Annotated in this window: 44 protein-coding genes and 1 tRNA gene; 25 read left to right on the top strand and 20 right to left on the bottom strand. The window is 65.1% G+C overall.

What is annotated here, in order from left to right:
- Window positions 1–176: 176 nt before the first annotated feature.
- Both N5C88_RS29100 and N5C88_RS29095 read right to left on the bottom strand, forming a co-directional pair.
- Window positions 177–815 (bottom strand): LysE family translocator, encoded by a 639-nt coding sequence (locus N5C88_RS29100; RefSeq protein ID WP_280016732.1) that lies wholly within the window; start codon window positions 813–815, stop codon window positions 177–179.
- A 110-nt stretch (window positions 816–925) separates the two neighbouring features.
- Window positions 926–2,422, bottom strand: coding sequence for a methyl-accepting chemotaxis protein (locus N5C88_RS29095; protein WP_059380509.1), 1,497 nt, complete (start codon window positions 2,420–2,422; stop codon window positions 926–928).
- 202 nt (window positions 2,423–2,624) lie between these two features.
- Here N5C88_RS29095 and N5C88_RS29090 point away from each other — a divergent pair, with 202 nt between their 5' ends.
- Window positions 2,625–3,020 (top strand): YbaN family protein, encoded by a 396-nt coding sequence (locus N5C88_RS29090; RefSeq protein WP_251880894.1) that lies wholly within the window; start codon window positions 2,625–2,627, stop codon window positions 3,018–3,020.
- 9 nt (window positions 3,021–3,029) lie between these two features.
- Here the strand turns inward: N5C88_RS29090 and N5C88_RS29085 are convergent, their stop codons facing one another.
- From N5C88_RS29085 to N5C88_RS29070, 4 genes are read right to left on the bottom strand one after another with little or no spacing between them, the layout of a single operon-like run.
- Window positions 3,030–4,811 carry an IlvD/Edd family dehydratase gene (locus N5C88_RS29085; RefSeq protein WP_280016731.1) on the bottom strand — a complete coding sequence of 594 codons (1,782 nt, stop codon included), beginning with the start codon at window positions 4,809–4,811 and terminating at the stop codon, window positions 3,030–3,032.
- 59 nt (window positions 4,812–4,870) lie between these two features.
- Window positions 4,871–5,887 (bottom strand): TRAP transporter substrate-binding protein, encoded by a 1,017-nt coding sequence (locus N5C88_RS29080; RefSeq protein WP_280016730.1) that lies wholly within the window; start codon window positions 5,885–5,887, stop codon window positions 4,871–4,873.
- A gap of 22 nt (window positions 5,888–5,909) precedes the next feature.
- Window positions 5,910–7,190 carry a TRAP transporter large permease subunit gene (locus N5C88_RS29075; protein ID WP_118933329.1) on the bottom strand — a complete coding sequence of 427 codons (1,281 nt, stop codon included), beginning with the start codon at window positions 7,188–7,190 and terminating at the stop codon, window positions 5,910–5,912.
- Between the two features lie 42 nt (window positions 7,191–7,232).
- Window positions 7,233–7,775 (bottom strand): TRAP transporter small permease, encoded by a 543-nt coding sequence (locus N5C88_RS29070; protein ID WP_118933328.1) that lies wholly within the window; start codon window positions 7,773–7,775, stop codon window positions 7,233–7,235.
- Between the two features lie 132 nt (window positions 7,776–7,907).
- On the opposite strand from N5C88_RS29070, the gene N5C88_RS29065 reads away from it, so the two are divergent.
- On the top strand, window positions 7,908–8,933 hold the full coding sequence (locus tag N5C88_RS29065) for a LacI family DNA-binding transcriptional regulator (RefSeq protein ID WP_280016729.1): 1,026 nt from the start codon (window positions 7,908–7,910) through the stop codon (window positions 8,931–8,933).
- A 9-nt stretch (window positions 8,934–8,942) separates the two neighbouring features.
- On the opposite strand, the gene N5C88_RS29060 is transcribed toward N5C88_RS29065, so the two are convergent.
- The 8 genes from N5C88_RS29060 to N5C88_RS29025 form a co-directional block, all read right to left on the bottom strand.
- Window positions 8,943–9,830, bottom strand: a complete 888-nt coding sequence (locus tag N5C88_RS29060; protein WP_280016728.1) for a DMT family transporter — start codon at window positions 9,828–9,830, stop codon at window positions 8,943–8,945.
- Window positions 9,831–9,844: 14 nt separating this feature from the next.
- The gene (locus N5C88_RS29055) at window positions 9,845–10,909 is read right to left on the bottom strand and encodes a histone deacetylase family protein (protein WP_251880889.1); all 1,065 of its coding nucleotides are present in this window, start codon (window positions 10,907–10,909) and stop codon (window positions 9,845–9,847) included.
- A gap of 17 nt (window positions 10,910–10,926) precedes the next feature.
- Window positions 10,927–11,217: a cupin domain-containing protein gene (locus tag N5C88_RS29050; RefSeq protein WP_059380517.1), complete on the bottom strand. Its 291-nt coding sequence runs from the start codon at window positions 11,215–11,217 to the stop codon at window positions 10,927–10,929.
- A gap of 38 nt (window positions 11,218–11,255) precedes the next feature.
- Window positions 11,256–12,887 carry an ABC transporter ATP-binding protein gene (locus tag N5C88_RS29045; RefSeq protein WP_280016727.1) on the bottom strand — a complete coding sequence of 544 codons (1,632 nt, stop codon included), beginning with the start codon at window positions 12,885–12,887 and terminating at the stop codon, window positions 11,256–11,258.
- Between the two features lie 9 nt (window positions 12,888–12,896).
- Window positions 12,897–13,736 (bottom strand): ABC transporter permease, encoded by an 840-nt coding sequence (locus tag N5C88_RS29040; protein ID WP_059380519.1) that lies wholly within the window; start codon window positions 13,734–13,736, stop codon window positions 12,897–12,899.
- Window positions 13,733–14,740 (bottom strand): ABC transporter permease, encoded by a 1,008-nt coding sequence (locus tag N5C88_RS29035; RefSeq protein WP_118933324.1) that lies wholly within the window; start codon window positions 14,738–14,740, stop codon window positions 13,733–13,735. The genes N5C88_RS29040 and N5C88_RS29035 overlap by 4 nt, the downstream gene beginning before the upstream one ends.
- Window positions 14,741–14,842: 102 nt before the next feature.
- Window positions 14,843–16,417, bottom strand: coding sequence for an ABC transporter substrate-binding protein (locus N5C88_RS29030; RefSeq protein ID WP_251880885.1), 1,575 nt, complete (start codon window positions 16,415–16,417; stop codon window positions 14,843–14,845).
- Between the two features lie 140 nt (window positions 16,418–16,557).
- Window positions 16,558–17,292: a FadR/GntR family transcriptional regulator gene (locus tag N5C88_RS29025; protein ID WP_059380522.1), complete on the bottom strand. Its 735-nt coding sequence runs from the start codon at window positions 17,290–17,292 to the stop codon at window positions 16,558–16,560.
- A gap of 299 nt (window positions 17,293–17,591) precedes the next feature.
- On the opposite strand from N5C88_RS29025, the gene N5C88_RS29020 reads away from it, so the two are divergent.
- A complete protein-coding gene (locus N5C88_RS29020; RefSeq protein ID WP_280016726.1) occupies window positions 17,592–19,076 on the top strand; it encodes a glycosyltransferase family 39 protein in 1,485 nt (494 codons plus the stop codon).
- A 7-nt stretch (window positions 19,077–19,083) separates the two neighbouring features.
- On the opposite strand, the gene N5C88_RS29015 is transcribed toward N5C88_RS29020, so the two are convergent.
- Window positions 19,084–19,350: a hypothetical protein gene (locus tag N5C88_RS29015; RefSeq protein WP_059380540.1), complete on the bottom strand. Its 267-nt coding sequence runs from the start codon at window positions 19,348–19,350 to the stop codon at window positions 19,084–19,086.
- A gap of 170 nt (window positions 19,351–19,520) precedes the next feature.
- Between N5C88_RS29015 and hemN the strand changes: the two genes are divergently transcribed.
- Window positions 19,521–20,951 carry an oxygen-independent coproporphyrinogen III oxidase gene (gene hemN / locus N5C88_RS29010; protein WP_280016725.1) on the top strand — a complete coding sequence of 477 codons (1,431 nt, stop codon included), beginning with the start codon at window positions 19,521–19,523 and terminating at the stop codon, window positions 20,949–20,951.
- Window positions 20,952–20,983: 32 nt separating this feature from the next.
- On the opposite strand, the gene N5C88_RS29005 is transcribed toward hemN, so the two are convergent.
- Complete coding sequence (locus N5C88_RS29005) at window positions 20,984–21,724, bottom strand: response regulator transcription factor (RefSeq protein ID WP_059380524.1); 741 nt, start codon at window positions 21,722–21,724, stop codon at window positions 20,984–20,986.
- Between the two features lie 598 nt (window positions 21,725–22,322).
- Here N5C88_RS29005 and thrS point away from each other — a divergent pair.
- The 6 genes from thrS (at window position 22,323) to ptsP (ending at window position 28,585) form a co-directional block, all read left to right on the top strand.
- Window positions 22,323–24,275, top strand: a complete 1,953-nt coding sequence (gene thrS / locus N5C88_RS29000; RefSeq protein ID WP_059380525.1) for a threonine--tRNA ligase — start codon at window positions 22,323–22,325, stop codon at window positions 24,273–24,275.
- Between the two features lie 20 nt (window positions 24,276–24,295).
- Complete coding sequence (gene infC / locus N5C88_RS28995) at window positions 24,296–24,847, top strand: translation initiation factor IF-3 (RefSeq protein WP_080551054.1); 552 nt, start codon at window positions 24,296–24,298, stop codon at window positions 24,845–24,847.
- Window positions 24,848–25,001: 154 nt separating this feature from the next.
- Entirely contained in the window at window positions 25,002–25,973 is a 972-nt protein-coding gene (gshB, locus tag N5C88_RS28990; protein WP_280016724.1) for a glutathione synthase, read from the top strand.
- Between the two features lie 18 nt (window positions 25,974–25,991).
- On the top strand, window positions 25,992–26,393 hold the full coding sequence (locus tag N5C88_RS28985; RefSeq protein ID WP_280016723.1) for a PTS mannose transporter subunit IIA: 402 nt from the start codon (window positions 25,992–25,994) through the stop codon (window positions 26,391–26,393).
- A gap of 109 nt (window positions 26,394–26,502) precedes the next feature.
- Entirely contained in the window at window positions 26,503–26,772 is a 270-nt protein-coding gene (locus N5C88_RS28980; protein ID WP_280016722.1) for an HPr family phosphocarrier protein, read from the top strand.
- 103 nt (window positions 26,773–26,875) lie between these two features.
- Window positions 26,876–28,585, top strand: a complete 1,710-nt coding sequence (gene ptsP / locus N5C88_RS28975) for a phosphoenolpyruvate--protein phosphotransferase (protein WP_059380527.1) — start codon at window positions 26,876–26,878, stop codon at window positions 28,583–28,585.
- 107 nt (window positions 28,586–28,692) lie between these two features.
- Here ptsP and amt read toward each other — a convergent pair whose 3' ends face one another.
- Both amt and N5C88_RS28965 read right to left on the bottom strand, forming a co-directional pair.
- Entirely contained in the window at window positions 28,693–29,931 is a 1,239-nt protein-coding gene (gene amt, locus N5C88_RS28970; protein ID WP_013392915.1) for an ammonium transporter, read from the bottom strand.
- 28 nt (window positions 29,932–29,959) lie between these two features.
- Complete coding sequence (locus tag N5C88_RS28965; protein WP_054458254.1) at window positions 29,960–30,298, bottom strand: P-II family nitrogen regulator; 339 nt, start codon at window positions 30,296–30,298, stop codon at window positions 29,960–29,962.
- Window positions 30,299–30,424: 126 nt separating this feature from the next.
- On the opposite strand from N5C88_RS28965, the gene N5C88_RS28960 reads away from it, so the two are divergent.
- From N5C88_RS28960 to N5C88_RS28915, 10 genes are all read left to right on the top strand, one after another.
- Window positions 30,425–31,252 (top strand): hypothetical protein, encoded by an 828-nt coding sequence (locus tag N5C88_RS28960; protein WP_280016721.1) that lies wholly within the window; start codon window positions 30,425–30,427, stop codon window positions 31,250–31,252.
- 180 nt (window positions 31,253–31,432) lie between these two features.
- Window positions 31,433–31,684, top strand: coding sequence for an accessory factor UbiK family protein (locus N5C88_RS28955; protein ID WP_054458252.1), 252 nt, complete (start codon window positions 31,433–31,435; stop codon window positions 31,682–31,684).
- A gap of 185 nt (window positions 31,685–31,869) precedes the next feature.
- On the top strand, window positions 31,870–33,399 hold the full coding sequence (locus N5C88_RS28950) for a YifB family Mg chelatase-like AAA ATPase (protein WP_251880873.1): 1,530 nt from the start codon (window positions 31,870–31,872) through the stop codon (window positions 33,397–33,399).
- 342 nt (window positions 33,400–33,741) lie between these two features.
- The gene (rpmI, locus tag N5C88_RS28945) at window positions 33,742–33,939 is read left to right on the top strand and encodes a 50S ribosomal protein L35 (RefSeq protein ID WP_006218740.1); all 198 of its coding nucleotides are present in this window, start codon (window positions 33,742–33,744) and stop codon (window positions 33,937–33,939) included.
- Window positions 33,940–33,956: 17 nt separating this feature from the next.
- Window positions 33,957–34,316: a 50S ribosomal protein L20 gene (gene rplT, locus N5C88_RS28940; RefSeq protein WP_006218741.1), complete on the top strand. Its 360-nt coding sequence runs from the start codon at window positions 33,957–33,959 to the stop codon at window positions 34,314–34,316.
- 75 nt (window positions 34,317–34,391) lie between these two features.
- Window positions 34,392–35,414 carry a phenylalanine--tRNA ligase subunit alpha gene (pheS, locus tag N5C88_RS28935; RefSeq protein WP_118933318.1) on the top strand — a complete coding sequence of 341 codons (1,023 nt, stop codon included), beginning with the start codon at window positions 34,392–34,394 and terminating at the stop codon, window positions 35,412–35,414.
- A 13-nt stretch (window positions 35,415–35,427) separates the two neighbouring features.
- A complete protein-coding gene (gene pheT / locus N5C88_RS28930) occupies window positions 35,428–37,845 on the top strand; it encodes a phenylalanine--tRNA ligase subunit beta (protein WP_280016720.1) in 2,418 nt (805 codons plus the stop codon).
- Between the two features lie 3 nt (window positions 37,846–37,848).
- Window positions 37,849–38,190, top strand: coding sequence for an integration host factor subunit alpha (locus tag N5C88_RS28925; RefSeq protein ID WP_054458248.1), 342 nt, complete (start codon window positions 37,849–37,851; stop codon window positions 38,188–38,190).
- A gap of 57 nt (window positions 38,191–38,247) precedes the next feature.
- Entirely contained in the window at window positions 38,248–38,679 is a 432-nt protein-coding gene (locus tag N5C88_RS28920) for a MerR family transcriptional regulator (RefSeq protein WP_059380532.1), read from the top strand.
- A 220-nt stretch (window positions 38,680–38,899) separates the two neighbouring features.
- A tRNA-Pro gene (locus N5C88_RS28915) sits at window positions 38,900–38,976 on the top strand.
- A gap of 146 nt (window positions 38,977–39,122) precedes the next feature.
- On the opposite strand, the gene N5C88_RS28910 is transcribed toward N5C88_RS28915, so the two are convergent.
- The gene (locus tag N5C88_RS28910) at window positions 39,123–39,560 is read right to left on the bottom strand and encodes an acetyltransferase (RefSeq protein ID WP_059380533.1); all 438 of its coding nucleotides are present in this window, start codon (window positions 39,558–39,560) and stop codon (window positions 39,123–39,125) included.
- Between the two features lie 142 nt (window positions 39,561–39,702).
- Between N5C88_RS28910 and N5C88_RS28905 the strand changes: the two genes are divergently transcribed.
- The 3 genes from N5C88_RS28905 to N5C88_RS28895 all read left to right on the top strand — a co-directional run bounded on the left by N5C88_RS28905 (window position 39,703) and on the right by N5C88_RS28895 (window position 42,375).
- Window positions 39,703–40,149, top strand: coding sequence for a hypothetical protein (locus N5C88_RS28905; protein WP_280016719.1), 447 nt, complete (start codon window positions 39,703–39,705; stop codon window positions 40,147–40,149).
- A gap of 57 nt (window positions 40,150–40,206) precedes the next feature.
- Window positions 40,207–41,517, top strand: coding sequence for a rhomboid family intramembrane serine protease (locus N5C88_RS28900; RefSeq protein ID WP_280016718.1), 1,311 nt, complete (start codon window positions 40,207–40,209; stop codon window positions 41,515–41,517).
- A 105-nt stretch (window positions 41,518–41,622) separates the two neighbouring features.
- On the top strand, window positions 41,623–42,375 hold the full coding sequence (locus N5C88_RS28895) for an SDR family oxidoreductase (protein ID WP_280016733.1): 753 nt from the start codon (window positions 41,623–41,625) through the stop codon (window positions 42,373–42,375).
- A gap of 28 nt (window positions 42,376–42,403) precedes the next feature.
- Here the strand turns inward: N5C88_RS28895 and N5C88_RS28890 are convergent, their stop codons facing one another.
- Entirely contained in the window at window positions 42,404–43,270 is an 867-nt protein-coding gene (locus tag N5C88_RS28890; protein ID WP_280016717.1) for a fused MFS/spermidine synthase, read from the bottom strand.
- A gap of 239 nt (window positions 43,271–43,509) precedes the next feature.
- Between N5C88_RS28890 and N5C88_RS28885 the strand changes: the two genes are divergently transcribed.
- Window positions 43,510–44,448, top strand: coding sequence for an SMP-30/gluconolactonase/LRE family protein (locus N5C88_RS28885; RefSeq protein ID WP_280016716.1), 939 nt, complete (start codon window positions 43,510–43,512; stop codon window positions 44,446–44,448).
- Between the two features lie 36 nt (window positions 44,449–44,484).
- Window positions 44,485–45,411, top strand: coding sequence for a 3-hydroxyacyl-CoA dehydrogenase NAD-binding domain-containing protein (locus N5C88_RS28880; protein WP_059380538.1), 927 nt, complete (start codon window positions 44,485–44,487; stop codon window positions 45,409–45,411).
- Window positions 45,412–45,594 lie beyond the last annotated feature (183 nt).

Raw genomic sequence — 45,594 nt, 5'->3', positions numbered from 1 at the left:
ATCAAAGCCTTGCGCCGCGCTTCCTCTTCCAATACCGCCTACCAAATTCCTGCAAAGTGCTGTCAAGCACGGCAAAGAGAAAGCCGCTAGATCCGTGATCTGGCGGCTTTTTTTGTTTTCAGCTCGCAAAATGCGGGGAATCGAAGGCCTGGTGCAATGATTAACGCGTCTTCAGATTACAGCCCATTCTTGGGCGCGTTCAGGATAAGGCGCAACCCCAGCGCGGAAATGACGCCTGCGGCACCTCTATCTATCCATTTCTTCGCGCGCAAATAAACTTCTCGCGGGCCTTTGGTCGAAAAGCAAAGCGCCACGATGGCATACCAGCCGAACTCGACCAGGAATACCAGCGGCGGCAGCGCGAAGTAAATCCATGCCGGCGGGTGCTGGGGCAGCAACGCGGCGAAAATGCTTCCATACCAGATCGCAGTTTTGGGATTGCTTAACTGGGTCGTCAGTCCGATCCAGAAGGAACTCCGTCCATTGCGAGAGGCCACGGCGGCGCCACCGGGCAAGGCGAAAGGTTGCTTGGCGCTACGCCAGATCCGGCCAGCGATGTAAAGCAGATAGGCGCCGCCTGCGATTTTCAGCGTGACATAAAGCCATTCCACGCTTTGCAGCAGAGAATACAGGCCCGCTAGCGCCAGGCCGGCGAACAGCATGCCGCCTGCGCCCATGCCGAAGGCCGAGGCCAGGCCGTCCCAGCGGGACTGGCCGATGGCCTTGCGCGCGACGATGATGAAACTTGGCCCGGGCAACATGGCTCCGAGCCACAGTGCACCGAGAATCGCGAGTATGGATGCGAGAGGAGTCATGATCGTTTGGGAGGCTGAAGCCGCGGGAGGCTTTGATTCTTCCACGAAAGCCGGACCCTGCAAAGGACGGCGCAGCGCCTGCCGCTGGCAGACGTCTTGCAGTTTTTGTATCAGCCGCCTGCCAGCGCCGCCGACGCGGCGAGCCCCTGATGCGTCACCCGCGGCGCTGCCTGTATTGGCGGCGACGGCTCATCCCGCAGGCGAAACACGCCCACGGCTTGCAACAGTTCGGCCGCCTGTGTTTGCAAGGCGGTAGAGGCGTCCGCGGCTTGCGCGACCCGGGCCGCATTCTGCCGGGTCAGCTCGTCCATCTGGGTCACCGCCTGGTTGACTTCGTCGATGTCCGTGGCCTGCGCGCGTCCCGCGTCGCCGATCTGGCTGACGATGCCGGCCACGCGCTCGATACTGGCCACGACTTCGCGGATCACGTGGGCGGCATGGTCGGCCTGGCGGAAACCGTCGCCGGTCTTGGTCAGCGAACCGTCGATCAGGCCGCGGATTTCGCGCGCGGCGCTGGCGCTGCGTTGCGCCAGCGCGCGCACCTCGGTGGCCACGACGGCGAAGCCACGTCCGCTTTCGCCGGCGCGGGCCGCTTCCACCGCCGCGTTCAAGGCGAGGATGTTGGTCTGGAAGGCGATGCTGTCGATCAAGCCGGTAATCTCGGAAATCTTCTTGGCCTCTTGCTGGATTTCTCCCATCACGGCCGCGACGCCGGCGACAGCCGTGCTGCCGGTGTCGACGATGCGCCGGGCTTCGTCGCTCAGTTCACGGGCATGCTGCGCATTGGTGGCGTTGTCGTGGACGTTCGCCGCCAGGTCGCGCATGGATGTCACGGTGCGCTGCAGCGAATCGGCCTGGGTGCGGGTGCGTTCCTCCAGTTGCTGGTTGTCCTGCATGATGTCGCGCGACGCTGCCGAGAGGGCGGTTGCGGTGGTCCGGACCCCGCTCATGGTCCGGTGCACGGCATCCATCGTGGCTTTGAAGCTCTGCCCCAGGCGGCTATCCATGCTCAAGCCGCCGAAGCGCAAGTCGAACACGCCGGCCTCGCGGCCTATATGCGCGCTGAGCCGGGCCAGTTCCTCGGCTGCTACCGCGGCCCGCTCCATTTTCCAGGCCAGCCAGCCCAGCGCGGCGGCCTGCACCACCACGTAGACCGCATGCAGAAGCACCATGGGCAGACTGGGTTCCGTGAAGCAGATCGTCCCGTAGCCCCACTGTTGCAGGAAATTGAACGACAGGTGGTGCAGCGCGATGACCACTGCCGCGCACAGGATCGTGCGCCAGTCGCGATAGGCCAGGAGCAGCGAGAGCAGCACGAAGATGCCGAAATGAATCTCGGCCATGCCGGACATCAAATGGATATGGAGCGCGGCCAGCACCATCAGGCCACAGGCGACGGTCAAACGCGTGCTCAGCCGGCCGGGTCGCCAGAGTATCAGCAGCGAGGGAATGCCTGCGCCGGCCAGGCCGACTGCGATGGCGGCGCCCCAACGCCCGTACTGCGGGGCCATGCACAATCCGACGGCGAACAGCAGCCAGAGCAGGGGCAACATCGCCCGGTCGGTCCGGCGGTACGAGTCTTCCAGCAAATCGCTTGCGTTGCGCATGGCATTTCCTCGCGACGGAAAGCGCGGAACCCCGCGCACGTACGATTTTTATTCAATAATTCCAATTTGTGAATATATATTCCAATTTATTCATATTTGTCCCAAATACGCCACCGACCGGGCCGGGGCGTCGGAGCGCCGCCGCCGACTTGCGCAGCGCGTTTGAAGCGACTGGAAAACCTGGGATATCCTGCTGCCCATCATGATGAGAGTACTGTGGCTCTGCCTGGGTTGCCTGATGCTGGCATTGGGTGTGATCGGCGCGTTTCTGCCCGTCATGCCGACGACCATATTCCTGATCCTGGCGGTCGCCTGCTTTTCGCGCTCTTCGCCGCGGCTGGAGAAGTGGCTGCTGGATAGCCCGACCTACGGTCCCGCGCTGCGCGCCTGGCGGGACCAGGGCGCCGTGTCGCGCAAGGGCAAGACCTACGCCTGCCTGGGCATGGCCGTGGGCTACGTGCTGTTCTGGTGGGGCGCGCATCCGTCGTGGATGCTGGCCGCCGCCGTCGCCGTGTTTTTCCTGGCCAGCGCGGCCTACGTCGTTACGCGGCCGGCTCCGCAGGGGCCGCAAGCCGGCAGCGGCCAGGCCCCCCAATAGCCGCCAGCGTCAGTGCGAATGGCGGGGATCGCCCCGCGTTTCCACCACTTTCAGGTACAGCGTTGCAGGCTCCAGGCAGCCGCCGGTCGAAAGCTGACCGACCAATTGCCGGTAGAGTTCTTGCCAGGGCGTCTGCGAAGCCGGCGCCTGGTACGGCGGTTCCAGCTTGCGGCGTTCCATTTCGGTTTCGTCCACCAGCGCGGTGACCGAACGCTGGTTCAGGTCGACACGGATGCGGTCGCCCGTGCGCAATAGCGCCAGGCCTCCGCCCACCGCAGCTTCCGGAGACATGTTCAGGATGGACGGGCTGGCCGAGGTGCCGCTCTGGCGGCCGTCGCCCAGGCAGGGCAGCGAGTCTATACCGCGCTTGAGCAGATGCGAGGGCGGCGCCATGTTGACCACTTCGGCGCTGCCCGGGTAGCCCACGGTGCCGGCGCCGCGAATCACCAGGATGCAATGCTCGTCGATGTTCAGGGCAGGGTCTTCGATGCGCGCGTGGTAGTCCTCCGGGCCTTCGAAGACGATGGCACGCGCTTCGAAGGCGTTCTCCGAACCGGGCTCCGACAGGTAGGCGCGGCGGAAGGCTTCACCCACGACCGACATCTTGATGATCGCGCTGTCGAAGAAATTGCCGGACAGGACGATGAATCCCGCGCGGTGCTTGAGCGGCGCGTCGCAGCTGCGGATGACATCCGCATTGTTGGTCTTGGCCGTGGCCGCGATCTCGCCGATGGTCTTGCCGGACACGGTGCCGCAATCGGTATGCAGGCGGCCGGCCGCCGCCAGTTCATGCAACACCGCCGGGACGCCGCCCGCGCGGTGAAAGCCCTCGCCCAGATGCTCGCCCGCAGGCACGCAGTTGACCAGCAGCGGCACGTCTTCGCCCAAGCGCTGCCAGTCGTCCAGGCTCAGGTCTATGCCAGTGTGGCGGGCGATGGCGATGAGATGCGGCGGGCAGTTGCTGGAGGCGCCCAGCGCCGAGGCCACGACGATGGCGTTCTCGAAAGCCTGGCGCGTCAGGATATGGGACGGGCGCAAGTCCTCGCGCACCATGTCGCAGATGCGCAGCCCGGTGGCGTAGGCCATCTGGCCGCGTTCGCGGTAGGGCGCGGGAATGCTGGCGCAGGTGGGCAGCGACATGCCCAACGCTTCGGCCAGCGAGTTCATCGACAGCGCCGTGCCCATGGTGTTGCAGTGGCCGATGGATGGCGACGACGCCGTGGCCAGCGTCATGAAGCCTTCGTAGTCCAGCTTGCCCGCGGCCATCAGGTTGCGCGCATGCCAGATGACGGTGCCGGAGCCGACGCGCTGGCCGTCGTGCCAGCCGTCCAGCATCGGTCCGCCGGACAGCACGATGGCGGGAATGTCGACGGTGGCCGCGGCCATGAGGCAGGCGGGCGTGGTCTTGTCGCAACCGGTCGTCAGGACCACGCCGTCCAGCGGATAGCCGTGCAGGATCTCGACCAGGCCGAGGTAGGCCAGGTTGCGGTCCAGCGCGGCGGTGGGGCGCCGGCCCTGTTCGGCCAGCGGGTGCACGGGAAACTCCATGGGGATGCCGCCCGCGTCGCGGATGCCGGCCTTGATGCGCTCGGCCAGCGCCAGGTGATGCCGGTTGCAGGGCGCCAGGTCGCTGCCGGTCTGGGCGATGCCGATGATCGGCCGCCCCGATTGCAGTTCCTGGCGCGTCAGGCCGTAGTTGAGATAGCGCTCGACATAGATGGCCGTCATGTCGGCGTGCGCCGGATCATCGAACCACTTCTGGCTGCGCAGTTTGCGGGGAGTCTGGGACATGGGATTCTCGTTTACAGCGGTTGCGTGGCGGCCCGGCGCGCGTCCGGGCCGCAAAAGGCCTAGTTGCGCGCCTTCTGGATTTCGTCGTTGAGCTGCTTGACCAGCTCGGGGCCGAGGTCCTGCGTGTACTTGTCGACCACCGGCTGCACCTTCTGGCGCATGCGCGCGATCTCTTCGGGCGATACCGTATTGATCTTCATGCCAGCCTTCTCCAGCGTGGTCATGGCCTTCTGCGAATCGGCGCGGCTGTCCTGGCGTTCGAAGTCGCGCGAGGACGCGGCGGCATGGCGGATCAGCTTCTGTTCTTCCGGCGACAGGGTGTCCCACCATTTCTTGGACGCCAGCACCACCCAGGGCGTGTAGACGTGGCGGGTAATGGTCAGATAGGGCTGCACCTCGTAGAACTTGCTGCTCTGGATGGTGGTGATGGGGTTTTCCTGGCCGTCCACGGTGCGGGTTTCCAGCGCGGTGAACAGTTCGGAGAACGGCATGGGCACGGCGTTGGCGCCCAGCGTGTTGAAGACGCCCAGCGCGATCTGGTTCTGCATCACGCGCAGCTTGATGCCTTGCAGGTCTTCCGCGCGCGCGATGGGGCGCTTGGAATTGGTCATGTTGCGAAAGCCGTTTTCCCAATAGACCAGGCCGACGATGCCCTTGGCTTCCAGCTTCTTCAGCATGTCCTGACCCATCGGGCCGTCCAGCACGGCGTCCGCTTCCTTTTCGCTGTTGAAGAGGAAGGGCAGGTCGAACACGCCGAACTCCTTGACCATGCCGGCCAGGGGCGCGGTGGATCCCACCATCATTTCCTGCACGCCGCCCACCAGCGCGCTTTGCATCTGTTCGTCCGAGCCCAGGTTGGCCGAGCCGAAGGTCTTCATCTTGAGCTTGCCGCCGCTGATTTTTTCCAGCTCCTGCGCCAGGTGGCGCGCGGCGCGTCCCTGGACGCTTTCCTCGTTCAGGCCGTAGCCGAAACGGATCAGGCGCGGTTTGACGTCGGCGGCGGACGGGACGCCGGCGATAGCGCAGGACAGCGCCGTCGCCAGGACAAGCATGCGGGTCTTGAAACGGGTGATCATGGTGCTCCTCCTTGGGGTTTTTCTAATGCATCCAGCGTGCGGGGACGGTGATCAGCTCGGGGAAGATCACCAGCAGGACCAGCAGCAGCGTGTAGGCGACGACGTAGCGCCACACGCCCCTGCAGATGGTTTCCATATTGATGCGGGCGACGCCGCAGACCACGTTGAGCACGGTGCCCACCGGCGGCGTCAGCAGGCCCACGCAACCCACCATGACGAACATCACGCCGAAATAGACCGGGTCGATCCCGGCCTTGGTGACTACCGGCATCAGCACCGGCGCCAGGATCAGGATGGTGGGCGTCAGGTCCATCACCGTGCCTACCAGCGTCAGCAGCACCAGCAGGGCGAACATCAGCAGCTTGGGCTGGTCCAGTACGGGTTCCAGCAGCGCGATCAGGTCCTGCGGCATGTCGGCCAGGGTGATCATGTAGGACGAGACCATGGCGGCGGCCACCAGGAACATGACGATGGCGGTGGTACTGGCGGCGTTGATGAAGAGCGGCGCCAGGTCGCGCACGCTGATTTCCCGGTAGACGAACAGGCTCACCAGCAACGCGTAGACCGCGGCGACGACGGCTGCCTCGGTCGGCGTGAAGATGCCGCCGCGCAGGCCGCCGATGATGATGACGGGCAACATCAGGGCCCACAGCGATTCGCGCAGCGCCTTCCAGCGCTTGCTCCACGGCTCGCGCGGCGAGGGCTTGATGCTGCCGTGCTTGCGCGCCACCCAGGTCCAGACCGCAACCAGGGTCAGGCCCATCATCAGCCCGGGCGCGATGCCGGCGAAGAACAGCTTGGTGATCGACACGTTGGTGGCGACGCCGAAGATGATGAACGAGATCGAGGGCGGAATGATGGGCGCGATGATGCCGCCGGCCGCGATCAGCCCCGAGGCCTGGCCCGCGTCGTAGCCTCTTTCGCGCAGCATGGGGATGAGCAGTGAGCCCAGCGCCGCGGCGTCGGCCACGGCCGAGCCGGACAGCGCGGCCAGCAGCACGCTGGCGAAGATGGCGACATAGCCCAGGCCGCCCTGGATGTGGCCCACGAAGGTGCTGGCCAGATTGACGATGCGGCGCGAAATGCCGCCGGCGTTCATCAGTTCGCCGGCCAGCATGAAAAGCGGCACCGCCATGAGGGTGAAGCTGTTGGCGCCAGACAGCATGTTCTGCGCCAGGATCTGGGTATCGAAAAAGTCCAGCTGGAACATCATGGCGATCGCGCTGAGCAGCAGCGCGAAGGCGATAGGCATGCCGAGGGCGATCAGCCCCAGCAGCACGAGCAGGAAGACGGTCAGGATCATTGCGGGCGTCCGGGCGGGGTGGGGGAGTTGGAGGCGGAGCCGTCAGACCAGCGGGTCTTCGGGGCTGGATTCCGCCGGCAAGGGCCCGCCCGCAAGGACGCGCACCAGATCGATCAAGGTCAGGATGCCCATGGCGGCAGCCGCATAGAGCGCCGCGGCGTTGAACACCGCCAGCGACATGCCGGTCACAGGCAGCACCGTGTCCAGGCCGATGACGGTCTGGGTCCAGCTGCCCTCGGCCATCAGCCACAGCACCCACAGCGTCAGCAACTGGCAGAACACGTGCGAAGCGCGGCGGGCGGCGGGGCCGAAGCGTTCCACCAGCATGGTGACGCCGATGTGCTGATGCGAGCGCAGCGCTATCACCGAACCCAGGAAGATCATCCAGACGAAGGCCAGCCGGGAGATCTCGTCGGAGACGTTGATGCCGGAATTGAACAGGTAGCGCAGCGCGACGTTGCCGAACAGCAGCACCACCATGACGGCCAGACAGGCCACCATCAGCCAGGTCTGCAGCGCGAAGCACCAATTGGCGGCGCGGGCCAGCGGCGTGCCGCCAGGCCGCCCCGGGGGGGAAGCTTGCATGCTTGTCTCCTATCCGTTTCCCGGAATTTTTTAGGGTTATGCTGTGCGAAATGTTAGCGCTAACATTTTGCGTTTGGCAAGCCCCAGTTTTTTACGTCAGACTACGCGCTCAACAACCGATGCCGAGGACCGATGTCCATCCGTAAACCCCGCAGTTCACGCGCCGGCCGCGTCACCATGCAGGATGTCGCGCGCCACGTGGGCGTGAGCGCGATCACGGTATCGCGGGCGTTGCGCACGCCGGACAAGGTGGCGGAGGAATTGCGGCTGCGCATCGCGCGGGTGTGCCAGGAACTGGGTTACGTGCCCAACCATGCGGCCAGCGCGCTGGCGTCGGCGCGTTCGCAGACCATCGTGGCGCTGATTCCGTCGCTGAGCAACGTGGTGTTCGTCGACATCATCGCGGGGATCAAGGAAGAGCTGGACCGGCACGGCTACCACATGCTGATCGGCGTGACCGGCTATGCGCCGGACGAAGAGGAGGCTCTGCTGCGCAAGTATCTGCAGCACGCGCCCGACGGCCTGATCCTGACCGGCATCGACCACAACCCGGGCGTATGGGACCTGCTGGACACGCAGCGCATTCCCACCGTGCACACGATCGAGACGCTGGACGGCGGCGAGCACATGAGCGTGGGCTTTTCGCAGTTCGATTCCGGCTATGCCGCCGGCCGCCATCTGGTGGAGCGGGGCTACCGCCGTATCGGCATCGTCGGCGCGCAGCTGGATCCGCGGTCGCTGCGCCGCTGCGAAGGCTGCCGCCAGGCGCTGCGGGATGCGGGCCTGTATGACCCGGCTCTGGAAATCATGACGCCGGAGAAATCATCCATCGGCCTGGGAGCCTCGCTGCTGGAAGCGCTGCGCACGCGCCATCCCGACTGCGACGCGCTGTTCTTCTGCAACGACGACCTGGCCCAGGGCGCGGTGTTCCAGTGTGGAAGGCTGGGCGTGCCGGTGCCGGAACGCATGGCCATCGTCGGCTTCCACGACGTGGCGGGCACGGCCTGGACCACGCCGCCGCTGTCGACCATCGCCACGCCGCGCTACCAGATCGGCGTATCGGCCGCGAACCTGTTGATGCGCCATCTGGCGGGCGAAGCCGTCGCCGAGCGCCATGTGGACCTGGGCTTCAAACTGGTCCAGCGCGAGACCAGCTGAACGCAATCCTCAGCCCCGGCGCAGCGCCAGGAACACGCCGGAGGCGATGATCAGCGCCATGCCGGCCAAGGCCAGCCCATCGGGCGGACGCTGGAACCAGAAGGTGCTGAACAGTACCGCCAGCAGCAGCTGGAAGTAGTTCAGGGGCGCCAGCGTCGCCGCCGCCACGCGCTGGAAGGCGGATATCAGGAAGATCTGCGCCAATCCACTGCAGGCGCCCAAGCCGACGATGAAAAGCATATCGGCGAGATCCGGCCACGGGTCAGGCAGGAAGAATGGCGCCGGCAGCCCCGTGACGACAAGGCAGATGAAGGCCGTGTAGGCATACTGGACCGGTCCGGGCACCTTGCCGGAGAGCTTGCGCGTCAGCACCTGGAACACCGCGTAGCTGACCGCGGACACCGCCATCAGCAGCGTGCCCAGCCACGGCAGGTTGGCGCCTGGCCGCACGATCAGCAGCATGCCGCCAAAGCCCGCCGCCACCGCCATCCACTGGGCGGGCCGCACCCGCTCGCCCAGCAGCCAGGGCGACAGCGCCACCATGATCAGGGGCGAGGTGAAGTAGATGGCCGTGGCTTCCGACAGAGGCATCCAGATCAGCGCCGTCATGAAGCAGGTACCCACCGTGACCAGCAGCAGGCCTCGCAGGATCAACAGCGGTTTTTCGGGCGCATCGCGCAGGCGCGGACCGCCGCGGTGCCGCCACAGCAGCGCCAGCGCCAGCACGGCCACCGCCGAATAGCGCATGATGTTCAGGAAGGGCGCGGGGTAGCGGGCCAGCATGTGCTTGGACCCCGCATCGAAGGTGGCGAAGGCCACCAGCGCGGCAAAGAACAGCAGGATGCCGGTCTGGCGCGCGGCGGCCGGCGAGGGTAACGCAATGGGAACGGAGCTCATGTCGGCGGACGGACTCAGGCTGCCGTCAGGCCCGCGCCCTGCAGGAACGCGTCCAGCGCGGGGCCGATGGCCTCGACCATGTAGCCGCCTTCCTGCACGATCACGGTGGGCAGCCCCAGGCTGGCGACGCGCGCGCCGATGTCGCGGTAGGCATCGATGTCGAGCTTGAGGACGCTGATGGGATCGTCCTTGTAGGTGTCGAAGCCCAGGGCCAGCACCAGCGCCTGCGGCGCGTAGCCGTCCAGGGCGGCGAGCGCCGTGTCCAGCGCGCGCAGGAAGGCGTCGTTGCCAGAACCGTGCGGCAGCGGCAGGTTCAGGTTGCAGCCTTCGCCCGCGCCGTAGCCGCGCTCATGCGCATAGCCGGTATAGAAGGGGTAGTAGGCGGCGGGGTCGGCGTGCAGGGATACCGTCATGACGTCGCCGCGCTGATAGAAGATGTTCTGCGTGCCGTCGCCATGGTGCGCGTCCACATCCAGCACGGCCACCTTGGACCAGGTCTGAAGCAGCCGGCTGGCCGCGGCCGCGCTGCTGTTCAGGTAACAGAAGCCTCCCGCGCGATCGCGGTGGGCATGGTGGCCGGAGGGCCGGCACAAGGCGTAGGCCATGCCCCCGGTGCTGGCGACGTGGTCGGCGGCCGCCACCGCGCTGTGCGTGGAGCGCAGCGCCGAGCGCCAGGTCTGCGGCCCGATGGGGCAGGACAGGTCGCTCAGGTAGTAGCCGGTCTGCGCCACGATGGAGGGCGACGGGCAGGGGCCGCGGCCAGCCAGCTCGACGCGGCCGTTGTAGTAAGGCGAAAGATTGGGCAGCACCTCGGGGCCTGGGTCCATGGCAGGCGAGCGCAAGGCCTGCCAGCGCGCATAGGCCGTTTCCAGATAGTCCAGGTAGTCCGGGCTATGGATGTCCTGCAGCGGCTTGCGGCCGTAGTCCGCCGGCGCTTGAACGCGGATGCCGCGCGCGGCCAGCGCGCCTTGCAGGCTTTCCGCCCGCGCCGGCAGATCGGTGGGCGCGCTGATGCGCCCAAGCCGCATGAATTGCTGCGGCGTATGCAGCAGCTGCTCTTCCGAGAAAAACGCCTTCATGGCTGCCCTCGCTGGCGTTATGCGTGCTTGAGTTCGATTTCGACGAACACGAATTCCGTGTCGCTGGGATTGATCACGTTGTGCTCTACGCCCACGGGCCGGTAGTAGGCCACGCCGGCGGTGAGCTGGCTGGTGATTTCGCCGTCGGGCGTGTCCAGCAAGAGCGGGCCGGTGGTCTGCGGGACCACCACGTAGTTCATGCCATGGCGGTGCCATCCCGTTTCGCCGCCGGGCGGGAAGCGCCATTCGGTGACGGTGACCATGTCATTGTCGATCTGCACGGTCGGTATGGCGGCGGGGCGTTGCATGGAGCTTCTCCTTGGGGGTATGAATATTCTTGTGCGCTTCAGGCCGCTTGCGCCTTGGTCGGGTCCCAATGCTGGCCGGGGACCGCGGCGATCAGCTGCCGCGTATAGGCGTGTTGCGGGTTGTCGAAGATCTGCGCGGGCGAGCCGTACTCGACCACCTTGCCGCGATGCATGACCAGAACGGAATTGCAGATCTGGGCCGCCACGCGCAAATCGTGGGTAATGAAGACCAGCGCAATCTTCAGGCGTTGCTGCAAATCGTGCAATAGCTGCAGCACCTGCGCCTGAACCGAGACGTCCAGCGCCGACACTGATTCGTCGGCCACCAGCACCTTGGGCTCCAGCGCCAGCGCGCGTGCGATGCCGATGCGCTGGCGCTGTCCGCCGGAAAACTGGTTGGGATAGCGGTCGAAGGCGGAAGGGTCCAGCCCGACCAGCGACAGCAGCTCGCGCACCCGCGCCTCGGCCTGGGCGCGCGGCACGCCGTTGGCGACGGGACCGTCGCTGATGATGCGGCCCACGGTATGGCGCGGGTTGAGCGAGGCGAACGGATCCTGGAAGATCATCTGGATATCGTGGCGCAGCGGCCGGAAGCGCGATTCCGGCATGGCCGCAATGTCCTGGCCGTTGAAGATCAGCTGGCCGCCGTTGATGCCCACCAGCTTGAGCAGGCATTTGCCGATGGTGGATTTGCCGGAGCCCGATTCGCCCACGATGCCCAGCGTCTCGCCGCGCCGCACGCTGAAGCTGACGCCGTCCACCGCATGCACCTCGCGCTTGCCGCCCAGCCAGCCGCGGCCCACCACGTAGGTCTTCTTCAAGTCCCGCACGTCCAGCACGGGCTGGTCGTGCGCGGCGGACTCGCGCTCGGCGCCGCGGCGATGCGGCACGGCCGCGATCAGCCGTTGCGTGTAGGGGTGGCGGGGGCGGTTCAGTACCTCCTCGGCCGGCCCCTGTTCGACCAGGATGCCTTTTTCCATGACGGCGACCCGGTGGGCGATTTCGGCCACCACGCCGAAGTCATGGGTGACGAACATCACGCCCATGCCTTTCTCTTTCTGGATGCGGGCGATCAACGCCAGGATCTGCGCCTGGGTGGTGACGTCCAGCGCGGTGGTGGGTTCGTCGGCGATCAGGAGCGCGGGCTCGAGCGCCAACGCCATGGCGATCATCACGCGCTGGCGCTGGCCGCCCGACAGCCGGAACGGATAGACGTGGTAGAGCGTGGCGGGGTCGGGCAGCCCCACGAAGGCCAGCAGCTCCAGCGTGCGTGCCATGCGCTGCGCGCCCGGATAGGCGTTGTGCACGCGCATGACTTCGCTGATCTGCTCGCCTACCGTCATCAGCGGGTTGAGCGCCGACAGGGGCTCCTGGAAGATCATCGCCATGTCCTTGCCGCGCATGGCCTGCAGCGTGGCTTCGTCCTGCCGCAGCAGGTCCTGGCCGTGGAACAGGATGCGGCCCTGCTGCGGCGTCAGGTAGTCGGGCAGCAGGCCCATGATTGCGTTGGCGCTCATGGACTTGCCCGAGCCCGATTCGCCGACGATGCAGAGGATTTCGCCGGCGCGGATGTCGTAGGACACGTCCTGGACCGCATAGGGGCGGTCGCCGCCCTTGGGCAGGGCGATGCTCAGGTTCTGGATGGAAAGCAGAGGGGGGGATGCGTTCATGCCGTCCTCCTATTCGCCGCGCTTGCGCAGCTGCGGGTTGAGGGCGTCGTTCAGGCCTTCGCCGATCAGGTTGATGGCCAGCACCGTCAGCAGGATCGCGACGCCGGGCCAGACGCTCATCCACCAGGCTTCGCGGATCATGGTGCGGGCCGCGCCGATCATGAAGCCCCAGCTCATCAGGTTGCGGTCGCCCAAACCCAGGAAGGACAGCGAGGATTCCGTCAGGATCGCGGTGGCGACCATGAAGGACGCCGACACGATGATGGGCGACATGGCGTTGGGCAGGATCTGGGTGCCGACGATGCGGGCTGGCGTCTGCCCGATGACGATGGCGGCCTGCACGAACTCGCGCTGCTTGAGCGTCATGAATTCGGAGCGCACCAGCCGCGCAGCCGGCGGCCAGGAGACGACCGCGATGGCGCCCATGATGGAGTAGACGGACGGGCTCAGGATCGCCACCAGCACCACGGCCATGGCCAGCTGCGGGATGGTCTGGAAGAACTCCGTGAAGCGCATCAGCGCGTCGTCCACCCGGCCGCCGCAGTAACCCGCCACCGAGCCCACCACGATGCCGAACACCAGCGCCACGGCGGTGGACAAGAGACCCACCATCAACGAGACCCGGGCGCCCCAGACCAGCCCGGCCGTGATGTCGCGGCCCAGCATGTCGGTGCCGAAGGGGTAGTCGGCATTGGTGAAGGGCGGAATCAGCGGGTCGGCCACCATCATCCAGGGGGATTCTTCATACAGCAGCGGCGCGGCCAGGGCCACGACGATCACGACCAGCATGATGGCCAGTCCGGCCACCGCTCCGTAATTGCGCATGTAGCGCCGGGCAAATGACTTCATGCGGCGGCTCCTTGCTGCGCGCCCGCGCCGATGCGCGGATCGATGAGTCGGTACAGCACGTCGGTCAGCAGGTTGAACACCACCACCATGATGGAGGTGACCAGGAAGATGCCCAGCAGCAGCTGGTAGTCGCGCTGCAGCAGCGCGTCGAACATCAGCCTGCCTATGCCGGGCCATGCGAACACGGTTTCGGTCAATACCGCGCCGCCCGCCATCTGCCCCAACTGGATGCCGGCGAAGGTAATGACAGGCAGCAGCGCATTGCGCAGCACGTGGGCGCGGATCACGCGGCCGGGACTTACGCCCTTGGCGCGCGCCGTCTTCACGAAATCCATGCCTATCACTTCCAGCATGGAGGCGCGGGTCAGCCGCACGTAGACCGCCATGAAGAAGCAGCCCAGCGTCACGGTGGGCAGGATCAGGTGCTGGGCAATGTCGGCTGCGCGCGCCCAACCCTTCAGGTTGGCGCCCACGGTCTCCATGCCGAAGGCCGGCAGCCAGCCCAGCACCACCGAGAACAGCAGAATGCCCATCAGCGACAACCAGAACAGCGGCGTGGCATACAGCACCAGGGCGCCCGTCATGACGGAGCTGTCGATCCAGCGGCGCTTGTTGCGGTAGCGGGCCTTGGCCGCCACCACGCCCAGGAAGACGCCCAGCACGATGGAAAACACGAAGGCGCAGGACATCAGCAGGAAGGTGGCCGGCAGCCGTTCCAGGATCAGGTCCAGCACCGGCACATGGTTGCGGTACGAGAAACCCAGGTCCAGCTGCACCACGCCCTTCAGGTACAGCATCAGCTGGGTCAGGATGGGCTTGTCCAGGCCGAACGCCACGCGCAATTGTTCGACGTAGGCGGCGTCGCCCGCGCCGGCCTGGCCTGCCAGCACGGCGGCGGGGTCGCCGGGAGCCAGGCGGATCAGGAAGAAATTGATGATCACCACGCCCAGCACGACCACCAGGGCCTTGCCGATGCGGGAAACAAGGAAAGACAGGAATTTCATGCTCGGGGTCCTCTCTGGTCGGGCGCGGCCTGCCTGGGGCAGCCGTAGTCCGGCCGGCATCCGCCGCCGCGGCAGGCCTGCCGCGGCGGCGTCCTGCGGCGCTTACTTCTCGATGTACACGTCGTCGAAGCTCTCGTTCAGGCCGATGGCGGTCTTGACCAGATTCTTCACGTTGCCGCGGTATAGCGTGGGGAACTCCATGTCCACCAGGAAGCCGTTGGCGATCTCGTTGACCAGCGTCGTCTGCAGCTTGGTGTAGAGCTCCTGGCGCTTGGCGGGGTCAACTTCGGACGCGGCCGCCTCCCATTGCTTGTCGGTCTCCGGGTTGCTGTAGCCCTGCACGTTGGCGAAGGGCGACCCCTTGACGATGTTCGACGAGATATAGAGCCGCTGCACGCCCAGCGCGGGGTCGCCGTACTGGTAGGTGAAGGTGGTCGTCATGTCGAAGTCCCAGTTGCCGGTGCGGCTGGCCCAGCCGCCGGCGTCGGTGGCTTCCAGGTTGACCTTGAAGCCCAATTGCTCCAGCGCCTGCTTGGTGTATTCGCCCAGGCGGTCCCAGGTGGAGCCGTAGGGGAAGCTCAGCTGGCGGATCGTGTAGTCCTCGGGCTTGATGCCGGATTCCTTGATCAGCGCGCGCGCCTTCTTCATGTCGAACGCCAGCGGCGGCATGTTCTTGTCGTAGAACATCTCGGTGGTGACGAAGGGGCTGGTGGACACCTTGCCCAGGCCGAAGAAAATGTTGTTGACCACCATGTTGCGGTTGATGGCCGCCATCACCGCCTGGCGCACCTTCAGGTTGTCGAAGGGCGGCTTGCGCATGTTGAAGATCAGGTAGGCCTGGGGCGAGAACATCTCCCAGCCAGCCGTCGTGTACTCGACCTTGGGCAGGGCGCGCAGGCGCTTGATGTCGACGTTGTCCACGTCGCCGCCGCGCAGCACGTCCACGCTGCCGCGCTCGAAAGCCACCGCGCGCGAGGCCGAGTCGGGGATGACGTTGAACACCAGTTCATCCAGATACGGCTTGCCGGGCTTCCAGTAGTCGGGGTTGCGGGTCAGCTTGATGTATTCGCCGCGCTTCCATTCCTTGAACATGAACGGACCCGTGCCGACCGGCTTCTGGTTGGCAGGGTTGGTCATGTAGTCGGTGCCCGCATAGATGTGCTTGGGCATCATGGGCGCAAAGCCCGGCTCGAACATCAGCATGAAGGCGGGGAAGGGCGTCTTCAGCTTGACGACCACCGTCTTGGCGTCCGGCGCCTGCACCGATTCCACGAACTTGTTCAGGATCACGCGGGCGCGCGCGTGGGTCTTGGGCAGCATGTCCGCCAGCGAGAAGACCACGTCCTCGGAGGTGAAGGGCTTGCCGTCATGCCACTTGACGTTGTCCTGCAGGTGAAAGGTGTAGGACAGGCCGTCGGCCGAGGCGTCCCAGGACTTGGCGAGGCCGGGCTGGGGCTTCAGGTCGGTGGAGTAGGTCAGCAGGCTCTCGTAGATCTTGCCGGCGACGAATTGCGTGGGACCCTGCTGATTGATGGCGGTGACGATCACCGGCGGTTCGGGCTGGACGATCATGTTCAGCGTGCCGCCCTTGGTCTGCGCCAGCGCTTGCGTGGCGGGCAGCGCGGCCGCGAGGACCAGTGCGCCGATGCTTAGGGAGAACCATTTCTTCGATTTCACTGCGAGCCTCCGGGCTGGAAAGGGTCTGACAGGTGTCCGCGTCGCGGATGCCGTGCACTGGCAAGCAAACCTCATGCCACCTGTGTTTTCAGGGGTACTACGGGTGGAGCCGCTACAACAATGCTTCGTACAGGTGCTCTTCAGCGCGCCGCGCACCATTGCGGAGCGCCGTTCTCGTCGCCAAAGTCTTCCCGCAGGCGCGCCAGGATGCCCAGCAGATGCGCATGCATGGCGTGCCGCGCGCGGATCGGGTCGCGCGCCTGGATGGCCGTCAGGATGCGCTGGTGCTCGGCATGGGCGATGGCCCAGACCTTGGTATCGACGAAGTAATCCTCCATGCGGCTGTACACGGGGCTGGTCTGCGTCAAGTCCCACAGATGGGCGACCGAGGCCGCTACCGCGGCGTTGCCGCAAGCCGCGGCAATGGCGTTGTGGAATTCGCGGTCGTGGCGGCCGGGCGAGTTGCCCAGCGACATGCCCTCGTGGGCATCGCGGATGGCGGCAATCTGGGCGGGCGACCCATGCTGCGCGGCCATGCCGGCGCACTCGGGTTCGATCAGCATGCGCGCTTCGAGCAGGTCGAACGGGCCGATGCCGTCCTGTCCCGGCGTGGCGTACGTGGCGGGGGCGGAGGCTTCCCGGGAGGCGGTGACGAATACTCCGGTGCCTACACGCACTTCGACATAGCCTTCAATTTCCAACGCGATCAAAGCCTCGCGGATCGACGCGCGGCTGACCTGCAGTTGTTCAGCCAGCTCCCGCTCGGAAGGCAGGCGCCCGCCGCGAGGGAATTCTCCGGCCCGAATCCGGCCGGCGATCTGGTCGGCGATGACGCGGTACAGGCGGGTGACGGCGGCAGCTTGGAAGGTGTTCATCGACGGTGGGGGCGGGAACTTGGAGCCAAGTGGTCAGGCCACCAAATATAGGCATCTGATCATTGAATATGAAGGGAAATTTTCCAATTCAAGGGAAAACGATCACAGGGATTCCACCTCTTTCTTTAAGGTGGTCAGGCCAGTTAGGAATGCCTGGCGCGCTTTACAGTTTCCAGACAAATCCGCACAGAAACAGCGCTGTTGCGAACCCGCGCCATCCCATACTCCGTTGCGCCCGATAACGGGCGTGAAGCAAGGCAGTGCGCTGCGCCGGCAGGAAGGGGTAGGAAGTGCGGGAAGTGACGAAGCGGGCGTTCCGGCCCGAGGGCTGGTGGATCGGCGCGGGCATGGCGGTGTACGCACTGGCGTGGTTGACGCTGCTGGACAGGGCGACCTTGGTGCCGCCCACCGACAACATCGAGCAACTGACCTGGGTACGCAGCCTGGAATGGGGCTATTACAAGCATCCGCCGCTACCGACCTGGTTGCTGTGGCCAGCGGTGCAATTGCTGGGCTGGTCGGCGTGGACCAGCTACATCGCCGGCGCGCTCTGCACCCTGGGCGCTTTCGCGTTGTTGTGGCGCTGGCTGCGGCGCATGCGCGGCAGTGGTCATGCGCGGGCGGCGTTGCTGGCCGGCCTGTGCATCACCTTCTACAACGGCCGCCTGCATTTCTACAACCACGAGATCGTACTGATTCCCCTGGCGGTGGGCTGTGCCGTCGCGTGCTGGAAAGCCTGGACCACGCGCCGGATCGGGTGGTGGATCGTGCTGGGCGCCAGCCTGGGTCTGGGCGCGCTATCCAAATACCAGAGCGCGGTGGCGGGCGCCGCCGTGCTGGTCTTTTGGCTGAGCCAGCGCGGCTGGCGCGATTCCATGCACCGGTTCGGGCTGCAGGTGGCGGCGCTGACCGCGCTGGCGGTCTTCGCGCCGCATCTCTGCTGGCTGGCCTACAACGGTTTCGAGCCCCTGAACTACGCAATGAACTCATCGCTGGCCGCTGGCCTGCCTTGGGCCCAACGCGTGGCGGAAGTGGCGCGGTGGTGGGGCGATCAGATGCTGAACCGCGCGCTGCCTGCGTGGGTGTTCCTGGGCGTCTTGTGGTGGCTGGCCCGCCGCCGCTCAACTGTGGCCGCTGTGAAGACGGAGGCGCCGCCGCGCGATGCTGGCCGCGCCATCCTGCTGTCGTTCGGCTTTACGCCACTGGTGTTCGTCAGCGTCATGACGCTTGCCAGCGGTTCCCATGTGCAACTGCACTGGGGCACGCCTTATCTGCTATTCGTGGCGCCCGCGATGATGGAGCTGGCGCGTGGCGGCGTCTGGGAGCGCGTGCGGCCGCGCGATGCCGTACTGGTGTTCGCTTTGGTCCAGGCGCTGTTGATGGTCCGGGTCGGGCTGACGTCCCCGGGCGGGGCGGGGCTTGTGCGCAAGGCGTCGGACTGGCGCTATTTCGATTCCCGGGCGCCGGCCCGGGCCTTGCATGAACCCGCCAAGGCCGCGCTGGGCGGACCCGTCACGGTGATATCGGGCCCGCCCGCCGAAGCCGGCGCGCTGGCCCTGAGGCTGCCCGAACAGCCGCTGGTGCTGATAGATGGACAGCTCCGTTTCAGTCCCTGGGTGCCGAAGGAGGTGGCCGAGGCTTGCGGCGCGTTGGAGCTGGAGCTGGAACCGAGAACGCTCGGAGCGGGGTTCGTAGCGGTCGGACAGGACTTTCCGGGCCTGCACTGGCGCGTGACGCCGGCCTCCCGGCTTTGCGGCGCGGCGTCTGCCGCGCGTGGCCCCTAGGGGCAGACTACTGCGCCTCGTCGTCCGGTTCGGGCGTCTGCGTGAAGGCGCGCACCAGCCGCGCGATGCCGTCCAGTTCATCGTGCGCGCCCGCCACCCATTCCGGTTTCTCGAACGGGCTGTCCGAAGGGGTGTTGTCCATGCTTGCCTTCAGGTCATTGAGCAGCTCCAGCGCCATGTCGGTGGCCTGGGGGCTGCTGCGGGTCGAGAGGGCGATGGCGATCGCCAGCGCCTGGCGCATGGCGAGCAGGCGGCCGTCCAGTTCAGTGCCCATGATGGTTTCCTTGTTGTGCATCTTTTTGACAGGCGCATTTTACGGGGACGAGGCCGCAAGCGCCGCAGGGAGTCCCTAGGGGGGCTGGCGGATAGGAGGCGGGTCAGCAAGACGCCGGCATTTGCGCAAGATCAACCCGGACTGGCCGGCGCAGGCGAATAATTCCAGGTATGCAAGCCGCCCTACGCCCGTCACAGACAGAATCCCGCGAGCCCTCCGCCGCCAGCCCATTGTTCCCGCCCCAACTGCTGGCGCGGCTGGACAAGAACGGACCCCGCTATACCTCGTATCCCACGGCCGACCGGTATCACGGCGGTTTCGGCGAGCAGGAGTACCGGCTGGCGCTGCAGCAGCGCCGTGCGGCGGCGCCGGCTGAGCCTTTGTCGCTCTACGTGCACATTCCGTTCTGTGAGTCGGTCTGTTATTACTGCGCCTGTAACAAGGTGGTGACCCGCCACCACGACCGCGCCGCCCGCTATCTGGACGCACTGGCGGCGGAGATCGAGCTGCATGTGCGCGAGTTGGGCGAGGGTGTGCCCGTATCGCAGTTGCATTTCGGGGGCGGCACGCCGACCTTCCTGTCCGACGAGGAATTGTCGCGCCTGATGGCAAACCTGCGCCGCGCCTTCCGCTTCGAGCCCGACGCGGAAATCTCGATAGAGGTCGATCCGCGCACCGCCACGCCCGAGCGCCTGGCCCATATGCGCGAACTGGGCTTCAACCGCCTGAGTTTCGGCGTGCAGGATTTCGATCCTCGGGTGCAGGCGGCGGTGCATCGCATGCAGTCGTTCGAAGACGTGCGGGCGCTGATGCTGAGCGCCCGGGCCTTGGGCTATGCCTCGGTCAACATGGATCTGATCTATGGCCTGCCGCTGCAGACCACGGAATCCTTTGCCCGCACCATCGCGCAGGTCATTGCGTTGCGACCCGACCGTATCGCGTTGTATGCCTACGCTCATCTGCCCGCGCGCTTCAAGCCGCAGCGCCGCATCAACGAGGCCGACCTGCCCGACAGGGAGACGCGGGTGGGGCTGCTGAGCGCCGCCATCGACGGTTTCCTGAAGCAGGGCTATGCCTACATCGGCATGGACCATTTCGCGCTGGAAACCGATGCGCTGGCGATCGCCAAGCGCAAGGGGGAACTGCACCGCAATTTCCAGGGCTACAGCACGCAGCCCGACCGCGACCTGGTCGCGCTGGGCGTGTCCGCGATCGGCCGCATTGGCAATACCTACAGCCAGAACGCCAAGGTCCTGGACGAGTATTACGCAGCGATCGAAGCGGGGCGCTTCGCCGTCGAAAGAGGGTTGGCGCTGAGCACGGACGATCTGGTTCGGCGCGAGATCATCATGGACATCATGTGCCAGGGCCGCGTGGACTACAGCCGGATCGAGACGCGCCACGGACTGCGGTTCGCCGACAGCTTTGGCCCGGAACTGCAGCAGATGGCGAATCTGGCCGAGCTGGGCCTGGTCAACCTGCGCCCCGATGAGCTGCGGGTGACCGGCCTGGGCTGGTACTTCGTGCGAGCCGTCGCCATGGCGTTCGACGGCTACCTGCAGGCGCCGGGCACCGCGGCGAGTTACTCGCGGATCATCTGAGCCGCGGCGTCGCGCGGAGCCTGGGGCTGCGTTCATTCGGCGAACTTCTCCCGAAGATAGAGCGCCAGCGACAAATCGTCGGACAGCTGCAGCTTGCGCATGGCGCGGCGCTTGTGGGTGCTGATGGTCTTCTTGCTGCGCATCAGGCGCGCCGAGATCTGCGTGACGGACAGGCCCTGGCTGATGTGGCGCAGTACCTCCACTTCCGAGGTGGTCAAGGCCGAATGAGGGTGCGTCGGCTGCTGCGGCCGGACCTTGCCGTCCTGCACCGTGAGGAACGCCTCTTTGCCAGCCAGCACGCCGCGGATCATTTCCGGCAGCAGCACCATGCCGCATTCCTTGGCGAAGTAGCCGTTCGCGCCTGCGCGAAAGGCGGCGTATTGGGTTTCCTGGCGGCTGCCCGCCGAGAAGGTGATGAGCGCCATTTCCGGGTGGTGGCGGCGCAGGCGCCGCAGATAGTTCACGCCATCCCAGGGTTCCAGGGGCAGGTAGAAATCGACGAGGGCGACTTCGCAGGGCGAGTGGGACAGTTTCTCCAATAGGGAACGTGCTGAAGTTTCCCGATGCACCACCCGGAAACCCGGCCGGCTCTCCAGATAGGCGCCCACGCCCACGGCAACCACGGGGTGGTCGTCCAGGATCGCCACCTTGATGAGAGGCGGCGGCCGGGACAGGAGCAGGTGCCGGCGCGTGCCCGGGCGGTCGCCGCTGTCGGCGGGCTCGGGGTTGAGGTGCGGGGGCGCTTTGAGGGTGAGCGCTGAGACAGTTTTCATCGATGCTCCACATGCAGGATGGGGGAACGCCGGCGGTCGATTGCGCAGGTCGCGGGTGTCCTGAATTTGCGAAGGCAGATTACGTTTTCGCATGGCCTGCGGGAGGTGAATCGCGCCAATATCAGACTGTTGCACCGTCGACCTGTCATATATGCGAGAAGCACGCGTGGAACAGCCGGGATTTAGGCCGCGACGGCAGATGAGGTTTTGAGTTATGGCGCCCGCGCGCGCCGGCGGGCGCAACCGACGCGCCCTGAAGGGCGTGTTGTGGCGCTTTAGCCACGGAAAAGGCGTAAGTAGTGATACAATCGTGGACGATAAGCACAGCTTCTGTTGCGCGGTGCATTGTTTGCTGTTTTTGATCCCTGCCGCTGCGGCGAGCATCATTAGGTCCAGACACCATGTTTTTCCCGCTGGCACGAACTACGACCCGGAACTTTCGCCCTATGTCGCGTTAAGTTTTCGTGCGTCGGGTTTCACCGTGTCAGGTCAGCGGTAGGACTCAGCAAGACAATCCAAGAAACGCGGCTCTCTGGCCGCGTTTTTCGTTTCCGTATTTTGTTTTTTAGTTCCCAGAACCCCCCAGGAAGCACTCCCGATGGTACAGATCACATTGCCCGATGGTTCGCAGCGCCAATATCCGGGGCCGGTAACGGTTGCCGAAGTGGCGCAATCGATCGGTACGGGCCTGGCGAAGGCCGCCTTGGGCGGCCGCGTGACGTTTGAGGGCTCGGATTCCAAGCTGGTCGACACCAGCTTCCGCATCGAGGGCGACGCGCGCCTGGCCATCGTCACCGCCAAAGACGCCGACGGCCTGGATCTGATCCGCCACTCGACGGCGCACTTGCTGGCCTATGCCGTCAAGGAGCTGTTTCCCGATGCCCAGGTCACCATTGGTCCGGTGATCGACAACGGCTTCTACTACGACTTCTCGTACAAGCGCCCGTTCACGCCCGAAGACCTGGCCGCCATCGAGAAGAAGATGGCCGAACTCGCCAAGAAGGACGAAGTCGTCACGCGCGAGGAATGGTCGCGCGACGACGCCGTTGAGTTCTTCAAGGGCATCGGCGAAAAGTACAAGGCCGAGATCATCGCCTCGATTCCGTCGAACGAGCCGCTCAGCCTGTACCGTGAAGGCGACTTCATCGACCTTTGCCGCGGCCCCCACGTGCCGTCCACGGGCAAGCTGAAGGTCTTCAAGCTGATGAAGGTGGCCGGCGCCTACTGGCGCGGCGACAGCAAGAACGAGATGCTCCAGCGCATCTACGGCACGGCCTGGGCGACCAAGGAAGAGCAGGAAGCCTATCTGCACATGCTGGAAGAGGCCGAACGCCGCGACCACCGCAAGATCGGCCGCGAGCTGGACCTGTTCCATTTCCAGGACGAGGCCCCGGGCCTGATCTTCTGGCACCCCAAGGGCTGGGCGCTGTGGCAGCAGGTGGAGCAGTACATGCGCTCCGTCTACCGCGACAACGGCTACCAGGAAGTGAAGGCGCCGCAGATCCTCGACATTTCGCTCTGGAAAAAGACGGGCCACTGGGACAACTACCGTGAAAACATGTTCACGACGGAGTCCGAGAACCGCGTCTACGGCCTGAAACCGATGAACTGCCCGGGCCACGTGCAGATCTTCAATGCCGGCCTGCATTCCTATCGCGAGCTGCCCCTGCGCTACGGCGAATTCGGCCAGTGCCACCGCAACGAACCCTCGGGTTCGCTGCACGGCATGATGCGCGTGCGCGGCTTCACGCAGGACGACGGCCACATCTTCTGTACCGAAGAACAGTTGCAGGACGAGTGCGCCGATTTCACGGCGTTGCTGCAGAAGGTCTACCGCGACTTCGGCTTCACGGAAGTGTTGTACAAGGTCGCCACGCGTCCGGAAAAGCGCATCGGCACGGACGAAGTCTGGGATACGGCGGAAGCCGCCCTGATGGAGAGCCTGCGCCGCACGGGTTGCGAATTCGAGATCTCGCCGGGAGAGGGCGCCTTCTATGGCCCCAAGGTGGAATACACCCTGAAGGACGCCATCGGCCGCCATTGGCAGTGCGGCACGATCCAGGTCGATTTCTCCATGCCCGTGCGCCTGGGCGCCGAGTACGTGGACCAGAACGACCAGCGCCGCCCGCCGGTCATGCTGCACCGCGCGATCCTCGGTTCGCTGGAGCGTTTTATCGGCATGCTGATCGAAAACCACGCCGGCGCCATGCCTCCCTGGCTGGCTCCGGTGCAGGCGGTCGTGTGCTGCATTTCCGAACCTTCGGCCGATTATGCGGCTGAAATCACGCAAAGCCTGAAAAAACAAGGCTTTAGAGTAGAGTCCGATTTGCGCGGTGAAAAAATCACTCGTAAAATTCGGGAGCACAGCCTGCAAAAGGTGCCGTACATCCTCGTCGTCGGCGACAAGGAAAAGCAAAACGGCACCGTAGCCGTACGCGGACTGGGCGGATTGGATCTTGGAGCCATCGCATACGACGAGTTCGTCGCGCGTTTGTCCGAGGACGTTTCCACCCGTCGCGACGTCGTTCATCCTGATAGCAGCGCTGCTTAACATTTCTAGGAGCTTTCAACATCGCCACTGAAAAAGCCAATCGCATCAACGGTGAAATCCGCGTCCCCGAGGTGCGCCTGATAGGTCTGGACGGAGAACAGCTCGGCATCGTCAAGATTGCCGACGCCTTCCGTCTTTCCGAGCAAAGCGACGTGGATCTGGTGGAAATCGCGCCGAACGCCGAACCACCGGTCTGCCGTTTGATGGACTACGGCAAATTCAAGTACCAGGAGCAGAAGCGCCAAGCCGAAGCTCGTTCCAAGCAGAAGGTCATCCAGGTCAAGGAAGTCAAATTCCGTCCGGCCACCGACGAGGGCGACTACCAGGTCAAGCTGCGCAACCTGCGCCGCTTCCTCGAAGAAGGCGACAAGGCCAAGGTGACGCTGCGTTTCCGTGGCCGCGAAATGGCTCACCAGGAACTCGGTATGCGGGTGCTTGAACGTGTGCGCGACGATCTGCTGGAACTTGCCCAGGTCGAAGCCATGCCGAAGCTCGAAGGCCGTCAGATGGTCATGGTGCTGGCGCCGAAGAAGAAGGCCGTGCCTGCGGGCAAGCCTGAATCGGCTGCCTGAGCTCCTGCCGTAGTCTCCCCAGGGAGGCTACGCCGCTTGTGCGATCTGCCGCCAGCCATGGCGCCGGCGGGTTCGCTAATTGGGCGGCTCTGCGCTACGATGTCATAAAGCCGCCTTCCCGCGAGGGAAGGCGGTGTCCGTTCAGGGTGTCGCGATGCATGTATTGTTCGTTTTGGATCCCTTGCCGCTGCTCAAGGCGTACAAGGACAGCTCTGTCGCCATGATGCGCGCCCTGGTGGCGTGCGGCCATACGTTAAGCGTGGCCATGCAGGGCGATCTCTATATCGAGGCGGGCACGGTCAAGACCGCGGCCACCCCCATCGAATTGGTCGCGGATGCCGATCTGCACGGCCACGACTGGTGGCGCGAGTCTGCCGCCCAGGATCTGCCGTTGGCGGAATTCGGCGCGGTGGTCATGCGCAAGGATCCGCCGTTCGACATGGAGTATGTCTACTCCACGCACCTGCTCGAGTACGCCGAGGCGCAAGGCGCCCGCGTCTTCAATAGCGGCGCGGCGATCCGCAACCATCCCGAAAAGCTGGCCATCACCGAAATCAGCGAGTTCACCGCGCCTACGCTGGTGACCCGCAGCATGGCCCGCCTGAAGGCGTTCCACGACGAGCATCGCGATGTCATCGTCAAGCCGCTGGACGGCATGGGCGGCACGGGCGTGTTCCGGCTGCAGCCCAAGGATCCCAATCTCAACGCCATCCTGGAAACGCTGACGGACAATGGCGCGCGCACCATCATGGCGCAGCGCTACATTCCCGACATCGTCAAGGGCGACAAGCGCATCCTGCTGATCGGCGGGGTGCCGGTGCCGTATTCCCTGGCCCGCATTCCGCTGGCCGGTGAAACCCGCGGCAACCTGGCGGCCGGCGGCCGCGGGGTGGCCCAGGAACTTTCCCCGCGCGACCGCGAGATCGCCGAGGCCGTGGCCCCCAAGCTGGCCGCCCGCGGCCTGCTGCTGGTCGGCCTGGACGTCATTGGCGATTACGTTACCGAAGTCAACGTCACCAGCCCCACCTGTTTCGTGGAAATCGCGGAGCAAACCGGTTTCGACGTCGCGGGCATGTTCGTCCAGGCGCTGGAAAAGGCCGTGGCGACCCCTGCCGCTGCCGCTTGACCCGCCAGGATCCCTGTCATGACCACCGGTATAGTCATCGTCGTGCACGCGCCCCTGGGCGCAGCGATACGCGATTGCGCCAGCCACGTCATGGGCAACCTGGACGGCATGCTGGCCATACACGACATCCAGCCTGAAGACCGGCCGGACGATCTGGCGCCGCAAGTCCTCAAGGACATCCTGGAGCAGGAGCACGGCACGGGCGTACTGGTGCTGACCGACCTGATCGGCGCCACGCCCGCCAATATTGCCAAGCGCGCCGTCTCCGATGCCCAGGCCCAGGGCATTCAGTGCTGCGTGCTGGCCGGATTGAACACCCCGATGCTGCTGCGGGCCCTGACCTATCGCAATCTGCCCTTGGCCGAAACCCGCGAGAAGGCGCTGGCCGGGGGGCTTCAGGGTGTCTTACGTGTAGACTGACGGGCGGAAGTTTGCCCTATTATGTCGGCTATCCATTCAGGCCGATTGACGGTTCGACGGTTTGCTGTGATCAACACTGCGGCCTCATGCCGCAGCCATAATATTTCCTATGCCTAATACAGACATCGTCATCAGCAATAAACTGGGCCTGCATGCCCGGGCGGCGGCCAAGCTGACGCAGCTGGCCAGCAAGTTTTCCAGCGAGATCTTCATCTCGCGCGGCGCGCAGCGCGTGAACGCCAAGAGCATCATGGGCGTCATGATGTTGGCGGCCGGGCTGGGTGTGACGGTAAGGCTGGAGGCCTCCGGCAATGACGCCGATCAGGCCCTTTCTGAAATTCAATCATTGTTCGATAGCAAATTCGGTGAGCAGGAATAGAATTTCTTCCGAATCCGCCGGCCTGAGCATCGCCCAGGCCGGCGCGTCTACGACCCTCCATGATGCACCCAACGGGGCTGGCTTTGCCGGCCCCGTTGTCTGTTTGTACGGCAAAGGCGTCGCCAAGGGATATGCCATCGGCCGCGCGGTCGTCATGGGCGCGGCGGCGCTGGAGGTCGCGCACTACCGCATCTCGCCCGAGGATGTGCCTGCCGAAAGCAGCCGGCTCACCGATGCGCTGGCTTCGGCGCAGCAGGAACTGCTGCAGTTGGCCGATACCTTGCCGGCCGACGCGCCGCGCGAGCTCGGCGCCATGCTCAACGTGCACAGCCTGCTGCTGGGCGACCCGCTGCTGGCCGAGCAGACCCTGGCGCTGATCGCCGAACGCCACTACAACGCCGAATGGGCCTTGACGACGCAGGGCCAGATCCTGGGCCAGCAATTCGACGCCATGGAAGACGAGTACCTGCGCGAGCGCGGGGCCGACGTGCGCCAGGTCATCGAACGGGTATTGCATGTGCTGGCCGGCACCTCGGCGATCCTGCCCGACATGTCTCACATGGGCGGCGACGACGCGCTGGTGGTCGTGGCCCACGACATTTCGCCCGCCGACATGCTGCGCCTGCGCGGCGGCCGCTTTGCCGCCTTCGTGACGGACCTGGGCGGTCCTACTTCGCATACCGCCATCGTGGCGCGCAGCATGGCCGTGCCCGCGGTGGTCGCCATGGGCAACGTGCGGGAACTGGTTCGCGACGGCGACATGCTGATCATCGACGGCGCGGCCGGCGCGGTGATCGTCAATCCGTCCAGCCGCATTCTCGAGGAGTACCGCCGCCGCCAGTCGGCCTATGCCGACGAGCGCGCCGAGCTGAGCCTGCTGCGCGACGAGCCTTCGGTCACGCTGGACGGCATCGATGTGGTGCTGCACGCCAACATCGAATTGCCTGAGGAAGCCGCGCTGGCGCTGGCTTCCGGTGCGCACGGCATCGGCTTGTTCCGCAGCGAATTCCTCTTCATGGGACGTCCGGACCTGCCGGGCGAGGAAGAGCAGTACGAAGCCTATTCGTCGGTGGTCAAGGTGATGGCCGGCAGGCCCGTCACCATCCGCACGCTGGACATCGGCTCGGACAAGACGCTGGACGGCGAGGCCACCGTGGCCACCAATCCCGCGCTCGGCCAGCGCGCCATCCGTTATTGCCTGGCGCGTCCGGAGATGTTCGCGACCCAGTTGCGCGCCATACTGCGGGCCTCGGCACACGGGCCCGTGCGCCTGCTGATTCCCATGATCGCGCACATGCACGAGGTGGTGGCGACCAAGGCTGCCATCGAATCCGCCCGCCGCGAGCTCGATGCGCGCGGCCAGGCCTACGCGCCCCACATGGACGTGGGCGCCATGGTCGAGGTGCCCGCCATCGCCATCGCCATCGAACCGTTCGCGCAGGCGCTGGATTTCCTGTCCATCGGCACCAACGACCTGATCCAGTACACGCTGGCGATCGACCGCGGCGACCACGACGTGGCGTCCCTGTACGATCCGTTGCATCCCGCGGTGCTGCGCCTGGTTGCGCACACCATCAATGCGGGCGAGCGGGCCGGCAAGCCGGTTGCCGTGTGCGGCGAGATGGCGGGGGATTCGCGCATGACCCGGCTGCTGTTGGGCCTGGGCCTGACCGAGTTCTCCATGCACCCCCAGCAGCTGCTGGACGTCAAGCGCGAGGTCCGGCGCGCGCACTCCAACGCCTTGCGCGTGAAGGTGGCCAGCGCCCTGAACCGCGCCTTGCCGGTGGACCTGGACACGCTGGACCTGGCCTGAGGCGGTTCGCCGCTGCATGAAAAAAGGCGCCGGGGCGGAATGCCCCGGCGCCTTTTTTATCCCCGCCCGCCCATGCCATCCGGCGGGCGGGGGGAGAGGCTTCTGACTTAGCTGTGATACGCCGATTCGCCGTGGCTGGTGACGTCCAGGCCTTCGCGCTCCTGGTCTTCCGGCACGCGCATGCCGCACAGGGCGTTGGCGATCTTGTAGGCGATCCACGCCACCACGCCGGACCAGACAATGGTCAGCAGCACGCCTTCCAGCTGGACCCACAGTTGATGGCCGATCATGCCCGGCTCGGCCAGGCCGGGACCGCCGAGGATCTGCGCATTGAACACGCCAGTCAGCAGGGCGCCCACGATACCGCCCACGCCGTGTACGCCGAATACGTCCAGCGCGTCGTCGGCGCGCAGCAGGCGCTTCAGGCCGTTGACACCCCAGACGCAGACGATGCCGGCAATGACGCCGATGACCAGCGCGCCCACCGGACCCACCAGGCCGGCGGCCGGGGTGATGCCGACCAGGCCGGCGACGGCGCCCGAGGCGGCGCCCAGCATCGAGGGCTTGCCCTTGACGGCCCATTCGGTGAACAGCCAGGACAGCACGGCGCCGGCGGTCGCGATCATGGTGTTGAAGAAGGCCAGGGTGGCGTTCTCATTGGCGGCCAAGGCGGAGCCGGCATTGAACCCGAACCAGCCCACCCACAGCAGCGCCGCGCCCACGAAGGTCATCGGCAGGTTGTGCGGCTGCATGGCTTCGCGGCCGTAGCCGACGCGCTTGCCCACCACGTAGGCGCCCACCAGGCCGGCCACGCCGGCGTTGATGTGCACCACGGTGCCGCCGGCGAAGTCCAGGGCGCCCTTGGCGTTCAGCAGGCCCGGCGCCGTTTCGGACGCGAACCAGACCATGTGGGCAATCGGTACGTAGGCGAACGTGAACCAGATCACCGTGAACACCAGCACCGCCGAGAAGCGGGCGCGTTCGGCGAAGCTGCCGACGATCAGCGCGCAGGTAATGCCGGCGAAGGTGGCCTGGAAGGAGGCGAACAGCAGTTCGGTCAGCGAGTTCGACATGGCGTACTTGCCGTCTGACGGGGTGAACATGCCGGAGAAGAAGGCGCGCGACAGGCCGCCGAAGAAGGCGTTGCCTTCGGTGAAGGCAAGGGAATATCCGTAGATGAACCAGAGCACCAGGCCCAGCACGAACGTGCACAGCACCTGCAGCAGCACGGACAACACGTTCTTGCTGCGCACCAGGCCGCCATAGAACATCGCCAGACCGGGTACGGCCATCATCAATACAAGCAGGGTAGAGACGAGCAACCAGGAGATATCTGCTTTATCCATTTTCAGGCTCCATTGAGTCTTTATTTATTTACAGCGCAGCTTCGCCGGATTCACCCGTTCTGATGCGGATCACTTGTTCGAGCGGCGCGGCGAAGATCTTGCCGTCGCCGATCTTGCCGGTGCGGGCCGCCTGTTCGATGGCTTCAATGACCTGATCGACCAGATGGTCAGGCACGGCGGCTTCGACGCGCAGCTTGGGCAGGAAATCGACGGCGTACTCGGCGCCGCGATACAGCTCGGTATGGCCCTTCTGGCGACCAAATCCCTTTACTTCAGTGACAGTCAGACCCTGGACGCCGATCCCGGATAGAGCCACCCGCACTTCGTCGAGCTTGAAGGGCTTGATGATGGCGATGATGAGTTTCATGGCATTTCCTCTCATGGTTGCACGTTGGCCTCACCTATCAAGCAAATTCCATGCCATGTCGGACATGGCCCAGCGGAGGAGGTTGGTGCGCTGAAGATGTGCCTGATTGCACCGATTTGGTGCTTCATGCACCGCTGGTCGGCTTCAAGTTGGTGCGCCGCGCCAGCCCTTGGGGCAAGCAACAAGATATGTTTCTCAACCAATATTTGTAGCAAATTGATGCGTGTTTTATTGCGTTTTATATTGGCATATCAGCTTATTTGTAGAACCATCGACGGACCGCCTGTTGCCCGCAGAGCCATGCGCGGCGCGCCTCTGGCGCAAATCGACAGACATGCGGCGAGACGTGGGAGCGCGCCGGAATCGGTGCGGCCGGCGCGGTCGCGTGATACGAGGGTTTACACCCGTCGGCTTGTTGCCGAAGAGCGGCTGCAGAAGAATCGATATCAGTTCAAGCCTGTCCCCAAACAGGCTGGGCCGCAGGCGGAGCCTCCGCGTCGACGGATCTCCAAGAGAAAGCAGGAACGGGAAGGGGTAGTCATGAAGATCCACCGCAAGGCTTTCTGCACTTTGGCCCTGGCCGCGTCGCTCGCCGCGCTGGCCGGTTGCAACAAGAGCGAAGAAAAGGCCGCCACGCCGGCCGCCACCGCTCCTGCGCCCGCACCTGCGGCTCCCGCGACGCCGCCTCCACCCGCAACTCCGCCTTCCTCGGCTGCTCCAGCGGCAGGCGCTGTGGCGTCCGTTCCCGCCGAGTGCGAGGCCTACGTCGCCAAGATCAATGCCTGCATGGACAAGCTCGGCAGCGGCAATCCGGCTGCCGCCGCGATCAAGGAGCAGCTTGACGCGGCCAGGGCGCAATGGGGCGCGGTCAGCGACAAGGCGCAGCTGGCGGCGCAATGCAAGCAGTCGTCGGATACGTTCACGCAGTCGGCAAGCCAGATGGGTTGCCCGTAACGATGTTGGTAGGGGGTTGCCGCCATGGCAGCCCGGTTTTCTCCTGTGCTTTGAAGGGCGGTCACCGCATGCGGCCCGCCCTCTTTTTTTGGATCGAGGCAGTCCTTTTTTGCCGGACGGGTCCGGAAACGGCATTCCGACGCACTACACTTGAGGCATCAAGAACACAGTGAGGCCGTCATGAACAATCGCACCCAGTGGATGGAAGACATCCAGAAGAACATCTCCGACCTGATCGCCCGCAGCCCGGCCGCGGATGTCGAGCGCAACGTGCGCGCGATGATGACGCAGGCATTCTCCAAGCTGGATCTCGTCACGCGCGAGGAATTCGACGTCCAGGCCGACCTGCTGGCGCGCACCCGCGCCCGGGTGGATCAATTGGCCGCGCAGGTGCAGCAGCTGGAGTCGCGCTTGTCCGCGCTGGATAAGTAAGCGCGCTGGCGGCCGCATCGCGGCCGGCAGGGAACGCTTCCCGGAAACGGCCGCGATCAGCGGCCGTTTTCCATTTCCGCGTGCGCATCTGTGGCGGGCGGGCGTGATGCTTCTGTCACGGCCGCCGCCGCGGACGCCTCGCGTTTGCGGATACTGGCGGACCCAGCTCTTACTCGGAGGCCGCCTTGACGCTAGCCGTACTTGCCAGCCGCGCCCTGTGCGGCCTGGATGCCCATGCGGTCCGCGTGGAAACGCATCTGGGCCCGGGCCTGCCCAGCTTCAATGTGGTTGGCCTGCCCGATACCGAAGTGCGCGAAAGCCGCGAGCGCGTGCGCGCGGCCATCCTGAATAGCGGCTTCGAGTTCCCGCCAGGCAGGATCACCGTCAATCTTTCGCCCGCCGACATCCCCAAGGAGTCGGGGCGTTTCGACCTGCCCATTGCCCTGGGCCTGCTGCTGGCCTCCGGCCAGTTGGCCGCGCCGGCGGACGTCCGTGATCCGGAATCACCCGTTCGCGATCCGGCCCTGGCCGACCTGGTGCTGGCCGGCGAGCTATCCCTGACTGGCGCGTTGGTGCCGGTCGCGGCGCCACTGGTCATCGCGCTGAGCGTCGCCCGGGAGGCGCCCGGCGCCACGCTCATCCTGCCTGCGGGCAGCGCCGAGCAGGCAGCCTGGGTTCCCGGGCTGCGCGTGTTGTCGGCGCGCACATTGGCCGACGTGGCTGCGCACGCCGCCGGTGCGTGTCTGTTGCCCAACGCCGTACCCCGGCCCTGGCCGGCGACCGCGCCCGGGCCGTGCCTGTCGGATGTGCGGGGGCAGCCGGGGGCGCGGCGGGCCCTGGAGGTTGCCGCGGCAGGCGGACATAGTCTCTTGATGATAGGGCCGCCGGGGGCGGGCAAGAGCATGTTGGCGGCGCGCCTGCCGGGGCTGCTGCCGCCGCTGGCGCGCGGTGAGGCGTTGGAAGTGGCCGCCGTTGCCGCGCTGGCTGGCTTGTCCGACGCGCCCGTGGGCCAGCCTCCGTTCCGGGCGCCGCACCATTCCGCCACGGCGGCGGCGCTGGTGGGCGGGGGGAGCCGTCCCCGTCCAGGCGAGATCAGCCTCGCGCATCATGGGGTGCTGTTTCTGGATGAATTGCCGGAGTTCAGCCGCCGTACGCTGGAGGCCCTGCGCGAACCCCTGGAGACGGGCAGGGTGGTCATCGCACGGGCGCTGCGCGCAGCGCAGTTTCCTGCCCGTTTCCAGTTGGTGGCGGCCATGAATCCGTGTCCTTGCGGTTGGCGTGGGCACCCGGGGCGGCCCTGCGCCTGCACGCCGGATCAGGTGGCGCGCTATGCAGGCAAGATATCGGGTCCGTTGCTGGACCGCATCGATCTGCACGTGGCCTTGCCGCCATCCGACCCCGAATGGATGGGCAAGCCGCCGGGGGAGGCGTCCGGCCCGGTCCGCGAACGCGTGGCGCGTTGCCGCCAGCGCCAGCAGGCCCGCCAGGGCAAGCCCAACGCCGCGCTGGCGGGAGCGGAACTGGACGAGCATTGCCGTCTGGATGACGAAGGCCAGGCCCTGCTGCTGCAGGCCATGCGCCGCCTGGCGGGCTCGGCCCGCGCCATGCACCGGGCGCTGCGGGTGGCGCGCACGATCGCCGATCTGGAAGGGGAGGACGCCCTGGGCGCCCGCCACATTGCCCAGGCGGTGCAGTACCGGCGGCCGGGCGTATGAGACTCCCTGCGGACGCCCAATGAGCCTGGGTTGCGCTTTGCCGGCTGCCTGGCTCGACAAAATGCAGGAAATCACCATATAATCAAAGGCTTTCCCGGATCCGGATCAGATTTGACCTGCTCTGGGGAGAATCCGCTTGGCAGCGATGCTGGCGGAAAGTACCCCGGAAGTACTTCGAGAAGTATCCCAAGAAGTACCCCCCGGAAGTACCCCAAGTAGTACCCCAAGAAGTGGCAACAGGTCTCCAAGTTTTGTCGCCATGGAAGGTTTCATCGGCCGTCCATGCGTCAAGCACCTGGTGTCATGCATATCAACAATGAGTGTTTAGTTTAGGGAATCAACATGCCCAAGATGAAAACCAAGAAAAGCGCCTCCAAGCGCTTTAAGGTTCGCGGCAGCGGCTCCATCAAGCGCGGTCAGGCGTTCAAGCGCCACATTCTGACCAAGAAGACCACCAAGGCCAAGCGTCAACTGCGCGGCTCGACGGCGGTCCATGAATCCAACGTGGCCTCCGTCAAGGCCATGATGCCTTTCGCTTGATCTAAGGGAGATCTACTATGCCTCGCGTCAAACGCGGCGTAACCGCCCGCGCACGTCACAAGAAAGTCATTGCCGCCGCCAAGGGTTACCGTGGCCGCCGCGGTAATGTGTTCCGTATTGCCAAGCAAGCAGTCATGCGCGCTGGCCAATACGCCTACCGCGACCGTCGTAACAAGAAGCGCACGTTCCGTGCTCTGTGGATCACGCGTATCAACGCCGCCGTCCGCGAACATGGCGTCAGCTACAGCGTGTTCATCGCCGGCCTGAAGAAGGCTTCGATCGAACTCGACCGCAAGGTTCTGGCCGACCTGGCCGTGCGCGACAAGGCCGGCTTTGCCGCCATCGTGCAGCAAGCCAAGGCTGCCTTGGCTGCCTGATCGCGCTTTAACTCATCGCGCATCGCTGCAAACGGGGCTGTAATGGCCCCGTTTGCGTTTTGAAGGCTGGATTTCATGACTCAAACGGTTGACGACCTGGTCTCCCAGGCGCAAGAACGCTTCGCCGCGGCCTCCGATGCCGCCGCGCTGGAAAATGCAAAGGCTCGGTTCCTGGGCAAGGAAGGCGCGCTGACGGTGCTGCTCAAAGCCCTAGGCAAGCTCGAACCCGAGCAGAAGCGCGAGATGGGCGCCCGGATCAATCAGGCCAAGCAACAGGTCGAAGAGCTCCTGAACCTGCGCCGCGCCGCGCTGGCACAGGCTGAACTGGACGCCCGCCTGGCATCCGAAACCATTGACGTCACCCTCCCGGGCCGCGGTCGCGCGCCGGGCGGCATCCATCCGGTGATCCGGACCTGGGAACGCGTGGAAGAGATCTTCCGTTCCATAGGCTTCGACGTGGCCGACGGCCCCGAAGTGGAAAACGACTGGACCAATTTCACCGCTTTGAACAACCCGCTGGACCATCCGGCGCGTTCCATGCAGGACACGTTCTACGTCGACATGAACGACGCCGACGGCCTGCCGCTGCTGTTGCGCACGCACACCAGCCCCATGCAGGTGCGTTACGCCCGCATGCACAAGCCGCCCATCAAGGTCATCGCGCCGGGGCGCACCTATCGCGTCGACAGCGACGCCACGCACTCGCCCATGTTCCACCAGGTAGAAGGGCTCTGGATCGCCGAGGACATCTCGTTTGCTGACCTCAAGGGCGTGTACACCGATTTCCTGCGCTGCTTCTTTGAAACCGACGACCTGGCCGTGCGTTTCCGCCCGTCGTTCTTCCCGTTTACGGAGCCGTCCGCCGAAATCGACATGATGTTCACCTCGGGTCCGAACCGCGGCCGCTGGCTGGAGATTTCCGGCTCGGGCCAGGTGCATCCGCAAGTGGTGCGCAACTTCGGCCTCGATCCCGAACGCTACATCGGCTTTGCCTTCGGTTCCGGACTTGAGCGCCTGACCATGTTGCGCTACGGCGTCAACGATCTGCGCCAGTTCTACGAAGGCGATTTGCGCTTCCTGCGCCAGTTCAACGAATAACAGACGGCTGATCATGCAATTTCCCGAATCCTGGCTGCGTACGCTGGTCAACCCCGCCATCGCCACCGATGAACTTGCACACCGGCTTACCATGGCCGGCCTGGAAGTCGAAGACACCGTGCCCGCCGCGCCCGCCTTTACCGGCGTGGTCGTGGGCCACATCGTCGAAATCGCGCCGCACCCCGACGCCGACAAGCTGCGCGTCTGCAAAGTGGACGACGGCTCCGGCGAACTGCTGCAGATCGTGTGCGGCGCGCCCAACGCGGCTGCCGGCCTGAAGGTGCCGCTGGCGCGCGTCGGCGCCGAGCTGCCTGGCGGCATGAAGATCGGCGTGGCCAAGATGCGCGGCGTGCAGTCCTCGGGCATGCTGTGCTCGGCCCGCGAACTGGGCCTGTCGCAAGACCATGCGGGCCTGTTGGAACTGCCTGCCGACATGACGCCGGGCCAGTCGATCCGCGAGGCGCTGGATCTGGACGACACGCTCTTCACGCTGAAGATGACGCCCAATCGCGCCGACTGCCTGTCCATCCTGGGCGTCGCGCGCGAAGTGGCCGCCCTGACTGGCGCACCGCTGTCGGTACCCACGGCCGTCGCCGTGCCCGTCACGCTGGATGAGCGCCTGCCGGTCAAGGTCGAAGCGCCCGATCTGTGCGGCCGTTTTGGCGGCCGCGTGATCCGCGGCGTCAACGCCCGCGCCGCGACTCCTGAATGGATGAAGACGCGCCTGGAGCGCGCCGGCCAACGTTCGGTGTCGGCGCTGGTGGACATCTCCAACTACGTCATGCTCGAACTGGGCCGCCCCTCGCACGTGTTCGACCTGGACAAGATCCGCGGCGACCTCAGCGTGCGCTGGGCCCGCGAAGGCGAGACGCTCGAACTGCTGAACGGCCAGACCGTTGCGCTGGACTCCAAGGTCGGCGTGGTCGTGGCCGGCGACCAGGTGGAAAGCCTGGCCGGCATCATGGGCGGCGAAGCCACCTCGGTCACGCTCGATACCCGCAACATCTATCTGGAAGCCGCGTTCTGGTGGCCGCAGTCGCTCGCCGGCCGCGCGCGCCGCTACAAGTTCAGCTCGGAAGCCAGCCACCGCGGCGAGCGTGGCGTGGACTACGCCACCATCCCCGAGCACATCGAATTCATCACGCGCCTGATCATTGACATCTGCGGCGGCGAAGCCGGCCCGCTGGATGATCAGATCGTCAACCTGCCCAAGCGCGAACCCGTGCGCATGCGCCTGGCGCGTTGCCACCGCGTGCTGGGCGTGCCCGTCACGCAGGCCGAAGTCGCCAAGATCTTCGGCAGCCTGGGCCTGGACTTCAAGATCGAAGGCGACGACTTCGTCGTCACGCCGCCGTCCTACCGCTTCGACCTGGAGCTTGAGGAAGACCTGATCGAGGAAGTGGCCCGCATCTACGGTTTTGAAAACATTCCGGCCGAGCCGCCCATGGCGCGCGCCAAGATGTACTCGCAGCCGGAGATCCGCCGTGGCGCCCACGCGCTGCGCCGCCTCACCGCCGCGCAGGACTACCAGGAAGTCGTGAACTACAGCTTCGTCGAAGCCGATTGGGAACGCGACTACGCCGGCAACGAGACGCCGGTGCGCCTGGTCAACCCGATTGCCAGCCATCTGTCGGTCATGCGCTCCAGCCTGATCGGCGGCCTGATTGCCAACATCCGCCACAACGCCAATCGCAAGCAGACGCGCGTGCGCCTGTTCGAACTGGGCCGCGTATTCATGCGCGATGCGTCCGCCCAGGATGGTCCGCTGGAAGTGGCCGGCGTGCGCCAGCCCATGAAACTGGCGGGCGCGGCCTGGGGGCCGGCGGTGGAAGAACAGTGGGGCGCCGCAACGCGCCAGGTGGACTTCTATGATGTGAAGATGGATGTCGAGGCGCTGTTCGGCGCGCGCGGCAGCCGTCTGCGCTTTGAAGCCGCCTCGCATCCCGCTCTGCATCCGGGCCGCGGCGCCCGCATCGAACTGGACGGCAAGCATGTCGGCTGGATCGGCGAGCTGCATCCGCGCTGGGCGCAACAAGCCGACCTGGCGCACGCGCCTGTCGTGTTCGAACTGGACGTCGCCGCGCTGTCCGAAGGCGAACTGCCGCAAGTGCGTGAACTCTCGCGCCAGCCCGTGGTGGTGCGCGATCTGGCGCTGTGGGTCGATGCTCATGTGTCGGCGCAATCCATGCTCGACACCGTCGCCGCGGCCGTCAAGGCGGACCCGCAGCTGTCGGTGGTGCAGGACGCGCGCCTGTTCGACGTGTGGCGCGAGAAGGCCCAAGGCAGCGAGCCCGTCTCGGAGAAAAGCCTTGCTTTCCGTTTCTGGCTACAGGACACTGAGGTCACGCTGGACGAGGCCCGCGTGGCGGATTGCCTGGCACGCATCAAGGAAGCCTTGGTGGCTGCGCACGGCGCTCGCCAACGCGCTTGAACCATGGGGAACAGTATGCTTGCTGCCGAGCCGCGCACTCTGACCAAGGCTGAACTGGCCGAACTGCTCTTCGAGCGGGTCGGCCTGAACAAGCGCGAAGCCAAGGACATCGTCGATACTTTCTTCGAGGAAATCCGCGACGCCTTGGCGCGCGGTGATTCCGTCAAGCTCTCCGGTTTCGGCAACTTCCAGGTGCGCGACAAGCCGCCGCGCCCTGGCCGTAATCCCAAGACCGGCGAAACCATTCCCATCGCCGCGCGCCGCGTGGTTACCTTCCACGCGAGCCAAAAGCTCAAGAGCGTGGTGGAGCAGGCAGCGCCCGCAGCACCCGACGCCGAGGAGTGATACGCTTTGTCGGCAATTGTTATCGGCACCTGACGCATCGCGGCATAAAATCCCCTTATGACACGTACCGAATCCACCGTTACCTTACCGCCCATTCCCGCCAAGCGTTACTTCACCATCGGTGAAGTCAGCGACCTGTGTGGCGTCAAGCCTCATGTCTTGCGGTATTGGGAACAGGAATTCACGCAGCTCAAGCCGGTGAAGCGGCGCGGCAATCGCCGCTACTACCAGCATCACGAAGTGCTGCTGATCCGCCGCATCCGCTCGCTGCTGTATGAGCAAGGCTTCACGATCAGCGGCGCGCGCAATCGCCTGGGCGATGCGCGCGACGTGCCGCATGATCAGGATGCGGCAGTGCGCCTGTCGGGCGCCGAGATGCAGGCCTTGCGTAATGAGCTGGGCAACGTCTCGACGATGCTGTCTGAAGCCTTGGGCACGGCGGCGAACGCTGCAGGCGCAAGCGCCAGCAACGCCAGCCCCGCGGCCTGAACGCGGCGCGTCGTCTTTCCCAATATTGTTTGAACGCAGTACCTGCAACGCGCGGCTCATGCCGCGCGTTGCATTGAGCAGTACCTCGCGCTGCAATCATCGATGCGCATGCGGTTGATGCACTCGATGAACGCATCGCGAAAATTTTTTTGAGTATTCAGCACTTTTTTTGCACGAATGCGTGCAAACAATTTTTTGTTCTGCTATACTCTTTTTCTTTCGGGGCGTAGCGCAGCCTGGTAGCGCACTTGCATGGGGTGCAAGGGGTCGCGAGTTCGAATCCCGCCGTCCCGACCAGTAGTTCCAAAGGCCGTCAGTGAGAAATCACTGACGGCCTTTTCATTTTTGCTGCATCTATTTTCGATGCGACCAACGCAAGTCCAATGCATCGGCGCCTGCCAAAAGAAAGCCACCTGATGCAGGTGGCTTTTATTTTCTTCCGATCAGCTTCGATACGCCAGATGGATCAGCGGGTATGGCCTGCCTTGATCATCAAGCGGCGAACGCCCTGTACGCTTGAAGCCCATCCTTTCATAGAAGCCTACCGCCTGGCCATTCTGTTCATTGACGTCCGTCGTCATGTTGGGATGAAGCGAGAGTCCGTGCCGCACCAGCGCGGCGCCGATGCCTGTGCCGCGGCAGGCGGGATCGACGAACAACGCCTGCATGTGGCCGTCGTCGATCAGCATGAATGCCTGCGGATAATCGTTGGCGTCGACCGCAAGCCAGAGCGGCACTTGGGGGAGAAAGCCGCACACCATCTCGTCGATGGCCTGGCGATCCTCGGGTGAAAGAAAGTCGTGCGTGGCGTCCACCGCATTGCGCCAGATTTCGACGGCGCGCGCGCCTTCGTCGGGGCGGGAGGTTCTTATCGTAATCATCGGCGCAGAGTATTGGATTTTCTTTTGCGTCGTCAAATTGACGACGATCTGGTGCGTACCTGAATGGTATAAGTGCTCGGCAGCGCAACGACGGTGCGCTTGATGGTCACTGATTACTCCAGGCGGTCTGCGGATGAAAGTCATGAGAACTCTTGCGTTGCTCCTTTTGCTGACGCTACAGGCGGCCAACGCCGTTGCCGAAACGCAGGCAGACGCGTCGACCACGCGCGTGGTGCAGGGCGGTCGCTGGGCCGACGGCGTGGCTACGGGCGCGTACCGGATCGTCGTGGAAGAGGTCGGCTTCGAACACGTCAGCTGCCGCGTCCAGATTCAATGGATCGCTTCCGCGCCCTCTGGCCGCCCTGCGAAGCTCATTGCGGAACAGACCTTCTCGGAACTCTCAACCACCTTCTGGAGTTGCGGGCAGGGCAAGCAGAGCGTGCTCGTCGCGGGCAATGTGCTGAAAGTGCAGGCCACGCACGCGTATTCCGGCGAGTCCTGCACATTTACGGCGAGGCTCGGCAAGCCGGGCCGATATCAATACGAAGGATGCAGCAACGAGAAGCCTGCAACCAAGGCTGGCGGTTGAGTCGCTTACCGCGGCGGTATATGGCGCACCGCGAGCTCCTGCGACCTTACGCATGGCTTGGTTAAGATAAAGCCCACTTTTCGACATGCCTACCTGATGCCTCTATCCCAACGCCGGTCCCTGCTCAAAAGAATATTCGCCAGCAAGATCACGCTTCTGCTGATCGCCTGCAATGTCGCCGTGTACGGCGTGGCGGGGTTTTTGGACTCGCGCGCGTTCGAAAGTCTGAGCCAGACCTCATTCCTGATCGATTGGGGCGGAAACGTGCCCGCCTTGACCTTGTCCGGGGAATACTGGCGCCTGTTCACCAGCATGTTCCTGCATGTCGGCTTCCTGCATCTGGCAATCAATATGCTGGCGCTGTGGTCGCTGGGGATCATTCTGGAGGCGCGTATGCGCTCCTGGGTGTTCCTGGGCGTGTATCTGCTATCTGGCCTGTGCGGCAGCCTGGCTACGGCGCTATGGCATCGCGACGATTTTTTCCTGAGCTGCGGGGCTTCGGGCGCGATCCTGGGCATTTTCGGGGCGGCGATCGTTTATGGCCTGCATGACCGGCGCATGGGCCGGCCGCACATCCCTCCCGGCAATCTGCTGTTCAGCCTGGTGCTGACCTTCGGCGCCGGCTTCGCGTTCGACGTCGACAACGCGGCGCACCTGGGCGGCTTGCTGTCGGGAGCACTGCTCGCGGGTATTACGCTATACGCCGAGCGCTTGCGGCCGATGACGGCGGCGGTGGTCCTGGCCGCGACGGGCATGCTCAGCGCCGCGGCGCTGGCTGCGGTGACGCTAGCCAATCATGACCGCGACATGCAGGAACAGCTTGCCGCCGCCCGGTTCGGGCGCACGCTGGGAAAAATGGGATTGCTGGGCTCGGATCAGGCGCTATGGAAGGCTCCGTCGCTGGATGAGTGCATTGCCGGCGCGTTGTCCGCCGCTGCGCGCGACGGATCGCAAACGCCGGATCTGCGAGGTTGCGCGAAACCCGGCGACAGGGATCTGGCCTTGTTGGCGAGGTTCATGCCGCAGCAATACCAAAGCTGCCACGCGCAGATCGCAGGGTTGCGGAAACTCTACACGGCTGCCGCTGCGCAAGAGGCATTGACCGCGGCAGACCAGTACTGCGAACTTCAAACCCGGATCTATGGCGCGGTCTTTCAAAAAGACGGCGCTGAGATCGATCCTGAAACGGCGCGCCAGACACGTTTGAAGATGAACTTCCTGCTCGACACGAAGGGGATGTATCGGACCGATTCGGCGCAATTGCGGGCGCAGGCAGCAGCCCTGAAGGCGATACTCCGGCGGCCGGGTGAACTCGCATTGGCGGTCATCAGCCGGTCTGGTTGCCCATACTGGAGTTGCGAGCGCTAGCGCCTGCGACCGGGGCCATAAGCAAACGCAGCAATAAACGGGAGGACAAGGCGCCCTGGCATTCGTAGGATGCAGGCATTGTTCATGTGCCTGGAGCAGACGCCGATGTCTCTATCTCTTGCTGGAAAAGTGGCTTTGGTGACGGGCGCGTCCTCGGGCATCGGGCGCGCGGTGGCGTTGCGCCTGGCAGCCGAGGGCGCGGCGCTGGTGCTGACGGCCAGACGCCGTGATCCGCTGGAGCAGGTGGCCGATGAGATCAGAAGCGCTGGCGGGCGGGCCTGCGTTGCGGCGGGAGACGTCGCCTTGCCGGACACGCACAGACTGGCGGCGCAGAGCGCGCAGCGCGAGTTCGGCGGCCTGGATATCGCGATAAACAATGCCGGCACCATCGGGCCCTTCAAGCCGCTTGCGGAAGTGGCCCTGGACGAATGGGAACACACGCTGAGCGTCAATCTCACGGCGGCGTTCCTGGGGGCGCGGCATCAGATCCCGGCGATGCTGGAGCGGGGCGGCGGCGCGCTGGTCTTCGTGTCCAGCTTTGTGGGGACGAGCGTGGGCCTGCCCGGGATGGCTGCCTACGGCACGTCGAAAGCCGCGCTGATGGGCTTGGTCAAAGGCATTACGGCGGACTATGCCGCGCAAGGCATCCGGGCCAATGCGCTCTTGCCTGGCGGAGTGGACACCGAGATGGCCGGGAACCAGGAACAGAAGGACTGGGCGGCCAGCCTGCACGCGATGAAGCGGATTGCGCGGGCCGATGAAATCGCCTCGGCGGCGCTGTTCCTGGCCAGCCCGATGGCAAGCTTCGTGACGGGGTCGGCGCTTTATGCGGATGGCGGCAACTCCGCGGTGAAGTGAGCGCGCGGCAAGCACTCGCCGCGTGCGCTCAATCGTGCAAGACCGGCGCTTCGTTGGCAACCGCCTGCCGGCGCGAGTACATGTCCAGGGCTTCCTTGGCATTGACGCCCAACGGCCCGAGGACGCTATCCAGCGCCTTGGCATTGCGGGCAAGCTGATCGCGGCCGGGTAGTTCGCCGTTGACCGCCATGATGACGCGATTGCCTGTTTGCAGATTGAAGAACTCTCCGAACACCGCGGCATAGGTCGCCGATTCGCGCGCGTATAGCTGGCTCTCGGTGAACGTGTTCGCCACCGCCACGCCGCCCGGAGCGAGGATGCCGCGCACGTGTTGCAGAAATTCCAGCGTCATCAGGTGTTCGGGGATGTAGTCGACGTCGAACGCGTCCAGCATCACCATGTCGTATTGCAGGCCGTCGCGATGGGCGCGTTCGATGTAGGCGCGGCCGTCTTCCAGGAAGAGGCGTTGCCTGGGGCCTTCCTGATAGCCGAAGTAGCGCGCCGCGACCTTGCCCACGGCGGGATCGATTTCAACGGTATCGATGACGGTGTCGGGCAGGAGCGCGGCCAGGGTCTTCTGCAGCGTGGCGCCGCCCAATCCGACGATCAGGATGTTGCGCGGCTTGGGATTGATGTAGAGCGCGGTCATCATCATGCGCGTGTACGAAAACACCAGCTGCCCCGGATGCGCAAGGCTCATGCAGGTCTGGCGGCCGACGTCGTGCATGGAGTTGAAGTTCATGCAGCGCTCGCCGTTTTCCTCGAACACGAGCAGCTTGCCGAACTGCGAATCTTCGCTGTGGATCAGCTGGGGGCCGCCCGTGCCTCGCAGCAGCACCAAGGCGGCGCTGGCGATGACAAGGACGAGAATGGCGCGCAGGGCAATACGGAGCATGTAGCGGCAAGCAACAAGTGGGGGACGCGTCATCGTATCGTGCGCCGGGACCCGCGCGGCACATTGGCGCGAGTCCCTGGCCGGCAAGGCTCCGCCAGCGTCGGGACGGCAGAAATCAACGATCGTTTTTTTGGAAAGACACGTTCGATATATTTCATTTCCTTAAATGCTCGGCTCTCCTTAGAATTTTGCTCGAAACGGGGCATAGATTCCCGTCCGGAAAATCAGAGGAGACCCGCATGTTCTACGATCCCGTCCCCAGGATTCAGGCCAGCGTATACGCCCGGCTGCCCGACGAGCTGAAGTGGCAAGGCCAGGACCTGAACGAGTGGGTCGCCAGCCAGCCGCAGGGCAATCCGCCGCGCTCGTTGCTGGAAGGGCCTTCCTTCGGGCCGGACGGCCTGTTGTATTGCGTGGACGTGATCAACGGCCGCGTCCTGCGTGTCGACGCGCGCGGCGAGTTCGAGCCGCTCGTGCAGTACGACGGCTGGCCCAACGGCCTGAAGTTCCATCGCGACGGCCGCATTTTCATCGCCGACTACAAGCACGGCATCATGCAGTTCGACCTCGAGCGCCGCGAGGTGCGTCCGGTGCTCGAACGCTACAACATCGAGCGCTTCAAGGGCGTGAACGACCTGTTCTTCTCGCAAGCGGGGGACCTCTATTTCACCGACCAGGGCATGACCGGCTGGCAGGATCCGACCGGCCGCTTGTTCCGCCTGCGGCCGGACGGAAAGCTGGACTGCCTGCTCGACTGCATCCCCAGCCCCAACGGCCTGGTGATGGATCTGGACGAGCACGCGCTGTATGTGGCGGCGACGCGGGCCAATGCCATCTGGAAGGTGCCGCTGCTGCGCAACGGCCAGGTCGGCAAGGTCGGCACCTTCATCCAGATGTCGGGCGGCGGCGGCCCGGACGGCCTGGCGCTGGATGCCCGGGGAGGGCTGTGCATCGCCCACGTGGGCCTGGGCACGGTGTGGTGCATGGACCCCCTGGGCCAGCCGGCCCTGCGCATCCAGTCTCCGGAAGGGCTGCACACCACCAATGTGGCCTTTGGCGGGCAGGGTGGGCGCACGCTCTACATCACCGAGTCCAGTTCGGCCAGCATCCTGCGCGTCGAACTCGACGTGGCGGGCAAACCCATGTACCTGCCGGCGCCGCAGGCGCGGGCTCTCTGAACACCACATACCCCAACTACCAAAAGGACGGAAAAGATGGATCAGGCAATTGTGCTGGGCGCGGGCACCATGGGGGCCGACGTCGCCGCCGGCTTTCATGCGGCCGGCTGGCGCGTATGGCTGGTGGAGCCCGACGCGGCGGCGCGCGCGGCGGCGACGCGGCGCGTGAACGCATCCAGCGAAATGATCGGCGGGCAGGCGGACGCCGGGCGCATCGTCACCAGCGCGACCATGGAGGAAATCGACTGGCGCGATACCCGCATCGTGGTCGAGTGCGTGCCGGAACTGCTGGAAACCAAGCGTGCGGTGTTCGCCCGTCTGGAACAGCTGGCGCCCGCTTCGATTCCCTTGACCAGCAATTCGTCGAGCTTTCCCATCAGCGCCATCGGCGAGGGCTTGCAGACCCGCGCACGCATGGTGGGCCTGCATTACTTCATGCCGGCCCATTTGGTGCCCGCCGTGGAGGTGATACGCGGCGAGGCCACCGATGAAGCCATGGCCCAGGAAGTCAGCCGCATCATGCGCGATACCGGTAAGAAGCCGGTGCAGGTCAAGCGCGACGTGCCTGGGTTTCTTGCCAACCGCATCCAGCACGCGCTGATGCGCGAGGCGATCGCGCTGGTCGAGGAAGGCTTCGCGTCCGCCGAGGACGTGGACACCGCCGTGCGCTACGGGTTCGGATTCCGCTACATCGCGGCCGGCCCGCTGCTGCAGAAGGATCTGGCCGGCATCGACATCCATTGCGCGGCGGCTGCGACCATGTATCCGCATCTGCGCACGGACGACAGGCCCAGCGCGCTCATGCGCGAGCTGGTCGAGCAGGGCAACATCGGCGTCAAGTCGCCGTCGCTGAAGGGCTTCTATCAATGGACGCCGGACCGTGTCGCCCAGGAGCAGCGGCGCTACCAGGTCGCCCTTGGCAAGGCCATGCAGATCCTGAAGGATGAGGAAGCGTTGGCCTGACGCAGATTGCGACCGGGCTTCGAGCTTGCGGATGTCAGGGTTCTTTAGCCGCCAAGGCAGCCCTGCGCCATTCCGATGCTCGCCCCAATGGGGCTGCGCTTCGGATGGCTCCGGGCCGCCTCGGCTGACAGTCGCCTAGTGCGTTGGCTTCAGCCCCCGTTCATGGGCAGATGCCGTGAGCCG

The sequence above is a fragment of the Achromobacter sp. GD03932 genome (assembly GCF_029839485.1).
GTDB classification, from domain to species: Bacteria; Pseudomonadota; Gammaproteobacteria; order Burkholderiales; family Burkholderiaceae_B; genus Achromobacter; species Achromobacter bronchisepticus_A.
Note: the sequence above shows the minus strand (reverse complement) of the source record. Positions and strands in the feature narration are given on the sequence as shown.

Excerpts from the sequence above, each read along its gene's own strand:
- N5C88_RS29100 (WP_280016732.1), bottom strand. The coding sequence starts at position 815 with ATGACTCCTCTCGCATCCATACTCGCGATTCTCGGTGCACTGTGGCTC.
- N5C88_RS29095 (WP_059380509.1), bottom strand. The coding sequence starts at position 2,422 with ATGCGCAACGCAAGCGATTTGCTGGAAGACTCGTACCGCCGGACCGAC.
- N5C88_RS29090 (WP_251880894.1), top strand. The coding sequence starts at position 2,625 with ATGATGAGAGTACTGTGGCTCTGCCTGGGTTGCCTGATGCTGGCATTG.
- N5C88_RS29085 (WP_280016731.1), bottom strand. The coding sequence starts at position 4,811 with ATGTCCCAGACTCCCCGCAAACTGCGCAGCCAGAAGTGGTTCGATGAT.
- N5C88_RS29080 (WP_280016730.1), bottom strand. The coding sequence starts at position 5,887 with ATGATCACCCGTTTCAAGACCCGCATGCTTGTCCTGGCGACGGCGCTG.
- N5C88_RS29075 (WP_118933329.1), bottom strand. The coding sequence starts at position 7,190 with ATGATCCTGACCGTCTTCCTGCTCGTGCTGCTGGGGCTGATCGCCCTC.
- N5C88_RS29070 (WP_118933328.1), bottom strand. The coding sequence starts at position 7,775 with ATGCAAGCTTCCCCCCCGGGGCGGCCTGGCGGCACGCCGCTGGCCCGC.
- N5C88_RS29065 (WP_280016729.1), top strand. The coding sequence starts at position 7,908 with ATGTCCATCCGTAAACCCCGCAGTTCACGCGCCGGCCGCGTCACCATG.
- N5C88_RS29060 (WP_280016728.1), bottom strand. The coding sequence starts at position 9,830 with ATGAGCTCCGTTCCCATTGCGTTACCCTCGCCGGCCGCCGCGCGCCAG.
- N5C88_RS29055 (WP_251880889.1), bottom strand. The coding sequence starts at position 10,909 with ATGAAGGCGTTTTTCTCGGAAGAGCAGCTGCTGCATACGCCGCAGCAA.
- N5C88_RS29050 (WP_059380517.1), bottom strand. The coding sequence starts at position 11,217 with ATGCAACGCCCCGCCGCCATACCGACCGTGCAGATCGACAATGACATG.
- N5C88_RS29045 (WP_280016727.1), bottom strand. The coding sequence starts at position 12,887 with ATGAACGCATCCCCCCCTCTGCTTTCCATCCAGAACCTGAGCATCGCC.
- N5C88_RS29040 (WP_059380519.1), bottom strand. The coding sequence starts at position 13,736 with ATGAAGTCATTTGCCCGGCGCTACATGCGCAATTACGGAGCGGTGGCC.
- N5C88_RS29035 (WP_118933324.1), bottom strand. The coding sequence starts at position 14,740 with ATGAAATTCCTGTCTTTCCTTGTTTCCCGCATCGGCAAGGCCCTGGTG.
- N5C88_RS29025 (WP_059380522.1), bottom strand. The coding sequence starts at position 17,292 with ATGAACACCTTCCAAGCTGCCGCCGTCACCCGCCTGTACCGCGTCATC.
- N5C88_RS29015 (WP_059380540.1), bottom strand. The coding sequence starts at position 19,350 with ATGGGCACTGAACTGGACGGCCGCCTGCTCGCCATGCGCCAGGCGCTG.
- hemN (WP_280016725.1), top strand. The coding sequence starts at position 19,521 with ATGCAAGCCGCCCTACGCCCGTCACAGACAGAATCCCGCGAGCCCTCC.
- N5C88_RS29005 (WP_059380524.1), bottom strand. The coding sequence starts at position 21,724 with ATGAAAACTGTCTCAGCGCTCACCCTCAAAGCGCCCCCGCACCTCAAC.
- thrS (WP_059380525.1), top strand. The coding sequence starts at position 22,323 with ATGGTACAGATCACATTGCCCGATGGTTCGCAGCGCCAATATCCGGGG.
- gshB (WP_280016724.1), top strand. The coding sequence starts at position 25,002 with ATGCATGTATTGTTCGTTTTGGATCCCTTGCCGCTGCTCAAGGCGTAC.
- N5C88_RS28985 (WP_280016723.1), top strand. The coding sequence starts at position 25,992 with ATGACCACCGGTATAGTCATCGTCGTGCACGCGCCCCTGGGCGCAGCG.
- N5C88_RS28980 (WP_280016722.1), top strand. The coding sequence starts at position 26,503 with ATGCCTAATACAGACATCGTCATCAGCAATAAACTGGGCCTGCATGCC.
- amt (WP_013392915.1), bottom strand. The coding sequence starts at position 29,931 with ATGGATAAAGCAGATATCTCCTGGTTGCTCGTCTCTACCCTGCTTGTA.
- N5C88_RS28965 (WP_054458254.1), bottom strand. The coding sequence starts at position 30,298 with ATGAAACTCATCATCGCCATCATCAAGCCCTTCAAGCTCGACGAAGTG.
- N5C88_RS28960 (WP_280016721.1), top strand. The coding sequence starts at position 30,425 with ATGCACCGCTGGTCGGCTTCAAGTTGGTGCGCCGCGCCAGCCCTTGGG.
- N5C88_RS28955 (WP_054458252.1), top strand. The coding sequence starts at position 31,433 with ATGAACAATCGCACCCAGTGGATGGAAGACATCCAGAAGAACATCTCC.
- rpmI (WP_006218740.1), top strand. The coding sequence starts at position 33,742 with ATGCCCAAGATGAAAACCAAGAAAAGCGCCTCCAAGCGCTTTAAGGTT.
- rplT (WP_006218741.1), top strand. The coding sequence starts at position 33,957 with ATGCCTCGCGTCAAACGCGGCGTAACCGCCCGCGCACGTCACAAGAAA.
- pheS (WP_118933318.1), top strand. The coding sequence starts at position 34,392 with ATGACTCAAACGGTTGACGACCTGGTCTCCCAGGCGCAAGAACGCTTC.
- pheT (WP_280016720.1), top strand. The coding sequence starts at position 35,428 with ATGCAATTTCCCGAATCCTGGCTGCGTACGCTGGTCAACCCCGCCATC.
- N5C88_RS28925 (WP_054458248.1), top strand. The coding sequence starts at position 37,849 with ATGGGGAACAGTATGCTTGCTGCCGAGCCGCGCACTCTGACCAAGGCT.
- N5C88_RS28920 (WP_059380532.1), top strand. The coding sequence starts at position 38,248 with ATGACACGTACCGAATCCACCGTTACCTTACCGCCCATTCCCGCCAAG.
- N5C88_RS28910 (WP_059380533.1), bottom strand. The coding sequence starts at position 39,560 with ATGATTACGATAAGAACCTCCCGCCCCGACGAAGGCGCGCGCGCCGTC.
- N5C88_RS28905 (WP_280016719.1), top strand. The coding sequence starts at position 39,703 with ATGAGAACTCTTGCGTTGCTCCTTTTGCTGACGCTACAGGCGGCCAAC.
- N5C88_RS28895 (WP_280016733.1), top strand. The coding sequence starts at position 41,623 with ATGTCTCTATCTCTTGCTGGAAAAGTGGCTTTGGTGACGGGCGCGTCC.
- N5C88_RS28890 (WP_280016717.1), bottom strand. The coding sequence starts at position 43,270 with ATGCTCCGTATTGCCCTGCGCGCCATTCTCGTCCTTGTCATCGCCAGC.
- N5C88_RS28885 (WP_280016716.1), top strand. The coding sequence starts at position 43,510 with ATGTTCTACGATCCCGTCCCCAGGATTCAGGCCAGCGTATACGCCCGG.
- N5C88_RS28880 (WP_059380538.1), top strand. The coding sequence starts at position 44,485 with ATGGATCAGGCAATTGTGCTGGGCGCGGGCACCATGGGGGCCGACGTC.